This is a genomic window from Streptomyces sp. yr375 (assembly GCF_900110755.1).
GTDB lineage: Bacteria > Actinomycetota > Actinomycetes > Streptomycetales > Streptomycetaceae > Streptomyces.
In genome coordinates this window covers 114,469-172,139 of the sequence record NZ_FOFF01000001.1, presented here as the reverse complement: position 1 = coordinate 172,139, position 57,671 = coordinate 114,469, and the positions used below count along the sequence as shown (strand labels likewise).

Below are 57,671 nucleotides of genomic sequence, written 5' to 3'. Positions count from 1 at the left end.
TGGTGACCGGTGTTGACCGGTGCGACCGGTGTTCACCGGTGTTCCGCGAGTGGGCTGCGAGTGGGCTGCGCCGCTGGGGGCCGGGCAGCGGAACCTAGAAGCCGTTGCGGTTCTGGAAGGTCATGATTTCGTAGTTGTTGGACGCGATGCGGACCCACTCGATGTCGATGCCCACCGTGTAGTTGACGGGGTGGTTGCTGCACCGGTCGCACTCGCTGTAGCCGCCCGAGATGATGCCCATGACCTCGACCGGCCAGGCGTCCCGCGCGCCGGTGAAGTCGGTCTTGTCCTTGTAGATGGGTCCGCCGGAGTCGCCCGGCTGGGCCGTCTTGTTGTCCCATCCGTTGTTGTAGTGCCGCATCAGGAAGCCGCCGTTCCTGATGCAGATGTCGGTGTTCTTGTAGCAGGTCTGGAAGTTGGTGTTCGTGACGACGTTTCCGCCCCACTGGTAGCTGGTCTGCCCGCTGACGTGGAGACCGGTGTCGCCCACCACCGGCTCCTGCCAGCCCACCACCGCGGCTTCGGACGAGCTGGCCGAGGTGCCGCCGGTGAACATGTGGTAGCTGTAGCAGCGGATCTCGCCGTGCGAGCAGGCGCCGTCACCGTCACCGATGTTGTGGCTGTACATGAGGTCCTCGGTGTCCGACCCGGTGTCCCGGTGGTCGACCGTGCCGACATAGCCGCGGTTCCACTTGTAGTTGTGGAAGAGCGAGCTGACCGATCCGCAGTGCGCGGCGGTGACCATCTTGGCCGTGTGGTGCTCGGCGCCGTCCGGGTAGGACCAGAAGGAGGGGCCGCCCGTGCACAGCCCTCCGTTGGTGTTGATGAGCGAGAGCCCGGAGTAGTACGCCGGGACGTCCAGGAACCGGTCGGTCTGGAGGGGCTGGACGTGCCCCTCGATCACCTCGACGTCGGCCGGGAAGGTCTTCTTGGCCGCGGCCGTCACGTCCTGGGGCGCGTCGGACACGAAGGCGACCTTGTCGGTCTTGGCGTCGTAGTGGACCGCGAAACCGTAACGGACGGCGTTCTGGCTCCACTTGCGGGCCGTGAGGGTGTCGGAGATCTGGTCGATCCGCTTGGTCGTGAACTTGCTGACCTTGACCTCGGCCTTGACGCCCGAGACCGTGACGGAGGAGGCGGAGACGGCAGCGGAGGTGGCGGCGTCATCCCCTACGGACAGCGTGGACACCCGCTGGGTCGTGGGCGCGTCGGCCGGAAGCACGATCACGGGCTTCTTGGTGCCCTGGTCGTACAGCGTGGTCAGGGCGTGCCGCTGCTTGGCGAGCTTGGTGACGCCGGTCCACTGGGACGCGGTCACCGGGCTCTTCTCGGGGATGTCGACGAGCGTCGACTTCGTGGCGGACGTGTCCACGGAGGTGGCCGGGCCCGGGGACGGGGCCAAAGACACGGCCGTCGGTCCGGTCACCGCCGCCGCCAGGGCGACGGCCGGCGCGCTCAGCGCCAGTACGCCGGTGGCCGTCGCGGTGAGTGCCAGCCTGGTCAGGCTGTATCTCGTACGCACAGCTCCTCATTTCGTTCAGGGGAAGTGGAACGGGAGCCAAGAAACCAACGGCGTGTAACAGTGGCCCGGCCGTCACATCACCGCTGTCGCTCGGAAACGATGGACGGTTGTTACAGACCCGGACCGGCTGCCGGGCCGGCCGATCGCCGTGCTGGCACGATGGCGTTATGGAACGTGTGCTTGGAATCGGTGGATATTTCCTGCGGTCCGCAGACCCGGCGGCCCTGGGCGCGTGGTACCGCGACTGCCTGGGTCTGGACGCCGACGAGCACGGCCTGTGGCGTCAGGAGGCCGGGCCGACGGTGTTCGCGGCTTTCGAGTCCGAGACCGACTACTTCGGGTCCCGCACCCAGCAGACGATGCTCAACTTCCGGGTCGGCGACCTCGACGCGATGCTCGCGCAACTGCGCGCCAAGGGGGCGGACGTGGCCGCAGAGACGCAGGACATGGAGGGCGTCGGCCGATTCGGCTGGGTCACCGATCCCGAGGGCAACCGGATCGAACTGTGGCAGCCCGCCTGACCTCACCCTGACGACCGGAAGGGACTCCGAAACTTTCGGAATCGCGCTGCGCCAGTAGCTGATCTTGCGTGTGCACACATTCGCGAGCACATTGACTCAACCCCCTCATCGAGGCAGTGGCCTGGGAAGACGAGTTCCCCGAGAGTTCCTCACGTGATCGAATGTTTCGAAGCAAATGCCGAAACTATTGACAGCTGAAGGGGTCATACCAACACTGTTCGCCGTTGGGACCCCATCGCCTGCACGATGACGAAGGAGGAAGCACGCACATGAACGCCACACCCGCACCCGTACTTGCACCCGCACTCGCGCACGCGCCAACAGCCGCCCCCCGTACGTACCGCACACCGTTCAGCCGTTTCAGGCTGCTCGTCGGGAGTGCCTGCGCCACGGTGCTGGTCGCCGTGCTCGCGCTGGCCGCGCCGCACACCGCGCACGCCGCCACCGTCATCACCACCAACCAGACCGGAACCAACAACGGGTACTACTACTCGTTCTGGACGGACTCCCCGGGCACGGTCTCCATGACGCTGGGCTCCGGCGGGAACTACAGCACGTCCTGGAAGAACACCGGGAACTTCGTCGCCGGCAAGGGCTGGAGCAACGGCGGTCGCAGGAGCGTGACCTACTCGGGCAGCTTCAACCCGTCCGGGAACGCCTATCTGGCGGTCTACGGGTGGACGTCCAGCCCCCTCGTCGAGTACTACATCGTCGACAACTGGGGCACCTACCGGCCCACCGGAACGTACAAGGGCACCGTCACCAGCGACGGCGGCACCTACGACATCTACAAGACGACGCGGTACAACGCCCCGTCCGTCGAGGGGACTCGCACCTTCGACCAGTACTGGAGCGTGCGGCAGTCGAAGCGGACCGGCGGCACCATCACCACCGGCAACCACTTCGACGCGTGGGCCCGCGCCGGAATGCCCCTCGGCAGCTTCAAGTACTACATGATCATGGCGACCGAGGGCTACCAGAGCAGCGGCAGCTCCAACGTCACGGTGACCTCGTGAAAGGCCTCGCGCTGCGTCCCCTGGCCGCCGCATCGGCCGTCGTGGCGCTGGCCGCCGCGGGCGCCCTGGCCGTCGACACCGCTCCGGCGCGCGCCGCCGCCTGCAACGGGTACGTCGGGCTCTCCTTCGACGACGGCCCGTCCGGCAACACCCCCGCCCTGCTCAACGCCCTGACCCGCAACGGGCTTCGGGCCACGATGTTCAACGAGGGCCAGTACGCCGCCGCCAACCCGGCCCAGGTACGGGCGCAGGTGGCCGCCGGGATGTGGGTGGGCAACCACAGTTACACGCACCCGCACCTCACCCAACTGAGCCAGGCGCAGGTCGACTCGGAGATCTCCCGGACCCAGCAGGCCATCGCGGGCGCGGGCGGCGGCACTCCGAGGATCTTCCGGCCGCCGTACGGCGAGACCAACGCGACGGTTCGGGCGGTCGCGACCAAGTACGGCCTGACGCAGGTCACTTGGGACGTCGACTCGCAGGACTGGAACGGCGCGAGCACCGACGCGATCGTGGCCGCCGCCGCACGGCTCACCAACGGTCAGCTCATCCTCATGCACGACTGGCCGGCCAACACCGTCGCCGCGATCCCGAGGATCGCCCAGGGGCTGGCCGCGCGCGGCCTGTGCGCCGGGATGATCTCCGCGCAGACCGGGCGCGCGGTGGCTCCCGGCTGACAGTCACCGGGCCCGCCCACCCGGCATGCCCCGACCTGCGGCGCGACGGCCCCCGCCGTCGCGCCGCAGGTCGTCGCGTCGCAGACCGTCATGTCGCAGGCCGTCACGCCGCAGTTCGGTCGCAGGTGACGTCCGTGGACGGCAGGTGGCCGGTGGCGAGGTAGGCGTTGACGGTCGTGTCGACGCAGGCGCTGCCGAAGACGCCGAACACGGCGTGCTGGTCGGCGCCGCGCAGGGTGATCAGGCGGGAGGAGGGCCACATGCGGCGCACGGTCCGCGCGCCCTCGTAGGTGGTGCGCGGGTCGCCGGTCGCGTTCACGAGCAGGGCCGGCAGGTCGTCGCGGATCGTGGTCGGGCGCTCGCGCGGCGGCTCCCAGAACGCGCACGGCCCGATGTCGTTCGTGACGGGACCGAACAACGCGTCCTGGGCGCGGGCCTGTTGGACCTCGCGCCAGTACGTCTCGGGGTCGCGCGGCGCGGCCACGTCGCCGCACAGGATCGCCGACTGGACGCTTCCGTAGGAGGAGTCGGATCCGTCCAGGAGGAAGCCGAGGGCTTCGGCCAGCCAGGGCGAGGGGGTGACCGGGTGTCCGTCGGCGGCGCGCCGCATGTCCCGTACGGCCTGCGCGAAGGCGGCGTACGCGGTGTCGTTGTCCTGCGAGAGGCCGTTGAGGACGACGACGGGCACCACGTGCTCGTCGACCCGGTGGTCGCCGATCCGCAGGGGCGTGCGGGCGGCCGCCGTCTGGATCCGGTCCACGGCGGCGAGGACCGCGCCGGGGGTGCGGCCCAGACCGTAGGTGGTGTGGCGGGCGGCGGTCCAGGCGGCCCAGCCCTGGAGGGCGTGCCGGTTGGCCGGTTCCGTGCCGCGCAGCAGCCGGGGGTTGTAGCGGTCGGGGGCGACGACGCCGTCCAGTACGACCCGGTCGGTGCGGCCGGGGAACATCGTGGCGTACACCTGCCCGAGGTAACTGCCGTACGAGTAGCCGAGGTAGGAGATCCTGCGCTCGCCGAGGGCGGCCCGGATGACGTCCATGTCGCGCGCGGTGTTGCGGGTGGTGACGTACGGCAGTACGTCGCCCTCGAACGTCCGGCAGCGGCGGGCGAGTTCTTCTGCGAACGCCGTCGCGCGGTCGAACCCGGCGCGGCCGGTCCCCGCGCCCCGGATGAAGGAGCCAGTGGGCCAGTGGCAGTCCAGCGGTGTGCTGCGGCCGACGAAACGGGGGTCCACGCCGACCACGTCGTAGCGCTCCCCGGTCTGTCGCATCGACGTGCGCACCCACGGCGGGTCGCCGAGCGTCTGGCCGCCGGGGCCACCGCCGTTGAGCAGCAGCGCGCCGACGCGACGGGCCGGGTCGGTGGCCCGGATCCGTGAGATGGCGACGGTGATCGTACGGCCGCGTGGGTCGTCGTAGTTCAACGGGACGGTGACGTCGGCGCATTCGGCGCCCGCCTGCTGGAGTTCCTTGCCGGTCGCGTCGTCGGGTCCGAGCAAGCAGCTTTTCCAGGCGAGGTGTTGGTGGTGGTAGCGGGCGAGGGGGTCCGCGCTCGCGCGGGCGGGTGCGGCCGTGGTGGGCGACGCGGCGAGCGTGAGCGCGCCGACGAGACACAGGGCGACCCCTGCGGCGGCGCGCGACACGAGCGGGCGCGGGCGCGGGCCGCCGGAGACGGCGGGGAAGGTGGAGCCGGTCACGCGGAAGTCCTTTCGGAAGTGCTGTGCGCGCAGAGGGACTTGTCGACGAGGTCCAGGAAGTCCAGCTCGGCCTGGAGGGAGGCGGGCACCTGGTTGAGGGCGACGGCGACGCTTCGGCCGCCGGGGTCGACGGCGATCAGCGCCCGGTGCCCGCCGGGCACCGTCCCGCTGTGCCCCCACCACGTCCCGCCGCAGGACAACGGCGACGAGATCAGGCCCAGCCCGTAGCGGGCCCCGGGCCACAGCCGGTCGGGGTCGGCGGCCACCGTCCGCCGCATCTGGGCCAGTTGGGCGGCGGGCAGCAGCCGGCCGTCGAACAGGGCGGTGGCGAACCGGGTCAGGTCGGCCGGCGTGGCGACCAGCGCGCCGCCGACCCCGCCGAAGGTCATGTTCCAGGCGGTGCCGTCGACGCGCCGGCCGTCGTCGGCGGCGAAGTAGCTGTGGGAGTGCGGTCCTTGAACGCGGGTGTCGTCGCCGGGCCAGTACGTGTCGCGCAGCCCGAGGGGCGTGATGATGCGCCGCGTGATCTCCAACTCGGGGGAATTACCGGTGACTGCGCGGACGATCATGCCGAGGACGACGTAGTTGGTGGTGGCGTAGTGCCATGTGCCGTGCGGGCGCGGCAGTTCGAGGGCGCGGGTGACGAGTTCGCGCGGCTCGAAGTGGCGGTACCGCAGCCGCTCGGGGTGCTCCCATTCGGGGGCGTCGAGGTAGTCGGGCAACCCGCTGGTGTGCTGGAGGAGTTGCCGCACGGTGATCCGTCGGCCGTCATGGCCGGGGCCGTGGAGCAGACCGGGCAGGTAACGGTCGACGGGGTCGCCGAGCGAGAGGCGGCGCTCGGCGACGAGTTGCAGGACGAGGGTCGCGGTGAACACCTTGGTCACACTGCCGACGCGCAGCCGGTCGGCGGCGTTCGTGGGCCGCCCGGTGCGCAGGTCGGCCGTCCCGGCGGTCTCGGCCCAGCGCCGACAAGGCGCGGCCCCGCCGGGGTCGGCCACCAGGACCGCCCCACCGGCGATCCCGTCACGGCCGGTGAGGACATGCAGCGCCCGGCGGACCCCGTCGCGCGGACCGCAGTCGGCGGTGGAACGGACGGCCGGGGCCTGCGCGGCCGCCACCGGACCGGTGGCCAGCACGAGGGCCGCCACCAGCGCCGCGAGACGGGTACGTCTGCCGGGCTCGGACATCAGTAAGAAGGTCGGCATGTGACACCACGCTAGGCACGCTCCGCCGCGTCATCACTCCGGCAGGCAGGTGCTTCGACACTGCGGGCAGCCCACGTGAAAGAGGGGGACCAACCCCCTGGACGCCTGAGGGGATTTGAGCCTGCGACTCCTTCCCGCTCAGGGTCGCGAGCCCTGTGTGGCCCCCTGCGTGTTGTCACGGGTTCGCGTGACCGGGAACGTTCGGGATCGGGCCGGGGGCTGTCAAGAGGCGAATTGTCGGGACTTTCAGGGTGGTTGGAGATCACGGAAGGTGATCTTCGCGTCGTCGTCGAACGAACCCGAGGAGACCCACCCCATGCCCACTGATGACCGCGGGTCGCTGCCCCTGACCTCAGCACAGGCCGGCGTCTGGTTCGCGCAGCAACTGGACCCGCTGCGCCGGGACTTCGCCATCGGCGAGTACCTGGAGATCCACGGAGCCGTGGACCCGGGGCTCTTCCAGGAGGCGCTGCGCCGGATGCTCGCGGAGACCGAGGCGCTCGGCATGTGCTTCGCGGAGGCGGACGGCGTGGTGCGGCAACGACCGGCCGGTCGGCCGCCGTTCCGGCTGGAGACCGTCGACGTGAGCGGCGCCCCCGACCCCCTCGCCGCGGCCGAGGCGCGCATGCGGGCCGAGTTGGATCGGCCGATGGACCCCGCGACCGGTGATGTGCACCGGCAGTTGCTGGTGCGCACGGGACCCGAGTCCTTCTGCTGGCTCCAGGGCTACCACCACATCGTCGCCGACGGCGTGGGCGGCACCCTCGTCGCCCGCCGGGTCGCGGCGCACTACACCGCGCTGGTGACCGGCGCGGCCGTACCGCCGTCCGACGCGACGCCGTGGCGGGAGATCGTGGCGGAGGAGGAGGCGTACCTCGGCTCCGGGGCGCGGGAGGCCGACCGGGCGTTCTGGCGGGACGTGCTGGCGGACGCGCCCGAGCCCGTCGGGTTCGCGGGGCGGCCCGCCGGGAGCGGTCCCGGTGCGCCGAGGAGCACGGTCGTACGGGTCGGGGGCGAGGTGCCCGCCGACGACGCGCGGCTGCTGCGCGAGGCCGCCCGGGCGTACGGGACCCGCTGGTCGGCCCTGGTCATGGCGGCGGCCGCGGCCTATCTGCACCGGGTCAACGGCACCGAGGACGTGGTGCTCGGGCTGCCCGTGACCGGCCGCGCCACGGCCGCCGCCCGCCGCACGCCCGGCATGTTCTCCCGGGTCCTGCCGCTGCGCCTGGCGGTGACCGGTACGACGACGATCGGCGACCTGGTGCGCCGTACCACGTCCGGCATCAAGGACGTGCTGCGGCACCAGCGGTACCGCATCGAGGAGGTGCACACCGGTGCGCGGCTGTGGGACGCCACCGTCAACCTCATGTCGTTCGACTACGGCCTGACCTTCGCCGGGGCCCGGGCCACCGCGCACAACCTGTCGGTCGGCCCGGTGGACCACCTGACGGTCAACGTCTACGACCGCGGCGGCGACAGTCCGCTGACCGTGCAGGTCGAGGGTGCCGCCGCCGAGACGGACGCGGAGCAGGCCCACGCGCACCGGGAGCGGTTCACCCGGTTCCTGGTCGCCCTGGCCGCCGCCGGACCGGAGGCCGTCGTCGACTCCCTGGACCTGCTCACGCCCGACGACGAGCGCCGCCTCGCCGCCTTCGCGGACGGCGGGGCCGCCGACACGCCCACGGACCGCTGCCTGCACGACCTGTTCGAGGAGCAGGCGGCGCGCACCCCCGACGCCGTCGCCGTCGTCTGCGACGGCGAGGAAGTCACGTACGCCGCCCTCGACGCGTGGGCGGAGGACGTGGCGCGGCGGCTGCGGCCGCTGACGGAGCCGGGCCGGCCGGTCGGCGTACGGGTGCGCCGCTCGCCCGCGATGGTCGCGGCGCTGCTCGGCGTCCTCAAGGCTGGCGGCTGCTACGTCCCCCTGGACCCGGCGCTGCCCGCGGCGCGCGTCGCGTACGTGGTGGACCGGGCCGGGATCGGCGCGGTCGTCGCCGGTCCGGACACCGCCGGGTCCCTGTCGGAGGGCGTGGCGGTGGTGCCGGTGGGAGAGGCGCGCGAAACGGACTCCCCGTACGGGGCGGGTCGGGTGGCGGTGCCTGCGCTCTCGGCGGCGTATCTGCTGTACACCTCGGGCAGCACGGGCGAGCCGAAGGGCGTCGTCGTGCCGCACGCGGCCGCCGTCGACTTCGTGCACGCCCACCTCGCGGTGGCCGGCATCGGGGCCGGTCAGGGCGGCGGCGAGCGGTTCCTCGGGTTCGCGGCGCTGTCCTTCGACGTGTCCGTGCTCGACGTGTTCGGGGCGCTGCTGAGCGGCGGCACGCTGGTCCTGGCCACCGACGAGGAGCGGACGGACCTGGACCGGCTCCGGTCGCTGATGGCCCGTCAGGCGGTCACGGTCGCCGACCTGCCGTCCGCGCTGCTGCCGCTCCTCGACCCCGGCGCGCTCCCCGCGCTGCGGTTCCTGTCCACCGGCGGCGAAGCGCCGTCGGCCGACGCGGTGGCCCGGTGGGCGGCCGGGGGCCGTGAGGTATGGAACGGCTACGGTCCCACCGAGGCCACGGTCGAGGTGACGATGCACCGGTGCGCGGCCGGTGCCGACGGCCGGGTGCCGCCGATCGGGCGGCCGATGGTCAACCACCGCGCCTACGTGGTGGATTCCCGGCTGCGGCTGCTGCCGCCCGGGGCGGCGGGCGAGCTGTGCGTGGCGGGCACCGGGCTGGCGCAGGGGTACGCGGGGCAACCGGCCCTGACCGCCGGGCGTTTCGTGCCCGACCCGTTCTCGGCCGTCCCCGGCGAGCGGATGTACCGCACGGGCGACCTGGTGCGCTGGTCGACGGACGGGGACCTGGAGTACCTGGGCCGTATCGACCAGCAGGTCAAGGTGAACGGCTACCGCGTCGAGCTGGGCGAGATCGAGACGGTGCTGAGCCGGCACCCCTCGGTGCGGCACGCGGCGGTCGACGTGCGGCCCGCGCCGGGCGGCGGGCGACGCCTCGTCGCGTTCGTCGCGCCGGAACCCGGCGAAACGCTTGCCGCTGCGGCCGAACTGGCCGCGCACCTCGGGGAGTTCCTGCCGCACTACATGGTGCCCCACACGTTCGTCGCCCTGGACGCCCTGCCCCTGACGGCCAACAAGAAGGTCGACCGCAGGGCGCTGCCCACGCCGGGACCGGACCAGGAGGCACCACCGGCGGCACCGGCGCGGGAGCCCGCGGCGGGTCCCGAGGGCACGCTGTGCGCGCTGTTCGCGGACGTGCTGGGCCGTGCGGTCGCGCCCGACGACAACTTCTTCTTCCTCAGCGGCGACAGCATCGCCGCCCTCACCCTGGTGAGCCGCGCCCGCGCCCGGGGGTTCGCCTTCACCCTGGGCGACGTCTTCACCCACAAGACCCCGGCCGGCCTCGCCGCCGCCGTCGGCGCACCGGCCGCGACGCCGGAACCGGCCGCGACCGCCGAGGCGTGCGGGGAGTCGGCGGCTACGCCCGTGATGCGGTGGCTGCTCGACGGGCCGGGCCCGATCGGCCGCTTCAGCCAGTCGATGACCCTCACCCTGCCCGCCGACGCGGACGACGCCCGGCTGGTCCGCGCCCTCCAGACGGTCCTGGACCGGCACGCGGCGCTGCGCATCCGGGTGACCGAGGGCCCGGACGGGCGGCCCGCCCTCGTCGTCGGCGAACCCGGCTCGGTCGACGCCGCCCGGGTGCTGCGCCGGGCGGCGGAGCCCCTCGACGCGCAAACCGCCGGGGCGGCCGCGGCGGCGGAACTGGACCCGGCCCACGGCGTGCTGGTGCGGGCCGTACGGTGGGCGGGCCTCGGCGACCTGCCGGACCGGCTGCTGCTGTGCGTCCACCACCTGGCCGTGGACGGCGTGTCCTGGCGCATCCTGCTCGACGACCTCGCCACCGCCTGGGACACGGCGGCCGCCGACGGGGACACGCCGCTGCTGCCGCCGCCCGGCACGGGCACCCCGTTCCGCACCTGGGCCGCCCACCTCCAGGACCTGGCCGCCTCCCCCGAAGTACTGGCCGAACTCCCGTACTGGCGCCGGACCCTGACACCGGACGCAGGCGCGGACGCGGCCTCGCCGGGACGCGACGGGACACCCGCGCCGTGGGACCGTACGCCCGACCCGGCGCGGGACACCGCCGACACGGCCCGCGCCCGGACGCTGACCCTCCCGCCGAACGTGGACGCCGACGCGGCCTCGCCGCAACGAGACGACACACCCGCGCCCTGGGACCGTACGCCCGACCCGGCGCGGGACACCGTCGGCACTGCCCGCACCCGGATGCTCACCCTTCCGCCGGAGACCGCCGGGCCCCTGTTGACGTCCGTGCCGGCGGCGCTGGGCACCGGTCCCGCCGAGGTGCTGTTGACGGCGCTCGCGCTGGCCGCCCACCATCCGGGGGTCGCCGGGAGCGGCGGTCCTGACTCGCTGCTGCTGGACCTGGAGGGTCATGGCCGGGCGGATCGCACGGGCCGGCATGATCTGTCGCGCACGGTGGGCTGGTTCACCACGCAGTACCCGGTCCGGCTCGATCTGCGCGGTCTCGACCTGGCGGCGGCACGGGAGGGCGACGGCGACGCGCTCGCCGAGCTGGCCGGGCGGGTGCACGGCTGTCTCGCCGCGGTGCCGGACCACGGCACCGGTTACGGGCTGCTGAGCCGGCTGAACCCGGCGACCGCCGGTGAGCTGGCCGCACTCCCCCAGCCCCGGGTGCTCTTCAACTACCTGGGCCGGTTCGACGGCGCGGACGACGCGCCCTGGACCCCGGCCCCCGGCGCGGGCGGACTGCGCGCCCACGCCGACCCCGCGCTGCCCCTCGACCACTGCCTCCAGATCGACGCGCTGGCCGTGCAGGAGGCGGCCGGTCCGTCCCTCACCGCCGTGCTGACCTGGCCGGAGGGTCTGCTCGCGGAGGACGAGGCCGACGCGCTGGCCGACGCCTGGCTGGCGGCGCTGCGGCTGCTGGCCGTCTCGTCGGCGCAGGCAGCCCCTGTAGCCGGTTCCGTCCGCACCGACCTCGCGCCGGCCGGGGTGTCCCGTGCGGACGTCGACGGTCTCTCGGAACGCCACCCGGGGCTGACCGACGTGCTGCCCCTGTCGCCCTTGCAGGAGGGCCTGTTCTTCCACGCCGCCTACGACGCCACCGGCACCGACGCCTACACCGGCCAGCTCGTCCTCACCCTGGACGGCCCGCTCGACCCGGGCGCGCTGCGGCGGGCCTGCGGCGCGCTGCTGGAGCGGCACGACGCGCTGCGGGCGGCCTTCACCGACCGGGGGCTCGACCGGCCCGTGCAGGTGGTGGCCGGCAGTGTCGAGGTCCCGTGGGCCTGCGCCGACCTCACCGCGTACCCGAAGGAGGAACGCGACGCCGTCTGGGAGCGGCTGCTCGCCGACGACCGGGACCGGCGCTTCGACCTGGAACGGCCTCCGCTGGTGCGCTTCACCCTGGTCCGCACGGGCGCGGCCCGGCACCGGCTGCTGATGACGAACCACCACATCCTGTGGGACGGCTGGTCCTCCGCCGTCCTGCTGCGCGAACTCCTCACCGGCTACGCGGAGTTGACCGGGGTCGCGCCCCGCGCGGTCGCCGCGTCGGCGGTCCCCTACCGCGACCACCTCGCCTGGCTGGCCCGGCAGGACCGGGCGGCGGCGACGGCGGCCTGGCGGACCGCGCTGGCGGGCCTGGACGAGCCGACGCTGCTGGGCTCGTCGGACCCGAACAGGCTCGGCGCGCTGCCCGAGCGGACCACGGTGGAGCTGTCGCCGGAGGCGACCGCCCGGCTCACCGAGCGGGCCCGGTCGGCGGGCATCACCCTCAACAGCGTCGTCCAAGGCCTCTGGGCGATCCTGCTGGCCCGGCTGACGGCCCGTACGGACGTGGTCTTCGGCGGCACGGTCTCCGGGCGCACCGCACCGGTCGCCGGGGTCGAGCAGATGGTGGGGCTGCTGATCAACACCCTGCCGGTGCGTTTCCGGGTGCGGGACGAGGAGACCCTGCTCGCCGCCCTGGCCCGCTTCCAGGACGAACAGGCGCCGCTGATGGACCACCAGCACCTGGGGCTGGCGGACATCCAGCGGGCGGCCGGTCTCGGCACCCTGTTCGACACGGCGGTCGTCGTCGAGAACTACCCGCTGGACCTGGCGGAGATGCGGGACCTGGGCGGCGAGGTGCGGCTCGCCGCCGTCGACGGCACCGACGCGACGCACTACACCGTCAACCTCCTCGTGCTGCCGGGAGAGCGGCTGCGGCTGCACCTCGACCACCGGCCGGACGTCCTCGACGCGCGCGGCGCGCTGAGCGTCGCCGAGGGTCTTCAGCGGCTGCTGACGGCCGTGGCCGAGGAACCGCGGACACCGGTGGGCGAGGTCGACGTCCTGTCCGCCGCGCAGCACCGGCTGATCGCGGAGTGGAACGACACCGCCGTACCCGTGCCCGCCACCACCCTCGTCGAGCTGCTCGAACGGCAGGCCGCCCGCACCCCGGACGCCCTCGCGACCGTGTTCGCGGACGAGCGCCTGACGTACGCCGAACTCGACGCCCGGGCCGAGGCGCTCGCCGCCGGGCTACGGGCCCGGGGCGCGCGCCCGGAGGAGATCGTCGCGGTCGCCCTGCACCGGTCCACCGAGCTGGTGGTGGCGCTGCTCGCCGTCCTGAAGTCGGGCGCGGCCTACCTCCCGGTCGACCCCTCCCTGCCGGCGGAGCGGATCGCGTTCATGCTGTCCGACGCGGCGCCGGTGCTGCTGCTGACCACCTCCGACGTGGCCGCAGGGCTCCCGGCCGACGCGCGCACGCCCCAACTGCTCCTGGACGCCGGACGAGGCGGCGCGGCACCCGTAGGGGTGTCCGGGGCCGACGTACCGGCCGGGCCGCTGCCGTCCCATCCCGCGTACGTCATCTACACCTCCGGCTCCACCGGCCGTCCCAAGGCCGTCGTCGTCGAGCACTCCGCGATCGTCAACCGGCTGCTGTGGATGCAGGACCGGTACGGGCTCGGGCCCGACGACCGGGTGCTGCAGAAGACGCCGTTCGGTTTCGACGTGTCGGTGTGGGAGTTCTTCTGGCCGCTGTCGACCGGCGCCGCCCTGGTGGTCGCCGAGCCGGGCGGGCACCAGGACCCGGCGTACCTCGCGCGGGTGATCCGGCGGGAGTCGGTCACCACCGCGCACTTCGTGCCGTCCATGCTCGCCGCGTTCGTGGCGGAACCCGCCGCCGCCGGCTGCCGTTCGCTGCGCCGGGTCGTGTGCAGCGGCGAGGCGCTGCCCGAGGAGTTGAAGAACCGCTTCCTGGACGTGCTCGACGTACCGCTGCACAACCTGTACGGGCCCACCGAGGCGGCCGTCGACGTCACCCACTGGGAGTGCCGCCGCGCGGACGAGGGGCCGGTGCCCATCGGGCGGCCGATCTGGAACACCGCGCTGCACGTGCTCGATCCGGCGGGCAGGCCGGTGCCGGTCGGGTTCCCGGGCGAGCTGTTCCTGGCCGGGGCGGGCCTGGCCCGCGGCTATCTGCGGCGGCCCGCGCTGACCGCGGAGCGCTTCCCGCTCGACCCGTTCGGGCCGCCGGGGTCGCGGATGTACCGCACCGGCGACATCGCGCGGCGGCGGGCGGACGGCGCGGTCGAGTACCTCGGCCGCACCGACGACCAGGTGAAGATCCACGGCTTCCGGATCGAGCTCGGCGAGATAGAGACCGCGCTCGCGCGGCAGGCCGGGGTGCAGCAGGCCGCGGTCGTGGTCCGCGAGGACACCCCGGGCGAGCGCAGGCTCGTCGGCTACGTCGTCCCCGAGCCGGAAACGGCTTCGGAGGCGGCTCCGGAAGCGGCGGCGCTGCGCAGCGAACTGGCGCGGAGCCTGCCCGAGTACATGGTGCCGCTGGTGGTCGTCGTGGACGCGCTGCCCGTCACGCCGAACGGCAAGCTCGACCGCAGGGCCCTGCCCGCGCCGGCCGCTGCGCCCACCGGGCACGAACCGCCGGACGGCGAGATCGAGGAGCTGGTCGCCGCCGTGTGGGGCGCGGTCCTCGGCGTCGCGGACGTCGGACGCCTCGACGACTTCTTCGCGCTCGGCGGCCACTCGCTAAGCGCCACCCGGGTCGCGGCCCGCCTGCGCCAGTCGCTGGCCCTGGAACTGCCCCTGCACACCCTGTTCGAGCAGCGGACCGTCGCCGCGCTCGCCGCGGCGGTCGAGACCGCCCTCCTCGCCGACATCGCCGCCTCGACGGCGGACGACGCACTGCCGCCCCCATCTCTTGAACCAAGCACCGCCCCCACGTCTGTCGTGGCCCACGCATCGCAGGGAGAGACCTCGTGACCATCCAGGAGAGCACGCCGAGCGCCGCCGACAGCAGGCTGGCCGCCGCCCGTGAGCTGATGCGCCGCCGGGTGCGGTCGGCCCTGGCGGACGCGTCGGCCGGCACCGGCGAGACGTTCGCGCGGCCGGCCGGGGACGGCCGGGCCGCCGAGCCCGTCGCCTCGTTCGCGCAGGAGCGCATGTGGCTGGCGGACCGGATGCGGGGCGGCGCGCCCGGCTACGCGATACCGGAGGTCGTACGGCTGCGCGGCCCGCTGCGCCGGGACCTGTTGCGGCGGAGTCTGACCGCGGTCGTGGGGCGGCACGCGCCGCTGCGGACGGTGTTCGAGGAGCGGGACGGACAGCCGGTCCCGGTCGTCCTCCCCGCTCCCGACGAAGTGTCGCTGGCCCTGCTCGACCTCGGCGCGGCCGACGACGGCGCACCGGCGCCGGACGCCGAGCGGCGCGCCCTGGACCTGGCGCGGGAGGAGGCCCGCCGGCCGTTCGACCTCGCCGCCGGACCGCTGCTGCGCGCCCTGCTGATCCGCCTCGGCGCGGACGACCACGTACTGGTGCTGGTGGTCCATCACATCGCCACCGACGGCTGGTCCATGTCCCTGCTGTGGCAGGAGCTGTCCGAGGGCTACGCGGCCCTCCTGCGGGACGTGCCGCCGCGCACCCCCGAGCTGCCCGTCGCCTACCAGGACCACGCCCGCCGCCAGCGAGAGCGCTGGGAGAGCGGCGCGCTGGACGCCGGGCTGCGGCACTGGACGGAGCGGCTGGCCGGCCTGGAGCCGCTCGAACTGCCCGCCGACCGGCCGCGGCCCGCCCGCCGCAGCGGCGCCGGGCACAGCCTGGAGTTCACGCTCGACCCGGAGCTCACCGACCGGCTGCGCCGGCTGGCCGAGGCGCACGGCGTCACCCTCTTCATGACGCTGCTCGCCGCCTTCCAGGCGGTGCTGTCCCGGGTGTCCGGGCGTACGGACATCGCGGTCGGCACGCCGGTCGCGGGCCGTGACCGGGTCGAACTGGAGCCGCTGATCGGCTTCTTCGTCAACACCCTGGTGCTGCGCACCGACCTGTCGGGCGACCTCGGCTTCCGGGAGCTGCTCGGCCGGGTCCGGCGGGTGTCGCTGGACGCGTACGACCACCAGGAGGTGCCGTTCGACCGGCTGGTGGAGCGCCTGGCCCCCGAGCGGTCCGGTGACATGAACCCGCTGGTGCAGGTGATGTTCGCCGCCGCGAGCGACGAGACGGCGACGCTGCGGCTGCCGGGGGTGGGCGTCGAGACGGTGGCGTGCGACTTCGGCGCGTCCCTGTTCGACCTGAGCGTGTTCGTCTCCGAGGGGGCCGACCGCTGCACCGGCTCGCTGGTGGCCGACACCGACCTGTTCGACCCGGCCACCGCCGAACTGCTGCTCGGTCACTACCTGGAGCTGCTGTCCGCCGTCGCGGACGCCCCGGACCGGCCGCTCGCGGAGCTGCTGCCCGGCGACGACTCCGCCGCCCGCCTCGTCGCCGCGGGGCACGGCACGGTGCGCGAGGATCTGACCCCCGCCGTACCGGCGGCCCTGTTCGCCGCGCAGGTCCGCCGCTCCCCCGGTGCGACGGCCGTGGTCTGCGGCACGGACCGGCTCAGCTACGCCGAACTCGACGCCCGCTCGGACGCGCTGGCGGTGCGGCTGCGGGCGGGCGGGGTGGCCCGCGAGACGCCGGTGGCGCTGCTCATGGACCGTTCCGTGCACGTCCCGGTCGCGATGATGGCGGTGCTGAAGGCGGGCGGCGCGTACGTACCGCTCAACCCCGCCTTTCCGGTACGGCGTCTGCACTGGATGCTGGAGCGCACCGGGGCCGTCCTGCTGCTCACCGATCCGGCGCTGGCCGGGCACGAGGCCGTCGCGGGCTCGCCCGTGCCGGTGCTCGACGCCGCCGAGGACCCCGCCTTCGAGGACCCCGCCTTCGAGGCGGGCCGACTCGACGCGGTGGTGTGCACGCCCGACCAGCTCGCCTACGTCATGTACACCTCCGGGTCGACGGGCGAGCCCAAGGGCATCGGCGTGACCCAGGGGAACATCACGGCTCTGGCCCGCGACGCCGCCTTCGGTACGGCCCACCGCCGGGTCCTCGCGCACTCCCCGCTCGCGTTCGACGCCGCCACGTACGAGGTGTGGACGCCGCTGCTGACCGGCGGCACGGTGGTGCTCGCGCCGCCCGGCCGGATCGGCACCGACACGCTCGCCCGCCTGGTGCGCGAGCACCGGATCACCGCCCTGTTCCTCACCGCGGCCCTGTTCGATTTGGTCGTCGAGGAGCGCGTGGAACTGCTCACCGAGCTGCGGGAGGTGTGGACCGGCGGTGAGGCCGCGAGTCCCGCGTCCTTCCGCCGGGCCCTGGAGGCGGCCCCCGGCACCGCGTTGGTGAACGCCTACGGCCCGACCGAGACGACCACGTTCGCCACCGCGCACCGGGTGGACGCCCGGAACGGCGGCACGGTGGAGGGCCGGGTGCCGATCGGCTCGGCGCTGGACGACACCCGGCTCTACGTGCTCGACGAGCGCGGGCGCCCGGTGCCGGAGGGCGCGGTCGGTGAACTGTGCGTCGGCGGCACCGGTGTCGCCCGCGGCTACCTCGGCCGGCCGGGACTGACGGCGCGACAGTTCGCCGTCGACCCCTACGGGCCGCCCGGGGCGCGGATGTATCGCACCGGGGACCTCGCCCGACGGCGGCCTGACGGCACCGTCGACTACCTGGGCCGCGCCGACCAGCAGGTGAAGATCCGCGGCTTCCGCATCGAGCCCGGCGAGGTCGAGGCGGAGCTGTCCCGGTGCCCGGGGGTGGGCCGCGCCGCGGTCGTCGTCCGGGAGGACACCCCGGGCGAGCCGTGCCTGGTCGCCTACGTGGTGGCCGCCCCCGGCGCGGACGTCGACCCGGCGGAGCTGCACCGCGCGCTCGCCGACCGGCTGCCCGCGTACCTGCTGCCCGCCGCGATCGTGGCGGTGCCCGGCCTGCCGATGACGGCCAACGGCAAGCTGGACCGGCGCGCCCTGCCCGCCCCCGCCGAACAGGCGTTGCGCAGCGCCGAGTTCGTGGAGCCGCGCACCGCCGCCGAACGGCTCGCCGCCGAGGTGTGGGGCGAGGTGCTCGACACCGGCCGCATCGGCCGGCACGACGACTTCTTCGCGCTCGGCGGCCACTCGCTGCGCGCCACCCGGGCGGTGTCCCGCCTGGGCGTGCGGCTGGGCACCGAGGTGCCGCTGCGGCTGCTGTTCGAACACTCGGTGCTGGAACGGTTCGCCGCCGCTCTGGACGCGCTGCGGCACGACGCGCCGGACGCCGTCGCGGACCGGGTCGTGCCGCGTCCCGCCGGAAGCACCGCGCCGCTGTCCTTCGCCCAGCAGCGCCTGTGGTTCCTCGACCAGCTCCAGCCCGGCCGCTCGGACTACAACATCCCCGTCGCCGTCCGGCTGGAGGGCGCGCTCGACTCCGACGCCCTGCTGGACGCCCTGCGCGCCGTCGTCGCAGGGCACGAGGTGCTGCGGTCACGGCTGGCCGAGGGTCCTGACGGGCCCGTCCAACTGGTGGAGCCGGCCGAGGTGTTCGTACCGCTCCTGACCGACCTCGGCGAACTGTCGCCGGACGAGGCCCGGTCGCGGGCGCTGGGTCTGGCGCACCACGACGCCGCCGCCCCGTTCGACCTGACCCGGGCGCCGCTGCTGCGGGCCCGGCTGGTCCGCCTGCACGCCGAGGAGCACCTGCTCGTCCTCGTCCTGCACCACACCGTGGGCGACGGCTGGTCGATGCCCGTGCTGTGGCGGACGCTGTCGGACGGCTACGCGGCCCTGCGGCGCGGCGAGCGCCCGACGCCGCCCGCCCTGCCCGTGCAGTACGGCGACTACGCGCACTGGCAGCAGCGCCGGCTGGCGGAGGGCGCGGCCGACCGCGGCATCGCGCACTGGCGGGAGCGGCTCGCCGCGCTGCCCGCGCTGGAGCTGCCCACGGACCGTCCCCGGCCGCGCGCCCGGACCGGCGCGGGCAAGGCGGTCACCTTCGAGCTGCCCCCGGAGCTCGCCGGGCGGCTGGGCGCTCTCGCCCGTGAGCGGGGGGCGACGCTGTACATGGTGCTGCTCGCCGGTTTCCAGTCGCTGCTGGCCCGGTGGACGGGGCAGCACGACCTCGCCGTCGGTTCCCCGGTCGCCGGCCGGGACCGCACCGAACTGGAGCCGCTCATCGGGTTCTTCGTGAACACGCTGGTGCTGCGCACCGACCTGTCCGGCGACCCGACGTTCGGCGAGGCCGTCCGCCGGGTCCGCGAGACGGCGCTGGCGGCCTACGAGCACCAGGACGTGCCCTTCGACCGGCTGGTGGAGGAGCTGCGCCCGGAGCGCGACCTGAGCCGCAACCCGCTCTTCGACGTCCTGTTCCAACTGCACCCCCCGCAGTTGGACACCCTGCCCCTGGAGGGGGTGCGCACCACCTCGCTGGACACCGCGAACGGCACGGCCAAGTTCGACCTGAGCCTCGCCCTGACCGAGCACCCGGGCGGTCTGACCGGCACCCTGAGCTACGCCTGCGACCTGTTCGACCACGCCACGATGGAGCGCTTCGCCGGCCACTACGCGCGGCTGCTGCGGTCCGCGGCGGCCGCCCCGGACACGCCCCTGTCCCGTCTCGAGGTGCTGCCGGCGGCGGAACGCGCCGCGCTGCTCGGCGCGGACGCGCCCGGCGAGCGGGAGTTCCCGGCCCGGGCGGCGACCCTGCACGCCCTGGTCGAGGAGCAGGCCCGCCGCCGGCCCGCCGCCGTCGCCGTGACCTGCGCGGGACGCTCCACCACGTACGCGGAACTGGACGCCGCCGCCAACCGGCTCGCCCGGCGGCTGCGGGAGCTGGGCGCCGTCGCCGGGTCGACGGTCGCCGTCCTGACCGGCCGCGGCACCCGGACGGTCGTCGCCGTCCTGGCCGTGCTCAAGGCGGGCGCGGCGTACGTGCCGGTGAACCCCGGCCAGCCGGCCGAGCGCGTCGGCACCGTGCTCGCCGACAGCGCGGCGCGGGTGGTGGTGACCGACGGGTCGTCCGGCGAACTCCCGGTCATCGGGCTCCCGGACGGCGTGACGGTGCTGGACCTGGACCGGGAACAGCCCCTGATCGACGCGCTGCCGGCGACGCCGCCGCCCGCCACGGCCGGTCCCGGCGACCTCGCCTACCTGCTGTACACCTCGGGCTCCACCGGTCGTCCCAAGGGCGTCGCGGTGCCGCACGCGGCGATCACCGGCTATCTGTCCGCGCTGACCGGCACGTTCGGTCTCGGCGAGGGGGACACCGTCCTCGCGCGGACCGCGCTCACCTTCGACCCGTCGGTGCGCGACCTGTTCGCCCCGCTGGCGACCGGCGGCCGTGTCGTGCTGGCCACCGACGACGAGGCGGACGACCCGGACGCGCTGGCCCGGCTGCTGCGCACCGAGCGGGTCACCGCGATCCTGTCCGTCGTCCCGTCGATGCTCGCCCTCGTGGTGGCCGCGTCGCCCGGCCCGTCCGCGGACCTGCGGCTGGTGCTGACGACCGGCGAGGCGCTCACCGCCCCGCTCGCGGACGCGGCGCGGGCGCTGGGCACCCGGGAACGGCTGCGGCTGGTCAACCAGTACGGGCCCACCGAGTGCACCAACACCACGACGTACCACGTCGTCACGGACGAGGACATCGCCGCCGGGCGCGTCCCGATCGGCAGGCCGCTGCCCGGCGCCCGGGTGCGGGTCCTGGGCCCGCGCCTGGAACTCCTGCCGGCCGGCGCGGTCGGCGAGCTGTTCATCGCCGGGCGCGGCGTGGCCCGCGGCTACCTCGGCGACCCGGGCCGCACCGCCACGGCCTACCTGCCCGACCCCTACGGGCCGCCCGGCAGCCGCATGTACCGGACCGGCGACCTGGCCCGGCTGCGGGCGGACGGGGTGCTGGAGTTCCACGGCAGGCGCGACAACCAGGTGAAGGTGCGCGGGCACCGGGTGGAGCTGGGCGAGGTCGAGGCCGCGGTGCTGCGGCATCCCGCCGTGGCCCGCACGGCGGTGGCCGCGCACGGCGAGGGCGCCGATCGCGCCCTGGTCGCCTACGTGGAGTGGCACGCGGACGGCGCGCCGCAGGGCGGTACGGCGGAGGTGCTGGACACGGTGCGCGCGACGCTGCCGGCCGCGCTGGTGCCGTCGTCGGTCGTGGTGCTCGACGCGCTGCCGCTGACGCCCAACGGCAAGACGGACCGCAAGGCGCTGCCCGCTCCCGCCCCGGGCGCGGGCGGCACAGGCCGGGCGCACGTCGCGCCCCGGACGGCGCTGGAGCGGACGGTCGTCCAGGTCTGGGAGGACATCCTGGGGGACGGCCCGGTCGGCGTCCGGGACCACTTCTTCGAGCGGGGCGGCCACTCGCTGAAGGCCACCCGGGTGGTGTCCCGGCTGCGCGGGCTCCTCGGCCTGGACGTCCCGATGCGGTCCCTGTTCCGCCACCCGGTCGCCGAGGACTTCGCCCGGGCTCTCGCGTCCCTCGGCGCGGACGAGGAGCCGGGCATCCCGGCGCTGCCCCCGGGCCCCTCGCCGCTCTCCTTCGGCCAGCAGCGGCTGTGGCTGCTGGACCGGCTCCAGCCGGGCCGCCCGGACTACAACATGCCCGGCGCGCTGCGCCTGACGGGAGCGCTCGACGCGCCGGCCGCGCTCGACGCCCTGCGGGACGTCGTCGCCCGGCACGAGGTGCTGCGCTCCCGCGTCGAGGAGGACGGCCCGGCGGGCTCCGCCCTGCTGGTGACCGAACCGGCCGAGGTGTTCGAACCGGTCTTCACGGACCTGTCAGGCGACGACGGGGAAACGGGTGCCCGACGGGCCCGGGAACTGGCCGGGGCGGACGCCGCGCTGCCCTTCGACCTGTCCCGCGCACCCTTGGTCCGCGCCCGGCTGATCCGGACCGCGCCGCGCGAGCACCTGCTCGTGGTCGTCGCCCACCACGCCGCCTTCGACGGCTGGTCGGTCGGCGTGTTCTGGCGGGACTTCTTCGCCGCCTACCGTGCGCGGACCGGAACCGGAACCGGGACCGAGACCGGGACCGATGCCGAACCGCTGCCCGAACTCGCCGTCTCCTACCGCGACTTCGCCGCCTGGCAGCGTGACCGGCTGAGCGGCGAGCTGCTGGAGCGGCAGCTCGACCACTGGCGGGAGCGCCTGGCGGGGCTCGCCCCGCTCGAACTGCCCACGGACCGCCCGCGTCCCGCCGTCCCCTCGGGGCGCGGCGACCGGCACTCGTTCACGGTGCCCGCGCCGCTCGTGGAGCGGCTGCGCGCGCTCGGCCGGGGCCGCGAGGCGACCCTCTTCATGGTGCTGCTGGCCGGCGTCCAGGCCCTGCTGGGCCGCTGGGCCGGCACGCACGACGTGGCCGTCGGCTCGCCCGTCGCGGGCCGCGACCGGGATGAACTGGAGCCGCTGGTGGGCTTCTTCGTCAACAACCTCGTCCTGCGCGCGGACCTCTCCGACGACCCGGCCTTCGCCGATCTCGTCGCCCGGGCCCGGGACACGGCGCTGGAGGCGTACGCCCACCAGGAGGTGCCGTTCGAGCGGCTGGTGGAGGAACTGCGCCCGGAGCGCGACCTCAGCCGCAACCCGCTGTTCCAGGTGATGCTGGTCCTCAACGAGGAAGCGCCCGCGCCGAGCCTGCCGGCGGGGCTCGCCGTCGAGCCCCTCGAACTGGACAGCAGCGCCTCGAAGTTCGACCTGTCGCTCTACTTCACGCGGGAGGCGGGCGAGCTGCGCGGCGAGGCCGTGTTCGCCACCGACCTCTTCGGCCGCCCGAGCGTCGCCCGGCTGACGGCGGCCCTGCTGGAGCTGCTGTCCGCGGCCGTCCTGGCCCCGGACACCCGCGTCGGCGCGCTGCCGCTGCTCCCGGCCGGGCGGGAGAGCGAGTTCGCCGACCGGTGGAACGCCACCGCCGAGCCGGTCCCGGACACGCCGCTGCACGAGCGCGTCGGGGAGCAGGCCGTCCGTACGCCGGACGCGGTGGCCGTCGACGACGGCCACCGCCTGCTCGATTACGCGGAGTTGTGGGACCTGTCGGGCCGGGTGGCCGACCGGCTGACCGCGCTCGGCGCGGGCCCCGGCACGGCGGTCGCCGTGAGCGTCGACCGGTCCGTGCTGCTGCCGGTCGCCCTGCTGGGCGTGCTGCGCAGCGGCGCCCGGTACGTGCCGATCGACCCCGGGTATCCGGCCGAGCGGATCGGCCACATGCTGTCGGACAGCGGCGCGCGGCTGCTGATCGCCTCGGCCGGTCCGGCCGGCCCGCCGCCGGTCCCCGGCCCGGTGCGGGTGCTGGACGTCGCCGACCTGGTCGCCGACCGGGTGCCCGCCCCCGAGGCGGCGGCGCCGGTCCCGGTACGTCCGCAGGATCTGGCGTACGTCCTCTACACGTCCGGTTCGACGGGCCGGCCCAAGGGCGTCATGGTGCCGCACCGGGCGCTGGCCAACTTCACCCACGACATGGTGCGCAGGCTGGGGACGGGGCCCGGCGACGTCGTCGCCGCCGTCACCACCGCGTCCTTCGACATCTCCGTACTGGAACTGCTGGTGCCGCTGGCCTTCGGCGCGCGCGTGCGGGTCGTCGACCGCGAGACGGCCCGGGACGGCAGGCTGCTGGCCAAGGAGCTGGACTCGGCCGGGGCGACGGTCGTCCAGGCCACGCCCGCCACCTGGCACCAGTTGATGGCGGCCGGCTGGGAGAGCCCGCGGGTGCGCGCGCTGTGCGGCGGTGAGGCGCTGCCGACGGCGCTCGCCGCCCGGATGCGGTCCGCCCTGGGCACCGTCTGGAACGTGTACGGGCCGACGGAGACGACCGTCTGGTCGACGGCGCACCGGCTGTCCCCCGAGGACCCGGACGGGCCGGTGCCGATCGGCGGGGCGCTCGCCAACACCCGGCTGCACGTGCTCGACGAGCGGCTGCGGCCGCTGCCGGTGGGCGTGTTCGGCGAGCTGTACATCGGCGGGGACGGCGTGGCCCGCGGCTACCACGGCCGGCCCGCGCTGACCGCCGAGCGGTTCGTCGCCGACCCGTTCGACGACGGCGGCCGGCTCTACCGCACGGGCGACCTGGTGCGCAGGCTGCCCGACGGCGGCCTGGAGTACCGGGGCCGGGCGGACGGCCAGGTCAAGGTGCGCGGCCACCGCATCGAGCTGGGCGAGATCGAGGCGGCCCTCGCCCGCCGTCCCGAGGTCGCGGCGGCCGCCGCCGCCGTGCACGGGAGCGGGGTGGACGCGGTCCTCGTCGGCTACGTGGTCTGGCGGGACGGCGCGGACGGCGGCGATCCGGCGGCCCTGCGCGGCTTCCTGAGCGAGGAACTGCCGGCCCCGATGGTGCCCGGCGTCCTGACCTCGCTGGAACGACTGCCGCTCACCCCGAACGGCAAGCTCGACCGCCGGGCCCTGCCCGCCCCGGCGCCGGGCGCGGCCCGTGCGGGCGACGCGCCGCGGGTGGCTCCGCGCGACGCGGCCGAGCTGCGGATGGCCCGACTGTGGGAGGGGGTGCTCGGCGGCGGACCGGTCGGCGTCCGGGACGACTTCTTCGCGCTCGGCGGTCACTCGCTGAAGGCGTTCGAGCTGATGTCGGCGGTGCGCGCGGAGTTCGGGGTGGAACTCCCCCTGAACCTGGTCTTCCGCCGGCCGACGGTGGAGCTGCTGTGCGAGGCGCTGCCGGAGGCGGCCGCCGCGTCCGGCCGGCTGCTGGTGCCGCTCGCCGATGGCGACGACGACCGTCCGCCGCTGATCCTGTTCCACCCGCGCGGCGGCGACGTCGTCTGCTACCTGGACCTGGTCCGGGAACTGGCGGCGACCTCCGACGGCTCCCGGCGGGTGCTCGGGGTGGAGGCGGTGGGCTGCAACACGGACGACGCGCCGCTCGAAGAGGTGTCCGTCATGGCGGAGCGCTATCTCGCGGCGATCCGCGAGGCGGTGCCGTCCGGCCCGTATCTGCTGGCGGGCTGGTCGTTCGGCGGCATCGTCGCCTTCGAGATCGCGGCCCGGCTGGAGACGGCGGGCGAACGGGTCGCCTTCCTCGGCCTGATCGACTCCGCCGCCCCCGGCCCGGTCGCCGGGGCCGAACCGGACCCCGGGGACGACGACCTGCTCCGGCACGGACTCGCGGCCGGCCTGGACGCCGCCGAGGCCCGCGCGCTCGACGAGGAGGCCCTGCTCGACGCCCTGGTCCGCACCGCGCGCGACAACGGCGGCGTCCCGAGGCACCGCGCCCCGCGGGCGCTGCGCCGGATGCTGCGGGTCGCCTCGGCCAACGGCACCGCGGCCGCCGGATACCGCACCGAGGCGGTCCTCGACACCCCGCTCCACCTGTTCACGGTGTCCGAGGTGCACCCCGAACTCGCCACCCCGCTCGTCGACCCGACCCCCTGGCAGGCGCGCACGAGCGCCGTACGTCCCATCGCGATCCCCGGCAACCACCACACCCTGGTGGACCCCCCGCACAGCGCGGCGCTGGCGACCCTGCTCGCACAGGCGCTCCCGACGACCGACTGAACCGACAAACCGATCAACCGATCAACCGATCAACCGGCACACCGATCAACCGACGAACGAGGAGAAACCCCATGAGTGACGAGACGACGCGGCAGTACCTGGTCGTGGCCAACGACGAGGAGCAGTACTCCCTCTGGGAGGCGGGCCGACCCGTCCCGGCCGGCTGGCACCCGCAGGGCGTACGGGGATCGCGCGACGAGTGCCTGGCGCACATCGAGCGGGTGTGGACCGACATGCGGCCGCTCAGCCTGCGGCTGAGCATGGCCGGCTGACCCGACGACCGACGGGCACCCCGCCGCCCGGCGCTCCGCTGCCGTGGAGCGCCGGGCGGCGGCGCGGTGCCCGCGAGGAACGGACCGAAATGAACCTACGAACTCACCAACTGGCGGGGCGGACCGCCCCGTTGCTGGCCCTCGTGACCGTCGCCGGGGTGTCCGCGCTGGGGATCGCGGCGACCCTGGTCGCCGTGCCCTGGTTCGTGCTGCACAGCACCGGCAGCGGCACCTGGACCGGGCTGGTCGCGGCGGCCGAGACCACGGGCCTGCTCTGCTCGGCGGTGCTCGCGGGACCGGTGGTCGACCGGCTGCCGGCGCGGGCCGTGAGCCTGGGCGCGGATCTGCTGACCGCGGCGGCGCTCGCCCTGATCCCCCTGCTGCACTTCCTGGACGCACTGGCCCTGCCGGTGCTCGTCGCCCTGGTCTTCGTCGTGGGGGCGACCCGCGGCCCGGCGGAGACCGCGCGCCAGTTGCTGCTGCCCGAGGCGATGGAACGGGCGGGGGTCGCCGTGGAGGCGGGCACCGGCTCGGTGGAGGCCGCACGCCGGATCGGTCTGATGGCCGGGGCCCCGCTGGCGGGTCTGCTCATCGCCGCCGTCGGCCCGGTGCGCACCCTGTGCACGGATGTGGGCGCGGCCCTGCTGTGCTGCCTGCTGGTGGCGGCGCTGGTGCCGCCAGGTACGACCGGTGGCTCCAGCGGGGCCGGGGCGTCGTACCTGGCGGAGCTGCGGGCGGGCTGGGCGTACCTGAGCGGCGACCGGCCGGTGCGGGCGGTGACGGCGGTGCTGCTGGTGACCAACGCGCTGGACGGCGCGCTCAACGGGGTCCTGTACCCGGCGTACGGCACGCGGGTGCTGGGCAGCAGCGCGCTGTTCGGGGCCATGGTCACCGCGATCGGGACCGGCGCCCTGCTGGGGGCGGCGCTGTACGTCCGGGTCGGGCGCCGGCTGCCGCGTCGGGCCCTGTTCGTCGGCGCGTTCCTGCTGGTCGGCGCGGTGCGCTGCGCGACGCTCGCCGCCGGGCCGCCGCCCTGGGCGCTGCTGTCGCTGCTCGCGCTGTCGGGTCTGGGGTCGGGGGCGCTCGCTCCGCTGATGATGTCCGTCGCCTACGAGCGGGTGCCGGAGGCGGTGCGCGGCCGGGTCTTCGGCATGCTCACCGCCTGCGCTCTGGCGGCCACGCCGCTGGGGATGCTGGCTGCGGGACCGGCGCTGGACGGCTGGGGCCTGACGCCCGCCCTGCTGGCGACCGGGATGGTCTATCTCGGGGTCACTCTGACGCCCCTGGTGTTCCGCGTGTGGCGGGAGTTGGACGTTCCGCCACCTCGAAACACCCCTGCCGACGACCGTTCCGCACCGAATACGGTGGTTAGTCGCCCCTCACTTTAGAGTCAGGCAGTTTGATGAACGGCTGGTCGCACCGCTGCGGGGCGGTCGTGGAGGCAGGGTTGGTCCTGCACGACGAACGAATGAACGAAGCGAATGAACGAACGGCCCGGGATGACTCCCCGGGCCGGGCCATCCACCTGCTGGGGGAACAACATGACGAAGCGTCTCGTACTGGCCGTGTGCACCGTGGCCGCGGTCTTCACCGCCGTCCTGACGGGGACCACCGTGGCGACCGCGCCGTCCGACACCGCCGCCACCCGGATCACGGCCGGCGACCAGCCCGTCGTGGTCGTCCCCCCGCCGTCGACGCACGGCGGCGGAACGGGAGGCTCGCGCCCGAAGCCCCCGACCGACACGTCCTGGGGCGGCTGACCGGCGCACACCACCCGGTGAACACACGGAAGGAGGCGCTCCCCCAGGGGGCGCCTCCTTCCGTGCATCCGGGTCCGGGAGCCCGGCCCCGTCAGTCCGCCGCCGGGGCGAGGACGACAACCGTCCAGCGGGCGTCGGCGGCGGGTTCGGCGGTACGCGACCAGCCGTCGGGGACGTACAACACCTCGCCCGCACGCAGGCGGTACCGGAGCGAGGCACGCTGCCCGTCGTCACCGGCGCCGACGATGTTCCAGGTGGCCGCGCCCGAGATCTGATGAACCAGCAAATGCCCGAGCGGCACACCACCGGGTGCGGACCGGGCCCGAAGTCCGGTCACGGCGGCGACCTGGACGGCAAACGCGTCCACATCGCACGCAGCCCCCGAATCCTCACCGTCGCCGTCGCCGAGGAGCGGATGGTCATGTTCCGGCCACAGGACACCCGGGGCGCGACCCAGGTGGAGCGCCACAAAAAGGGCGACCTCCCGCAGGTACGCTTCGGCCGGTCCGGCGGGTGGGTGGACGGAGGGCCGGGCCTGCGGGCGCCCCTCCGAAGATCCCGCCGCCCCGTCGAACGGCATGTCCATCGCGCACCCCTCAGTCCATACCTGGCGCACCGCGTCCGCCGTACGCACCAGGGCCGCACACCGCGACCCCGCCGGGGAAGCATCGCCCCTCACCCAGGACGCGTACCAGCCACGAAAACCCGTTCCCCAAATCCCGTGACACACACGACAAAGCCGCCCGCCCACTACGGGATCCGACGGCGAGCCGCTCGGCGGGGTGGGGCGTGCGGACGGTCTCGACGCGGCGCGACGGCAGCGCGGCGGAGCCGGTGGGGCCGGACGCGGCGCGACGGCCGCAGGCCCGTGACACAGCGGACGACCCCGCCGCGTGAGGGGACGACGAGCCGCGACCGGCCCACACCACCGGGCGACGGACAGCAAGGCCGGTTCCGGTCGGCGGGACGACCAGGCCGGTCCCCGGCGGGGCGACCGGGTCAGTCCCGCCGTCCGCGTGTCACAGGATCCGACGGCGAGCCGCTCGGCGGGGTGGGGCGTGCGGACGGTCTCGACGCAGCGCGGCGGCGGAGCCGGTACAGACGGGCGCGGCGCAACGGCCGCGGGCCCGTGACACAGCGGACGGCCCCGCCGTGCGACGGGACGACGGACCGCGACCGGCCCGCACCACCAGGCACCGTGACACACACGGCGAAGCCGCCCGCCCACCACGGGATCCGACGGCGAGCCGCCCGGCGGGACCGGGCCTGCGGACGGTCTCGACGCAGCGCGGCGGCGGAGCCGGTGCAGCCTGGCGCGGTGCGACGGCCGCAGGCCGGGGACGCGGCGGACGCCTCCTCCGTGCGACGGGACGACGGACCGCGACCGCCCCTGCACCACCGGGCGACGGACAGCGAGGCCGGTTCCGGCCAGCGGGACGACCAGGCCGGCCCCCGGCGGGGTAACCGGGTCGGTCCATGACGGGGCGACCCGGTCAGTCCGCGGCGGCCTCCGGGGCCACCGTTTCCGCCTCCGGGGCCACCCCTTCGCCCTCCGGGGTCGGACCTTCGCCCTCCGGGGTCGGACCTTCGCCCTCCGGGGCGGTCCCGTCGGCCTCCGGGTCGTCCAGTAGGCCGCGGGCCGCCGCTGCGGCTCCTGCCTGGAAGCGGCTGCCTGCGCCGAGTTCTTCCATGATGTCGGCGATGTGGCGGCGCGCGGTGCGCAGGGACATGCCAAGTCGGCGGGCGATGGCCTCGTCCTTCAGGCCGGCCGCGAGGAGCCGGATGATCGTCTCGTGGATCTCGCGGGCGACCTCCTCCAGCCCCTGGCCGACGGCGTTGGAGAACGGGGTGGCGTGGTCCCAGGTCTGATCGAAGATGTCGCAGAGGTACGCGACGGTGGCGGGCTCCCGGATCACCACCGCGCCCCAACTGCCATCCGGCACCGGGATGAACGCCAACTCGCGGTCGAAGGCGATGAGCCGGCCGAAGAGTTCGTGCGCGGTGCGGTACTGCGCGCCGAGCGCCGAGGCGGCTGCCACGTAGGCCTGGCTGGGGCCGTTGAACCGGGCGGTGTGGTGGTAGAGGCTGCGCATGGATATGCCCCTGCGCAGCATGGCCTCGTCCCGCCTCAGCGCTTCCTGCATCGCCTCGGGCACCCGGCTGCCGCCGCCGGGCTGACTGGTGAGGACCTCGCGACTGCACCGGTCCGAGGCGAGGTTCAGCGCGCCGCGCACGTCCTCGACGTTCTCCAGCACCTCCAACGCCTCGCCCGCGGAACGGCGTTGGAGGTAGTGGGGCATGAAGCGCCCGAGGTCCTCGCGGATGCGGCCGATGTCCCGCTGGCGGGCCCGGATCTCCTCCTCCAGCGGCGCGGCGAGGCGGGAGGCCGCGGTGTCCGGCGCCACCGCGAAGGCCCTGGATTCGCCCTCCGGGCTACGGTGCAGCAACTGGACGTCGAGCAGCCGCTCCACGCTCAGCCGGACCTCCTGCGGAGCGTGCCCGGTGCCCGCGGCGACGGCGTCCACCCCGATCGTCCGGTGCTCGAGCACCCAGCTATAGACGTCGAGGTCCACATCCTCGAGATCCGATGACACCCTTGCCCCATTTTGCATGCCTTCACCCCGGGTCGCTTTGCTGCCAGGCACCTTGGTGAGGCGCCGGCCCCCTGGCGTCAGGATAAGCAAGCCCCAAGGCTGCTCATGAGCAGCTTCGGCGGCAAGTCGGTTCAGGCGACGCCGCCATGGATCCGTGAAGGAGCAGAGTGAACACCGGTACGTCCACGAAGAAGAACGCGCCGACAGCGATGTCGGCCATGACCGTTCCCGTCGCCGCCCGGGAGCCCGCGCCCGAGACCGCCCCGCCGGCACCGCGTCCCACCGCGCTCTCGCCCCGCGAGCAGGAGGTCCTGGCGCACCTCGCGCAGGGCTGCACCTACCGGATCATCGCCCGCCGCATGGGGCTCAGCCCGCACACGGTCGACACCTACGTACGTCGGCTGCGCGGCAAGACCGGCTCGGTCAACCGCATCCAACTGGCGCACCTGGCCTTCCAGTTGGGGTACGGACCCGGCTACTGAGGCTACCGAGACTACTGAGCCGGGGCCTCGTCGAAGTCCCGGAGCCGGCGCAGCGGCGAGCACAGCAGGATCAGCGGGGTGGCCGTCAGCCCCGCCGTCAGGATCCACAACGCGCCGCGCACTCCCGCCAGTTCGCCGAGGGCACCGGCCAACAGGCCGCTCACCGGCAGCACTCCCCACACCAGGAACCGCATGGTGGCCGTCATCCGGCCGAGCAGGTGCGGCGGGCAGACGGTCTGCCGGTAGGCGACCTGGCAGATGTTGTACGTGGTCACGCCCGCCGACTGCACCAGCATGCCGAGGACGAACAGGCCCATCCGCCAGCCTTCCTCGGCCAGCGGGAGCAGCAGGCCGAAGGGCATGGCGGCCAGCAGGGACAGCCACGTCAGCCGGGCCGCGCCCACCCGGCGGGAGAGCCGCTGCGTGACGAGCGCGGCGAGGACCGAGCCGAACCCGGCCGTGGCGAGCACCCAGCCGACCGCCGCGGGCGGCAGGCCCACGGTGCGGGTCAGGAACAGCGTCTCCAGGGCGAAGATTCCGCTGAGGCAGAGGTTCACCGACGCGGTGCTGAGCGCGATCAGCCGCAACACGCGGTGGCCCAGGACGTGGTGGAGCCCTTCGCGGATCTCCGGCCAGAGGCCGCCGCGCCCGGCCGGTGCCGGGGCGGGCCGTTCCTCCCGCGCCTCGATGCGGCCCAGCAGGACCGCGGAGGTGAGGGAGGTGACGGCCTGCCCGGCCAGGGTGCCGGCCGGCCCGAGGCACTGGACGAGGAAGCCCGCCACGCCGGGACCGGCCAGCTCCGCCCCCGAACGCACGGTCTCCAGGCGCGAGTTGCCCTCGATCAGCGTCGAGCGGCCGACCAGGGTGGGCAGATAGCTCTGGTCGGCCACGTCGCCGAACAGCCGCGCGCAGCCCAGCAGCAGGGCGACGGTGTACAGCAGCGGCATGGAGTGGGCGTCCAGCAGCCAGGCCACCGGCACCGCGGTGAGCAGGACGGCCCGGGCCAGGTCGGCGGCGATCATGACGTCCCGGCGTCGCATCCGGTCGACCCAGGCACCGGCGGGCAGTCCGAGCAGCAGGAACGCGGCGTTCTCGGCGGCGGCGAGCAGACCGGCCTGCCACGCGGAGGCGTGCAGGGTGAGCACGGCGGTGAGCGGCAGGGCGACGTACGTGATGCTGTTGCCGAGTTCGTTGCACACGTGCGAGGCCATGAACCGGCGGAAGTCGCGCCGCTGCCGCGGGGAGGGCGCGGGACCGTCCGGTCCGGAGCCTGCGGAGGCGTTATCCGCTCCGACGGTGGGATCTGGCACGGCGGTGGGCTGGGACACGGGAGGGGTCCTTGTCTGGTGAGCGGCGGGCTGACGGTGGTTCAGACGAGTTCGGGGAGCGGCGGCCTCACAGCCACCGCCTCCGGGGGGAACGGATCCGGCAGGGCGCGTACGTCGAGCTTGCCGCCCGGGGTGCGCGGGAGGCGGGGCAGGACGCACACCCGGGCCGGGACGAGATGGCCCGGCGCCCGGGCGGCCACGTGCCGCCGCAACTCGGCGGCGTCCAGGGGCCGTCCGGGCGCGGCGGCGACGTAGACCGCGACCTGGGGCTCGCCCTGGTGCCGTACGGCGCGGGCGACGACGTCCAGCACGTCCGGGTGAGCGGCGACGGCGGTCTCGACCTCCTTGAGCTCCACCCGGTGGCCGCGGATCTTGACCTGGTCGTCGGCGCGGCCCAGGAAGCGCAGGGTGCCGTCCGGGGCGCGCCTGACCCGGTCCCCCGTCCGGTACATCCGCTCCCCCGGCGCGGCGGCGAACGGGTCGGCGACGAACCGCTCGGCGGTCAGGGCGGGCCGGTCGTGGTAGCCGCGGGCCAGGCAGGACCCGGCGAGGTACAGTTCGCCGGCCTCGCCGTCCGCCGTGCGCTTCAGTGCCTCGTCGAGGACGTAGGCGCGCACTCCCGGCAGCGGCACCCCGAGCGGGATGACCTCGTCGGCGGTGTCCGCGAGGGCTCCGGCGTGCGCCTCGTGGCAGGTGGCGGTGATCGTCGACTCGGTGAGACCGTAGGCGCTGGTCACGGGCGGTCCGCCGGCCGCGTACCAGCGGACCAGGTCGGCGGTGCGGCCCGCGTCGCTGCCTATGACCACGTGCCGCAGGGTGGGCGGCAGCGGCCGGGGCCGGCGTTCGACGTCCTTGGCCCACTGCGTCCAGTACGGGGTGGGCAGGTTGACGAGGGTGACGGCCCGTTCGGTGAGGAAGGGTTCCAGTTCGGCGGGCGAGACCACGTTGTCGTCGACGAACACGGCCGTGCCGCCGGTGCACCAGGTGGGCAGGGCCTCCTCCAGCGAGACGTCGAAGGCGGGCGCGGCGAACTGGAGCACCCGGTCCGCGGCGGTCAGGCCGTAGCGTTCGGCGAACACACCGGTCTGGCGGGCCAGGCCCGCGTGGCCGACGGCGACCGGCTTGGGCCTGCCGGTCGAGCCGGAGGTGAACAGGACGTAGGCGAGCGATCCCGGGGCGACGGCTGCCGGTTCGGGGGCGGGGCCCCGGTCGTCGTCGCCTCGGGTCGCCGCCCAGAACAGTTCCTCGCCGCACCGCCGCTGGAGTGCGGCCGCGGCCTCGTGGCCGGTGACGACCGCGTGCCGGGTGCCGGCGGCGGCCAGCAGGGCGCGCAGCCGCTCGTCGGGGGCGGCGGGGTCGACGAGCAGCGGCGCGGCACCGGCGTACCAGACGCCCAGGACGGCGACGGCCCAGTCGGCGCCCCGGCCCACCCCGACGAGCACGGTGTCCTCGGGGCCCGCGCCGGCGGCGCGCAGCTCCCCGGCGACGGCACGGGCCCGCCGGTCGAGCCGACGGTAGGTCAGGTCGCCGCCGGGTGCGCTCACGGCGGTCGCGTCGGGTGTCCGGGCCGCCTGCCGGGCGATGCGCAGCGGGACCGGGATGTCGTCGGGGCTCATGGGGGTCTGTCTCCTGGTCGGTGCGGCCGGGCGGGCGTCAGGCACGGTCACGGGCGCGCGGGCGCAGCGCCGGGCGGGCCGGGGCGGTCGCGGGGGCGGCTGTCAGACGGGCCGCGATGCCGGCCGGGGTGGGGGTCTCGAAGAGGTCGCGGATGGTCAGGTGCGCGCCGAGTTCGGTGCGCAGGCGTCCGGTCAGCCGGACGGCGAGGAGGGAGTGGCCGCCGTGGGCGAAGAAGTCGTCGTCGGGTCCGGCGGCGGCGAGGCCGAGGACCGCGCCGAAGTGGGCGCAGACCGTGGCTTCCAGGGCGTTCGCCGGGGCGCGGCCGGCGGGCCGTGCGAGGTCCGCCGGGTCGGGCAGGGCCTTGCGGTCGATCTTGCCGTTGGTGGTCAGGGGCAGGGCGGGCAGCGGCAGCAGCAGCGAGGGCACCATGTAGGTCGGCAGACTCCGGGCGAGCGCCGCACGGATGCCGTCGGCGTCCGCGTCTCCGGTGCACCAGCCGACCAGCCGCTGCTGTCCGGCGGCGTCCCGGTCCACGGTCACCACCGCGTCCCCGACGCCGGGCACGGCCCGTAGCGCGGTCTCGACCTCGCCGAGTTCGATGCGGTTGCCGCGGATCTTGACCTGGTGGTCCTGGCGTCCGAGGAAGTCCAGTTGGCCGTCGGCGCGCAGCCGGGCGAGGTCGCCGGTGCGGTACATGCGGGCGCCGGGTTCGGTGGCGAACGGGTCGGGGACGTAGCGCTCGCTGCTGCGGCGGGGCTCGCCCAGGTAGCCGGGTCCGACGCCGGTGCCCGCGATGAAGAGTTCGCCGGGGACGCCGGGCGGCACGGGCGCGAGCGACGGGTCGAGGAGGTAGAGCCGGTTGTTGCGCAGCGGCCTGCCGACCGGCAGCCGCCCCTGTTCGACCAGGCCGCCCACATCCCCTCGGGGGATGAAGGCGTGCGTGTTGTCGTCCGAGCACTCGGTGAGCCCGTAGGCGTTGACGATCGCCGCGTCGGGGTGGCGGTCGTACCAGCGGGTGCACAGGTCCGGCGGCAGGACCTCGCCGTTGACGACGAACCAGCGCAGCGCCGGGAGCGCGGGCCGGGGCACGCCGGAGTCCCACAGGTCGAGGGCGGCGCGCACGAAGGAGGGGACGGTCTCCATGACGGTGACGGCGTGCTCGGCGACGGCCGCGAACAGGGCGTCCGGGTCGCGGGAGGTGTCGCGGGAGACCAGGTGGACGCGGCCGCCGGTGATCAGCGGGGCGAGCATCTGCCACACGGAGATGTCGAAGGTGAGGGGCGCGTTCATCACCACCCGGTCGTCTGGGCCGAGCCGCAGGTCGTCGAGTTTGGCGAGCAGGTGGTTGTTCAGGCCGCGCCGGTGCACCATCGCGCCCTTGGGGCGGCCGGTTGATCCGGAGGTGAAGCACACGTAGGCCAGTGCGTCGCGTCCGCCGCCGTGCCGGGAGGGCTGCCCGGTCGGACGGCCGGGACCGTCATCAAGGACCAGCACCCGTACCGGATGCCCGGCGGCGGCCGCGATCTCCTCGGCGCGCGCCCGCTGTTCGGGCGCGGTGAGCAGCCACGGCACTCCCCCGGCGGTCAGCAGCCCGGCGGTGCGCGCGACGGGGCCGACGGGGTCGAGCGGGACATAGGCGGCCCCGGCGCCGAGGACGGCGAGGAAGGCGACGGGCACCCGGGCGGTCGGCTCGCCGAGGACCGCGACGAGAGCGCCGTCGTCCACGCCTGCCGCGCGCAGCCGGCCTGCGAGGGCGTCGGCGCGGACGACGAGGTCGGCGTAGGTGAGTTCGCGGCCCTCGTCGTCGGTGACCGCGACGGCGTCCGGCCGAAGTTCGGCCTGGCGCCGCACCCGGTCCGTCACCTCGGCGTACTCCTCGTCGCGGGCGGTGTCGTTGAACTCCACGAGCACGCGCCGCCGTTCGGCCGGCGACAGCAGATCGACCGCGCCGGCCGGGCGGGCCGGGTCGTCGGCGACGGCTTCGAGGAGGCGGGCGAGACGGTCCAGCAGGGCCTGCGCGTCGGCGGTGTCGAAGGCGTCCGGCCGGTAGTCGATCTGCAGGCGCAGCCGCTCGCCGGGGATCACGGTCAGGGTGAGCGGGTAGTGCGCCGCGTCGTGCGGGTCGACGGCGCTCACCCGCAGCTCGCCCGTGGACAGCGCGGCGAGGCCGGCGGCGTCCACCGGATAGTTCTGGTAGGCGACGCAGGAGTCGAACAGTTCACCGGCTCCGGCGGTGCGCTGGATCTCGGGCAGGCCCAGGTGGTGGTGGTCGATCAGCCGTGCCTGCTCGTCCTGGAGCCGGGTGAACAGGCCGACGAGCGGCTCGGTGCGGTCGACGCGGACCCGGACCGGCACGGTGTTGATGCACAGGCCCACGATGTCGGCGACGCCGGGCAGTTCGGCGGGGCGGCCGCTGACGACGGCGCCGAAGACCACGTCGTCGGAGCGGAGCCGGTTCGCGAGCAGCAGCGCCCAGGAGCCCTGGAGCAGGGTGCCCGGGGTGATGCGGTGGGCGCGGGCGAGGGCGGTGAGCCGCTCGGTGAGGTCGGGCGTGAGAGCGGTCTCGACGCGGTGCGGCAGCAGCGCGGAGTGGCCGGTGGAGACCGGCGCGGTGCGGCTGCCGCCGGCCAGCCCGGCCAGGGCCCGGCCCCAGGCGTCGCGGGCCGCGCCGGTGTCTCGGGTGCCGAGCCAGTCCAGGAACGACGCGTACGGCGTCACCGGGGGCAGTGGCGCGCCGTCCGGTCCGGCGTCGTGCAGGGCCAGCAGCTCGCGGACCAGCACGGGCCAGGACCAGCCGTCCAGCAGGATGTGGTGGTACGTCAGCAGCAGCCGGTGGCTGAGCGGTCCGGTGCGCAGGAGGGTGAGGCGCAGCAGCGGCGGCCGTGCCAGGTCGAAGCGCCGGGCCCGGTCCTGCGCCAACAGTGTCCGCACGGCGGCGGCCTGTCCGTCCTCGTCCAGCGCACGGAGGTCCCGCTCCTCCCACGCCACCCGCGCGTCCCGCCGCACGACCTGCGCGGGCTCGCCGGAGGCCCGCCGCAGGAACCCGGCACGCAGATTGGCATGCCGCACCAGTACGGCGTCGGCAGCCGCACGCAGTCGTACGGCGTCCAGCGGCCCCGACAGATCGAGCAGGAGCTGCGCCACGTAGACGTCACGCTCCCCCTCGTCGAACAACGCATGAAAGAGGATGCCCTCTTGCAACGGCGAGAGCGACAAGACGTCTTCGACCTTGGACGCGGCCGGGGGGACGGGGGGTGTCGGGGCGGGGGACCCGGGTTCGGAGGGGGCGGCGGACGCTAGTGCGGCCGTAGGTGCTGCGGAGTGGGCGGGCGGCGCGGCGACGGTCTCGCCGGACGCGGCGGAAGGGGCGGAAGCGGGACGGCTCACGGTGGTTTCCTGTGGTCGGTGGGCTGGGTGGTGGTGGGTACGTGGGGCGGGAGCGGGCTCGGCGGGGCGGGGCGAGGGGTCGGGTGATCGGCGAATCGACTGCTCAGCCGTGCGGGACGCGGAGGGCCGGGACTCGGCCACTGGTCGGGGACGACCGGCGAGGACCGGACCACTGCCCCCCGGCAGAGCCGGTCGGGCGTGAGCGGTAGGGCCCGACGGGACCCGCCCCGCGCCGCGGCCCGCCCGTGGGTCGCCCTCGGGTCGCCCTCGGGTCGCCCTCGGTTGGGTCAGGTGAGGGTGGGGCGGCGGGTTCGGCGGGCGACCGGGGGCTCGTCGGCGGGGGCGGTCGCGGCGGCCGTCGTCGCGGCCTCGGCGAGTTGGGCCACCGTGGGGCCCGCGAAGAATTGGCGGACGGTGACGGCGGCACCGAGCAGGGACCGCACCTCCGCGAGGAGACGGGTCGCGAGCAGGGAGTGCCCGCCCAGGGCGAAGAAGTCGTCGTGGACGCCGATCCGTTCCGCGCCGAGCAGCCGCTCCCACAGGGCGGCGAGCGCGCGCTCGGCGTCGTTCCTCGGTGCCTGGTGGAGCCGCTCCCCCGCGGCGGGCCCCGGCGCGGGGAGTGCGGCCAGGTCGGTCTTGCCGTTGGACGTCACCGGGAAGCGGTCGAGCACGGTGACCGTCAAGGGGACCATCCAGTCCGGCAGTTCGGTCCGCAGGTGCGCGCGCAGCGCCACCGGGTCGGGCCGCCTCCCCTCGGCGGGCACGGCGTAGCCGGCGAGGACGGGTCCGGCGGGGGTCGGGACGACGGTGACCGCGGCCCGGCCCACGTCCGGGTGGCCCGCGAGGACGTTCTCGATCTCGCCCGGTTCGATGCGCAGGCCGCGGATCTTGATCTGCCGGTCGGCGCGGCCGAGGTACTCGATCTGGCCGTCCGCCGTCCAGCGGGCCAGGTCGCCGGTGCGGTACATCCGGGTGCCGGACGGGCCGTACGGGCAGGCGGTGAAGCGTTCGGCGGTGAGCCCGGGGCGTCCCAGGTAGCCCTGGGCGAGACCGGCCCCGGCGATGTACAGCTCGCCGGTGACGCCGGGTGGGACGGGGGCGAGACGGTCGTCGAGGACGTGGAGACGGGTGCCGTCCAGGGGGCGTCCGATCGGCACCTGTCCGGCCGGGATCTCGCGCCCGGGGGCGAGGGGGAAGACCGCGGCGAACGTGGTGGTCTCCGTCGGCCCGTACGCGTTGGTCACGGTGGTGTCCGGGCAGTGCTCGCGGACCCGGCGGACGGCGGCCGGGGAGGCGGCCTCGCCGCCGGTCATCACCTCGCGCAGCGTGCCGAGCCGCTGCGGGCAGCGGTCGGCCAGCTCGTTGAAGAGCGTGGCCGTCAGGAAGGTGCCGGTGACCCGCTGTTCGCCGATGAGCCGGGCGAGGCCGAGTACGTCCAGGTCGCCGGGCGGGGCGACGACCACGAGCCCGCCGTTCAGCAGCGGGACCCACAGCTCGTAGGTGGAGGCGTCGAAGGCGTGCGGGGAGCGAAACAGGACCCGCTCATGGGCACCGCCGCGCCAGCGCCGGTCCAGGGCAAGAGCGACGACCTCCCGATGGGCAACGGCGACGCCCTTGGGCGCGCCGGTCGAACCGGAGGTGTACATCACGTAGGCGAGCCCGTCGGGACACCCGCCGACACGAGCCGACCGCACGGGAGCTGTCGGCACGACACTGTCGTCCCCACCGTCACCGGCACCCAGACTCAAGGCGTGCGGGACACCCAGGCCGACAGCGTCCGCACCCAAGCCATCGGCACCGGCGGCCCCGCCGTCACCGGCACCCAGCCGCAGGATGTGCCGCACGCCCAAGCCGTCCGTGTTCGTGCCGGGGGCGGTGATGAGGATCGACGTCTCGGCGGTGGAGAGGACCGCCGCTGAACGGGTGTGTGGTGCGCGGGCGTCCAGGGGTAGGTAGGCCGCTCCGGACTTCAGGACGCCGAGGCAGGCGGCGATCAGTTCCGCGGAGCGGTCCATGAGGATGGCCACCCGGTCGCCGGGGTTTACCCCGAGGGCGGCGAGGCGGGTCGCCACCTGGTCGGAGGCGGCGTCCAGTGCGCCGTACGTCGTCTCGTGGTTGCCGTGGACGACTGCGGGGCGGTCCGGGTGGGCGGCTGCGCGTTCGGCGAAGAGGGCGTGCACGGTGGTGTCGTGGGGCACGGCCGGCGCGCCCTGCCAGTCGGCCGTGACGGCGGCGCGCTCCTCCGGCGTCAGCAGGTCGTGGGTGGCGATCGGGGCGGCGGGGGCCGCGGCGACCGCGTCGAGGAGGAGGGTCAGGCGGTCCAGGAGCCGCTGGGCGGTGGCGGCGTCGAACAGGTCGGCGGCGTATTCGAGGGCGAGGCCGATCCCGGCCGGTCGGCCGTCGTCGGGGTCGTGGCGCTCGTCGATCTCGAGGGTCAGGTCGAACTTGGCGGTGGCGGTGCGCACGGGTTCCGTCCGGGTCCGCAGGCCGGGGAGGACCGGCTCGCCGCCGCTGTCCCGGCGGCCGGCGACCGCGATCTGGAACAGGGGGTGACGGCCGGGCGAGCGGGGCGGGTTGAGCCGTTCGACGAGGGCGTCGAAGGGCACGTCCCGGTGGGCGTGGGCGTCCAGGACGGCGTCGCGGACCCGGTCGAGGACGTCGGTGAACGCGGGGTCGCCCGAGGTGTCGGCCCGCACCACGACGGTGTCGACGAAGAGGCCCACGAGGTGTTCGAGTGCCTCGTCGTCGCGGCCGTCGACGGGGCAGCCGAGGGCGAGGTCGGTGCCCGCGCCCAGGCGGGTGAGCAGGGTCGCGAACGCCGCCTGGACGGCCATGAAGACGGTGGCGCGCCGGTCGCGGGCGAGACCCGCGAGCCGGGCGTGCGCGGCCGCGCCGGCCTCGGCGGTGACGACCGCGCCGCGGTGGGAGGCGACGGCGGGGCGGGGCCGGTCGGTGGGGAGGGTGTGCTCCTCGGGGAGACCGGCGAGCGCGCGGGCCCGGTGGTCGAGTTGTCGGCGGTGCTCGGAGTCGGGGTCGTCCGGGTCGCCGAGGACGTCGTGCCGCCACAGGGCGTAGTCCGGGTACTGGACGCGGAGTTCGGGCCAGTCCGGCTCGCCGCCGAGGAGCCGGGCGGTGTAGGCGGCGGACAGGTCGCGCAGCAGGACGTCGAGGGAGGCCCCGTCGCCCGCGATGTGGTGCAGGACGAGCAGCAGGTAGTGCTCCTGCGCGGCGTCGGTGAACAGGTGGGCGCGCAGCGGCGGTTCGGTGGCCGGATCGAAGGGCCGCGCCGCTGCCTCCCGCGCGCGGTGCGGGTGTTCGCGGGCCGGGCCGACGGTGACCGCGCAGGGCGGGGCGGTGCCCGGGTCGAGGACGCGTTGGTGGGGGACGCCGTCCTGGTGGGGGAAGACCGTGCGCAGGGCTTCGTGCCGGTCGGTCACGTCCGCGAGGGCGGCCGTGAGGGCGGCGCGGTCGAGGTCCCCGTACAGGCGCAGCCCCACCGGGATGTTGTGGAGGCCGTCGGGGTCGCCGTCGCGGGACAGGAACCACAGGCGGCGCTGGGCGTGGGACAGGGGGATCACAGCAGTTCTCCGAACTGGGCTTCGAAGGCGTCGAGTTCGGCCTGGCCGAGGCCGGGCAGGGACACGTCGGACGGGGTCAGTCCGGCGGCGCCGGGCTCGGACGCGTGCCGGACGAGCGCGCGCAGCACCGCGAACCACTCGTGGGCGAGGGCGTGCGCCCGGTCGGCCGGAAGGGCGTTGCCCGCCCAGGTCCAGGTGGCGTGCAGGGTGGGGCCGTCCGGGCCCTCGTGGGCGGCGGCGTTGACCTCCACGGCGTGGGCCATGGCCAGGCCGTCGTCGGCCTCGTCCAGGGCGAAGTCGTGCCCGGGGGCGGCGGCCCAGTCGGCGGTGTCGCCGAGGGGGAAGCGGCCGAGGTAGTTGAAGCCGATCTCGGGGACGCCGAGGGCCGCGAGGCCGGTGCGGGTGCGGCTGTTGGCGTGGCGCAGCAGGCCGTGGCCGATGCCGTGGTCGGGGACGGCCCGCAGGGTCTCCTTGACCGTGCGCAGGACCGATCCGGCGGCGGGGCCGCCCGTGCGGGCGTCGTCGAGGTCGGGCCGGCCGAGGTCGAAGCGGACCGGGTACACGGTGGTGAACCAGCCGACGGTGCGGGACAGGTCGGGGGCGCCCGCGATGTCCTCGCGGCCGTGGCCCTCGACGTCGACCAGGACCGTGCCGCCGTCCGCCGGGCCCGTCACCGGGCGTCGCCAGGCGAGGATCGCGAGGGCCAGTCCGGTGAGCAGGACGTCGTTGACGGTGCCGTTGACGACGCCGGGCACGACGGTGAGCAGCGGCCCGGCCACCTCCGGGGGCAGGGTGAGGGTGAGCCGGTGGTCCGCGGTCTCGGCGTCGAGCCGGTCCAACGGGCAGACGCCGCCCAGGGGTTCGGGTGCCGGGCGGAGCGTCTCGGTCCAGCGCGCCGCCTCGCCCATCCGGCGGCCGGAGGTGGCGTCGGCGCGCAGCAGGTCCGCCCAGTGCGCGAACGGCGTCGGCGCGGGTTCGAGGACGGCGTCCTCGCCCGCGGCGAGCCGCGCCCAGCAGGTGCGCAGGTCGTCCTGGAGGATGCGCCAGGACACGCCGTCCACGACCAAGTGGTGTACGACCAGGGCGAGTCGGCCCTGTCGGGCGGGGCCGCGGTCGACGAGTACGGCGCGCAGCATGACGCCGTCCGCCGGGGACAGCAGTCGCCGGGCGGCCCGGATCCGGTCGGTGGTGAGGGCGGGCAGTTCGGCGTCGGCGGCGTCGGGCGCGCGGAGGTGCTCGACCAGGGCGCGCGCGTCGACGGTGCCCGCCGGCGGCACGAAGCATCCCTCGGCTGCGGCGCCCGCCCCGCCGGGCACCGTGAGCCGCAGCACGTCGTGCGTGTCGAGCAGGGCCCGCACGACGCGTACGGCGTGCTCGGCGCCGAACCCGGCGGGGGTGCGGACCACGAGCGACTGGTGGTAGGTGTCGACGGGACCGGCGAGGCCGCCGAGCCACGCCATGATCGGAGTCGCGGCCAACGGGCCGGTGCGGCGCGGGGGTTGGGCGGGTTTCCCGCTCGCCCCGGGGCCGTCCGCCGCGCGGGCGCCGGCCGCGAGTGCGGCGACGCTCTCACTGCGCAGGACGTCACGGGTGGTGAGCAGCAGCCCGGCCGCCCGGGCCCGGCTGACGACCTGAATGGCCTGAATACTGTCACCACCGAGCTCGGTGAACCCGTGCCCCGGCCCGACGGCCTCGGCGGCCAGCCCCAGCACCTGGGCGACGAGACGCCGAAGGACGTCCACGGGACTGTCCGCGGGGCTGTTCGCGGCCGGGGCCGCCCCGGCCGGCGACGGGGGCGGGGGCGGCGAGCCGGGGCCGGACAGGTGTCGTACGGGCTCAGGCACGGGCCGGGTCCCCGGTGAGGGCTGCGACCAGGGACGCGGGACGCATGTCCGTCCAGTGCTGCTCGACGTGGTCGAGGCAGTCCTGGCGGCCGGCCGGGCCGTGGACCGTGGTCCAGCCGGCCGGGACGGGGAGGTCGGCCGGCCACAGCGAGTGCTGGAGTTCGTCGTTGCGGACGACGAGGTAGAGGGCGTCGTCGTTCTCGAAGGGGTTGCTCATGGCGGGTCTCCTGAATGAGTGGGTGGGTGGGTGGGGACGCCGTACGGGTCGGGTTCGTACGGCGCACAGTGGGATGGAAGCGGTTCAGTGAGCGGGGTGGCGGTGGGCGTCGACCGTGAGCCGGACCAGGGCCCGTGCCTCGTCCAGCGCCGCTGTCACCCCCTCGGGGCTCGGACGGCACGCGATGACGTGCCCGATCCGGTCGCCCGCGCTGCGCGCGCGCCGGATCGCGGTGCCGGGCGCGGCGGTGACGGTCACCGCCTCGACGCCGTCCACGGCCGCCGCCCGCGCCACGCCGTCCAGGGCGTCGAGGACCCCGTCGGCGTCGGCGAGCAGGAACTGGATGCCCGCGTGGGCCCCGTGGCCGGGTTTGAGGTCGGGCGGCAGTCCGATCGCGGCCTTGAGCTGCTGTTCGAGCAGGTCGACGCCGCAGGCCAGCCGGACGAGTTCGGGGATCATGCCGCCTGCGGGGCGCGGGTTGATCTCGACCACGGCCGGTCCCTCGGCGGTCAGCTTCACCTCGGTGTGGGTGGCGCCGAGCCGGATGCCGGCCGCGTCCAGGGCGGCCGTCACCGTCTCGGTGACCTGCTGCGCCGTACCGGCCGGGAGCGGTGCGGGGAAGAGGTGGCGGTGCTCCACGAAGTGGGGCGTGCCGGTGACGGACTTGGCGGTGATGCCGACGCATTCGGCCCGGCCGTCCTGGCTGAACATCTCCACGCTGTACTCGGGGCCGTCGAGGTACTCCTCGACGAGGACGGTCCGCGCGGTCGGCATCCCCCGGGCGTTGGTGGTGACGGCGAGGATCCGCTCGGTCTGGGCGACGGCCGCCGCCTCGTCGGCGCAGAGCAGGACGTTGACCGAGCCCGAGTCGTCGGCGGGCTTGACCACGCACGGCAGCCCGGTGCGGGCGACGGCGGCGGCGACCTCGCCGGGCTCGCGCACCACCGCGTACCGGGGCTGGCGCACCCCGGCGCGGTCCAGCAGCGCGCGCAGGGCCGACTTGTCGCGGCAGGCGGTCACCGCCTCGGGCGGGTTGCCGGGGAGGCCGAGCCAGCGGGCCAGCCGCGCGGCGGCGGGGACGTAGAAGTCGCTGGTGGTGGTGATCCCGGCGATCTCCTCGCGGCGGAAGCGGTCCTGGAGCACGGCCCGCAGCGCGGCGTCGGAGTTGGTGTCGCAGCGGATCACCTCGGCTCCGGTGGCCGCCAGCCCCCGGTAGCGGCCGGGGTCGCCGGTCAGCAGGACGGGTACGGTCTCGAGCCGGTCCCGTGCCAGGTCGAGGGCGATAATGCCGGTGCCGGTGGTGTTGGACTCGACGAAGACGAGGTGCCGGCGCAGGTCGGCGGGGGTGCGGTAGGACTGCCGGGACCAGGTCGTGACGGCGGTCCCGGCGGGTACGACGGCCGGCCGGTCGGCGGTCGGCAGGGCGCGCAGGTCGTGGTCGTCCCAGTGTTCGTCGCTGTAGACGGTGTCGGCGTAGCGGTCGCCCCGGTCGGGCAGGATGCCGACGATGCGGGAGCCGGGCTCGGCCCGCCGGGCCAGGTCGGTGAGGACGCGGTACACCGAGCCGGAGGTGTTGCCGCCGAAGATCTGCTGTTCGCGGGCGAGTTCGCGGGTGGCGGCGAACGCCTCGTGGTCGTTGAGCCAGTGGACCTCGTCGACGAGGAAGCGGTCGAGGTTCTTCGGCAGCAGGCTGTTGCCGAGGCCGCTCTGCAGCCGCTGCGGCACGTCGGGCTGCCCGAACAGGGCGCTGCCGACGCAGTCGACGCCGACGACGCGCACGGCGGGCAGGGTCTCCCGCAGCGCCCGGCCGGTCCCGCACAGCGAGCCGCCGCTGCCGACGGCGCCGACCAGGGTGTCGAGGTGGCCGAGGTCGTCGAGGAGTTCACGCGCGAGGTCGCGGTAGGCGCCGGGGTTGTCGGGGTTGGTGTACTGCTGGGGCCAGAACGCGCCGGGGAGTTCCGCCATCAGCTCGGCGAGCCGCTCCAGCCGGGCGGACTGCCAGCCGTGGCTGGTCATCGCCTCGACGATGTGCACACGGCAGCCCAGGGCGCGCAGTTTGGCCAGCGTGACGGGGTCGATGCGCGGGTCGGTGACGATGTGCACGTCGTGGCCGAGGGAGCGGCCGACGAGGGCGACGCCGAGCGCCATGGTGCCGGAGGAGCTCTCCACCACGGGGGCGTCGGGGCGCAGGATGCCGAGCCGTCTGGCCTCCAGGACGATGTTGCGGGCGACCCGGTCCTTCATCGCGAACAGGTTCTGGAGCTCCAGCTTGGCGTAGACCTCCACCCCGCGCTGCGCGCCCAGGCGCAGCCGGACGAGCGGCGTGCGGCCGATCGCGTCGGTCAGCGTGTCGAACAGCATGCTCAGCTCTCCATTCGGTGGGCGGTGCGGGCGGTGGCCGGCGGTGCCGGGTGCGGGCCGGGGGCCCAGTCGTCGTCGGCGCCCAGGGCACGGTGGACGGACACCTCGCCGCCGAGCGCGGCGCAGCCGGCGCGGATGTGCTCGGCCTTGTCGTCGAGTTCGGGGTCCTGGGCGTCGAGGAGGACGCCGAGCAGGGTGCCGCTGTGGGCGAGGACCAGGCCGTGGCCGTCGACCTCGCGGCACAGGGCGCGCAGTTCGGCGAACCCGGTGCGGGCGCGCCGGCGGCCGTTGAGTTCGGCGCTGCGGGTGGTGACCTCGCCCACGGCGGGCAGGTCGCTTGTGGCGACGGCCCCGGCCAGTCGGTCCAGGAGCCGGGCGTACTCGTGCCGTTCGGCGGTCCCGATCGCCTTCGCGGTCCGGTTGTGGGCGACGGTGTCGACCTGTCCGCCCTCGTCGTGGGCGACGAGGGCGAGCGGGGGCAGCGTGCCGAGTCTGCGGCCGAGCCGCACGGCCCGGTGGTGGAAGCAGACGATCTCGTCGTACATCACGCCGTCGGCCGGTTCGACGCCGCGCAGGAACGCCTCGGTCTGCGCCGGGGTGAACGTCCGCCCGAAGGCGGCGCCGACGGCCCGTACGGTGGCGACGAGGTCGGCGGAGGAGCTGGCCATGCCCTTGCCCTCGGGCAGGTCGCCGCCGAGTTCCAGCAGCCCGCCGCCGGTCTCGCCGAGCGCGGCCAGGACGGCCTCGGCGACGCGCCGGGACTTGCCCTTGTGCCCGGGCGCGACCCGCACCGCCCGCCGCTCGGGGGCGGGCCGGAAGACGGCGGTGGCCCAGCGGGCCAGCGGGAAGGTGACCAGGAAGTCGCTGTCGGGGGCGGGCAGAGCCCCCTGGAGCAGCTCACCGAAGGTGCCGAAGGCATGCCCGGTCCCGGCGCGCGGCGCGACGTCGAGGACGGGGGCGGAGGCAGGGGCGGCGACCAGGCCGCTGGGCGAGACCGGCGGCATCAGTGCTCCCCCGCCCGCGCCAGACGACCGGCTCCCGCGCCGACCGCACCTTGGGGCACCGGTGCCAGTGCGCGGGCCGTCTCGGCGGTACCCGCGCGCACGGCCTCGGACCGCCGCTCCCAGGCGGCGCGCAGCTCCTCGTGGGCGTCGCGCTGGGTGCGCAGCGCCTCCCGTACGGCGTCGGGGCGGGCCGAGCCGTCGGAGACCAGGCGGTCGAGGCCACGGTCCACGTCGAAGGCGTCGGCGAGCAGTCCGGTCGGGTCGGCGAGGGTCAGGACGTGTTCGGCGGCGGCCCTGGTCAGCAGGTCCGGCTCGCCGGGGTGGGGCGCCGCCCCGGCCCCGGCGGCGCTCACGATGTACTTCCCGGCGACGACCTGCGCGGTCCGCCACGGCACGCCCTCGGTGAGGGTGAGGGCGTTGGCGAGGCTGAAGCCGCCCAGGTACTCGCGCTCGCACACCGCGCGCATGCGGTCGGCGCGGAAGCCGATCCGGCGCATCACCTCGGTGAGCAGCCGGACCGTGCCGTGCGCGGAGTCGAATGCGGCCAGGACGTGCGTGCCGGCCTCCTTGGAGACCTCCACCAGGTTGCAGAAGGGGGTGTTGCGCTGGCCGAGCAGGACGTCGGCGTGGAAGGCGGTCAGGTGGGCCGTGCGGCCCCGGATCCGTTCCAGGACGGGGTAGTTCTTCTTCTGCGGCATCGCCGAGGAGATGCCGGACAGCTCGTCGGGCAGCTCGATGAAGCCGTACTCGCTGCCGCCCCAGGTGAGCAGGTCGGTGGCGAAGCGGCTCAATGCCGCGCCGAGCAGGCTGAGTTCGGCGGTGGCCTCGGCGCTCCAGCGGCGGGAGGCGACCGCGGTGAGGGCGTTGGGCTGCGGGCGGTCGAAGCCGAGCATGCGGGCCATCCGGACGCGGTCCCAGGGCAGTTCCTGTCCGGCCATCGCCCCGGCGCCGAGCGGGCAGGCGTTCATCCCGTCGTACGTGTGCAGCAGCCGCCGCTGGGTGTGCAGCAACTGCTCGGCGAGGGCGGCGAGATGGAAGCCGGGGGTGATGATCTGCGCGGCCTGGAAGTGCGTGTAGCCGGGCATGGGCAACTCGCGGTTCTCCTCGGCGCGTTCGAGGACGACGGAGCAGAGGTCCAGCAGGGCGGCGGCGAGCCCGGCGACCTGGTCGCGGCCGAACATCGCCTGCGCGCAGGCCTGGAGGTCGTTGCGGCTGCGGTCGACGTGCCAGCGCGCGATGGGCGCCGGCAGTCCGGCCTCGACGTGCCGTTCGAGCGCGAACGCGATGTCGGACATGTTGGCGTCGGGCCGGGCGGTGAGGGTCTCGGGGCCCACCTCGTCCAGAAGAGCGGCGACGGAACGGGACTCGCCCGCGCTGAGCAGTCCCATACGGGCGTACTCGGCCGCCAGGGTCTTCTCGATGGCGGTGTAGTGGCCCAGCAGATGGCGGATCTCGAACCGGAACTGCGGGGCGAGCACTTCGTCATGCAACAAATCACTCGGCCCGCCGCGAATGCGGCCACTGAGTCCGACGGCGGGCGCCGGTGGCTGGCTCGTCACTGTGATGGTGTCCGTTCCGTGGGGTGCGGTGGGTGGGTGGTCGTGGTGCGCGGGGAGGGGCGGCCGTCACCGGGAGCGGTGCGCGGCCGGGTCGAGGGCCGCGTCGAGGGCGGCGGCGACTGCCGTTACGTAGGGGGCCCGCACCAGTGCGTAGTGATCGGCGTCGCAGTCGTGTCGTACGAGACCGTCCGGCACCCGGTCGGCCCAGCGGTCGGCGGCGTGCAGGGCGGCGCCGGTGGTGCTCTGGTGGAAGTGCACGGGCCCCGTGGCCACGGGGGGCCGGTAACGGGCGGCGGCCAGCAGGCCGGTGCGGAAGACGGCGTAATGGCGGGCCAGTTCGCCGCTCTCGAAGGCCGGTGCGGAGCCGTCCGCGGCGAGCGCGGCGGCGACGGCCCGCAGCCGGGCCGGGGTGTCGGCGGCCGTGAGCAGTGCGGCACGCAGGGCGTCGCGCGCGGCGTCGTCCGGGTCCGCCCCGGCCGACCGGGCCAGGTCGTCGTGGAACCACTCCAGCAGGGCGGTCTCGTCGGCGGGCACGTCCGTGGTCCCGGGATAGGCGGTGTCGAGCAGGGTGAGGGTCGCCACCTCCTCGCCGTCGGCCCGCAGTTGGTGGGCCATCTCGTAGGCGAGCAGCCCCCCGAGGGACCAGCCGGCCAGGTGATACGGGCCGTGCGGCCGGACCTCGCGCAGGGCGGCGACGTGGACGGCGGCGAGTTCCGGCACGGTGGCCGGGACGGCGGCGGTAGTGGTAGCGGGGGCCGTCAGACCCGGTGCCGTCAGGCCGTACACCGGCCGTCCCGGTCGTAGCGCTGTCGCGAGTGCGCGGTAGCACAGGACGTTGCCGCCGACGGGGTGGACGAGGAAGAGCGGGGCCAGGTCGCCGTCCGGCCGGATGCGCACGACGGTGTCCGGCCGCTCGGGCCGTCGCCCGGCGCGCAGGGCCTGTGCCTGCCGGGCCACGGTCGGGTGTTCCAGCACGGTGGACACCGACAGGCGTTCGCCGAAGGCCTCGTTGATCCGGCCGATGAGGCGCAGGGCGTCGATCGAGTGCCCGCCCGCGGCGAAGAAGTCGTCGTGGGCGCCGACCGGTCCGGTGCCGAGGAGCCCCTCCCAGATGCGGGCGAGACGGGTCTCGGTCGCACCGTGGGGCGGCCGGGACGGAGCCCGGCGGAGTGTGTGCGCCGGGTCCGGGGCGGGCAGCGCCGCCCGGTCGAGCTTGCCGTTGCGGGTGAGGGGCAGCGCGTCGAGCAGCACCCACGCCGAGGGCACCATGTGGCCCGGGAGCCGGGTGCGGGCGTAGGAGTCCAGTCCCGCACGGGTCGCGGCCTCGTCCGCCGCGCCGTCGCCGGTGACGACCGCGTAGCCGGTCAGGCGTTCGCCGTGCAGCAGGACCGCGCAGCCGCCGACCGAGGGGTGCTCGGCGAGTACGGCCTCGATCTCGCCGGGCTCGACCCGGAAACCGCGGATCTTCATCTGGTGGTCGGTGCGCCCCGCGTACTCGAGGGCGCCGTCCGCCCGGTGCCGGGCGAGGTCGCCGGTGCGGTAGAGGCGGCGGGTGACGCCGTCCGGGCCGGTGTGCTCGACGAACCGCTCGGCGGTCAGGTCCGGGCGCCCGTGGTAGCCGAGGGCCAGTCCGACGCCTTCGAGGAACAGCTCGCCGGTGACGCCCGTCGGCACCTCGGACAGGCGGGCGTCCAGGACGTGGGTGCGCATGTTGGCGATGGGCCGGCCGATCGGCACGGTGTCCCCGGCGTCGGGCCGACACCGCCACGCGGTGACGTCGACGGCTGCCTCGGTCGGGCCGTACAGGTTGTGCAGCTCGACGTCCGGCAGCAGGTCGAAGAAGCGGGTCTGCACCTCGTGCGGCAGGGCCTCGCCGCTGCACACGACGCGGGTGAGACCGGCGGCGAGCCGCACCGCGACGGGATCGTCGAGGAAGACGCCGAGCATCGACGGCACGAAGTGCACGGTGCTGACGCCCTCCTCGTCGACGAGACCGGCCAGGTAGGCGGGGTCCCGCTGGCCGCCGGGCCGGGCGAGGACGAGCGTGGCGCCGGTGAGCAAGGGCCAGAACAGCTCCCACACCGACACGTCGAACGTGTAGGGCGTCTTGTGCAGGACGGGTTCGCCGGGGGTGAGCCCGTAGGCGTCCTGCATCCACAGCAGCCGGTTGGCGATCGCACGGTGGGAGACCACCACACCCTTGGGGGTGCCCGTCGAACCCGAGGTGAAGATCATGTAGGCGGGATCGTCCGGACCGGCGGCGACGGCTTCGGGGGTGGGGGCAGAGGCGGACTCGGCTCCCGGGTCCGGCCACGGCTCGTCCGCGACGACGACGGTGACACCGGAGGCGTCGACGGAAGCGGAGTCGTCGGCGCAGGCATCCGGCCCCAACTCCCCCAACCTTCCCGCCAGTTGGCCGTCCGCGACGACCAGGCGGATGCCGGCCTCCGCGAGCAGCCCCCGGGTGCGCGCCTCGGGGTGCTCGGGGTCCAACGGCACATACGCGGCACCGGACTTGAGCACCCCGAGCAGGGCCACCGGCAGCGCGAGGGAGCGGTCCATCAGCAGACCCACGAAGGTGCCGGGGCGGGCCCCGAGGGCTCGCAGCCGGGCGGCGAGGCGTTCGGCGCTCTCGTCGAGCTGCCGGTAGCCGAGCCCCGCGCCGTCGAAGCGGACCGCCGTCGCGTCCGGCGTCAGCCGCACCTGACGGTCGATCAACTCCACGAGCGTGTGCGGAAGTTCGTAGTGCTTGACGGTGTCGTTCCACGCGGCGTGGCGACGGCGGTCCTGCGGCGGGACCAGGTCGGAGGCGAAGCAGTCCTGGTCGGGGGCGTCGGCGAGGGCTCGCAGCGCCGCCGTGTAGGAGGCGTGCACCGCGGCGATCCGTTCAGCGGTGAACCGCGCCGCGTCGTAGCGCAGGCCGAGTTCGAGCAGACGGCCGTCGGGCGTACGGGAGAACTCCGCGCCGAACGCGACGTCGGTGGCGGCCTCCCCGGTCTCCTCCAGGACGGTGAACTCCGCGCCGGACGGCCTGCCTTGTTCGACGTGGAAGTGGGTGTAGTTGAAGAAGGTCTCGAACGGCGAGGCCCCGCCGTTGCGGCGCACGACCTCGGCGAGCGGGTAGCGCCGGTGGTCGTGCACGCGCAGGTCGAGGTCGGCGACGCGGCGCACGAGGTCCCGCCAGCTCTCCCGGGTGAGGGCGAGGCGGAAGGGCAGGGTGTTGAGGAACGCGCCGACGACCTTGTCGCCGTCGACCTCCTCGGTACGGCCGTTGAGCACCACGCCGGTGGTGATCTCGTCGCCGCCGCCCATCAGCGCCATGACCCGCGCGTGCGCGGCGAGCAGGACGATGCGCAGCGGCACGCCGAGTGCGGCGGCGAGCGCGGACAGCCGCTCGTGGAGCCCGGCGGGCAGCGGTGCGTGGTGCCAGGTCATCCGGGGCGGTCCGGCGGCCGTGGTGCCGCGCGGCAGCCGGGTCACGGGTGCGCCCTCGGTCACCTCGTTCCAGAAGTCCCGCTGGGCGGGGTCGGCGAGCGCGGCGAGTTCCAGTGCGACGAAGGAGGCGAAACGGGACCGCGGCGCGGGGGCAGGCGGCGTGGCACCGTCGTCCCCGTTCCCCTCCCCGTCCCCGTACTCGTACTCGTACTCGTCGGCGCAGAGCCGGACGTAGCGGGAGGCGAGTTCGGTGAGGAGGGAGCGCTCGCTCCAGCCGTCCATGACCGCGTGGTGCTCGGCGATGAGCAGTTGGAAGGCCGTGTCGGTGCGGCGCTGCACGTGGAAGCGGATCAGCGGCGCGTCGTCCCAGGCGAACGGGCGGGCGCGCTCGGCCTCGTAGCGTGCGGCGACGGCCGCTTCCCGCGTGGTCTCGTCCAGCCCGCGCAGGTCCTCGAAGGTGATGCGGGGGCGGGCGTCGCGGTGGACGAGTTGGAGGGGCTCGCCGAATCCGTGCGGGTCGAAGGAGGTGCGCAGCATCTCGTGCCGGGCCCCGGCCTCGGCGACCGTCCGCCGCCAGGCCCGCTCGGACCAGGGTGCCTCGATGTGGTAGGAGGCGACGTTGTGGTACACCCGGCCTGCGCCCGCGGGCAGGTCGCTGTGGAACAGCATTCCGGCCTGGAGCCGTGTCATCGGGTAGGCGTCGTCCAGCCCGGCGGGCAGCGCCGCGCGGTCCGCGTCGGCCAGCAGCGAGAAGGGCTGATACGACGGCTCGTCGGACGGCGCGTCCAGGTCCCCGTCCCCGTCCCGGACGACCGCCCCGGCGAGACCGCGCACGGTCTGGTGCCGCATCAGGTCGGCGACGGCGAAGCGCAGTCCGCGGTCGCGGGCGCGGGCGAGCACCTGGAGCGAGCGGATGGAGTCGCCGCCGAGGGCGAAGTAGTTGTCGAGCGCGCCGATCCGCTCGTGCCCGAGAACCTCCCGCCAGATCTCGGCGAGCGCCGTCTCGACCGGCCCGCACGCCGGCTCGTGGGCGGCGCCGGACCCCAGGGCCGCCGCCCCCTCGGTGCCGGGGACCGGCAGGGCGCGCCGGTCGACCTTGCCGTTGGCGGTGAGGGGGAACGCCGGCAGGGTGACGAACGCGCCGGGGATCATGTAGCCGGGCAGCCGGGCGGCGAGGTGCGCGCGCAACACGTCGGCGGAGAGGGGGCCCGCGCCGTCCGAGGAGGTCTCTGCGGTCTGTGCGGCCGGTACGACGTACCCGGTCAGGAGCGGGTTGCCGGTGGCGTCCGGGACCACGCGGGCGACGGCGGCGGCGACTCCGGTGTGGGCGGTGAGGGCCGCCTCGATCTCGCCCAACTCGATGCGGAAGCCCCGCAGTTTGACCTGGTCGTCGATGCGGCCGAGGTACTCCAGCTCGCCGTCCGTGCGCAGCCGGGCGAGGTCGCCGGTCCGGTACAGCCGCTCCCCCGAAGGAAGCGTGGGGAAGCGTTCGGCGGTCAGCTCGGGCCGGTTGAGATAGCCGCGGGCCAGACCCGCCCCGGCGACGTACAGCTCACCCACGACGCCCTGCGGCACCGCCCTGCCCCGCCCGTCCAGCAGGTGCAGCCGCAGGTCGGGGATGGGCACGCCGATGACGCTGCCGCGTCCTTCCTCGGCGTCGCGAGCGGTCAGCGGACGGTAGGTGACGTGCACGGTGGTCTCGGTGATGCCGTACATGTTCACCAGGCGGGGCGCCGCGTCGCCGTGCCGCCGGAACCAGCCGCGCAGCGCGCCGACGTCCAACGCCTCGCCGCCGAACACCACTTGCCGCAGGGCGAGTTGGACTCGGTCAGGGCACTGTTCGTCGACGCGGTCGAGCTGGTGGAAGGCCGACGGCGTCTGGTTGAGGAAGGTCACCTTCTCGTCGCGCAGCAGCCGGTGGAACTCCTCCGGGGACCGGCTGGTGGCGTACGGCACGACGACGAGCCGGCCGCCGTGCAGCAGCGCGCCCCACAGCTCCCACACGGAGAAGTCGAAGGCGATGGAGTGGAAGAGGGTCCAGACGTCGTCGGCGCCGAAGCCGAACCAGTGGTCCGTCGCGGAGAACAGCCGGGTGATGTTGCGGTGCGGCACCAGGGTGCCCTTGGGGCGTCCCGTGGAGCCGGAGGTGTAGATGGCATAGGCGAGGCCGTCGGGGGTGACACCGCTGTCGGGGGCGGTGCCCGGCAGCCGGTCCAGTTCGGCCGCGTCGGCCACCAGGTCGACGGCGCGCAGGTCCGGGGCGTCCCACAGCGGGCGGGTCGCGGTGGTGCCGACGACGTGGCCGAGGCCGGCGTCGCCGACGATGTGGCGCAGGCGCTCCGGCGGGTTGTCGGGGTCGAGGGGCAGATACGCGCCGCCCGCCTTGAGGATGCCCAGCAGGCCGACGACCAGTTCGGCGGAGCGGGGGACGCACAGGCCGACGAGGGTGCCGGGACCGACGCCGAGGGCGCGCAGGCGGTGGGCGACCTGGTTGGCACGGCGGTCGAGCTCGCCGTAGCCCACACGGCGCTCGCCGTCGGTGACGGCGACGGCGTCGGGTGTGCGGGCGGCGTGCTCGGCGAACACCTCGTGGGCGCAGGGCGCGGGGCCAGCAGCCGCAGCGGGCATGGCGAGCGCGGCGGGCGCGGCGGGCGCGGCGGGCTTGGACGTAAGGGGTAGTTGCTCGTCGTCCGAGAGCATCGGCAGCGCGGACAGCGGCAGGTGCGGCGCGCTGACGGCGGCGTCGAGCAGCCGCAGATAGTGCCGGGTGAACCGCTCGACGGTGGCGGCCCGGTAGAGGTCGGCCCGGTACTCCAGACGGAGGCGCACCCCACCGCCGGACTGCACGATGTCGAAGGTCAGGTCGAACTTGGCCGTGTCGGCGGGCCCTTCGAGCAGCCGGACGCGGGGGCCGGGCAGCTCCGCCGTGGCCGCGTCCTCGTCGTGGAAGCCGAAGAGCACGTCGAAGAACGGGGCCCGCTCGGTGCTGCGCCCGGGGTTGAGGTGCTCGACGATCCGCTCGAACGGCAGGTCCTGGTGGTCCTGGGCGTCCGCGACGGTGTCCCGCACACTGCTCACGTGGTCATGGAACCGGGGGTCCTTGGTGAGGTCCGCACGGATCACGAGGGTGTTGACGAACAGCCCGACCGTGTCCGCGAACTCCTTGCGGCTGCGACCGGCGACGGGGGTGCCGATGAGGACGTCCTCGGTGCCGGAGTAGCGGCCCAGCACGATCTGGAGGGCGGCGAGCAGCGCCATGAAACGGGTGCTGCCGGTGTCCCGGCAGACCTGGTCGAGCCGCCCGAGCACGGCGTCCGGCAGCGGCACCTCGTACGTGGCGGCCGTGCGCGGCGCGGGAGCCTCGGGGCCGGGCGTGGCCGTCGGCCGGTGGTCGGCGGGGATCGCGGAGGCGGGCAGCTCACCGCCCAACTGCCCGGCCCAATAGGCGAGCTGCCGCTCGGCGGCCGGACCGCGCAGCCATTCCTCCTGCCATTCGGAGAAATCGGCGTACTGGAATTCCGGTTCCTCGACGCGAATGTGATCGCCGTGATCCGATCCGGCGGCGTATTCCCCGAGGAGTTCCCGTAGCAGAATTTCCGCGGACCATCCGTCGCCGACGATGTGATGCATCCCGAGCGCCAGTACGGCGCCTTCCGGGCGGCGCAGCAGGGCGGCCCGGAACAGGGGCCCGGCGGCGAGGTCGAAGGGCCGCCGGTACTGCGCGTCCAGCCACCGCCGTGTTCCCTCGGCCCCGCTGCCGTCCACCGTCTCCACCGTCTCCACCGACCAGTCGAGCCGGGCGGCGGCGTCCACGTACTGCGTCAAATCCCCGTCGCCCAGGGCGAACCGGGTGCGCAGCGCCTCGTGCCGGTCGAGCAGGCGCTGCGCGCAGACCCGTATCAGGTCCACGTCCACGTCCACGTCGGCGTCGAACACGCAGAAGACCGGCATGTGGTACGTGGGCCTGCCGTCCTCCATCTCCTGGAGGAAATACATCCGCTGCTGCGCTCGCGAGGCCCGGAAAAGGGCGACGGCAGCCTCCCCGGACAATTCTGTGGACGGTTCTCCCTGAACAACCGGAGCGACCTGGACGACCGGAACGGCCGGAACGATCGGAACGTGAGTGGCCAAGACGACTCCCTCGACCGTCACGCCTTTTCTGACGCGCGGCACCAATTCACCTGCTGGGCGAATCCCACGCTAGGCGCGCACGGCGTTTCGAATAAGTCCCGACCTGCCGGTCCCCGGAACACGTGACACGAGCCCCAGGACGAGGGGTGCTTGCTCGATCGGGTGAATCTCGTGGTTCGTGAGCTGTGGCGATGGTCCGCCGGACCGCCTGGAATCGGGCGGAATGATGGGTTCGGCGGGCTTCACTCCCGTTCTATGGGCATACCGGTTGCTTCTAGGGTGCGGATCATGAGCATTCCTACCGAACCGATCGGCAGCCTTCCACGTCCACCCGCGCTGATGCAGGCGTCCGAGGACCACGCCGCGGGACGCGTGAGCGACGCGGACCTGGCCCGCGTCCAGGACGAGGCCGTCGCGGACACCCTTGCCCGGCTGGAGAAGCTGGGCAGCCCGGTCCTGGTCGACGGCGACCAGCGCAAGCCGAGTTCCCTCACCTACCCCCTCACCGGCCTGGCGGGCCTTGGGCCCGACGGCGCGGTCATCCCCTTCTCCGACGGGCACACCCGGCAACTGCCCGTCCTGACCGGCGGACCGTTCCGCTATCAGGTGCGGGCCGACAGCTACCTGCGCGCCGCCCGCGCCCACACCAGCCTCCCCGTCAAGCAGTCCGTGGTCGCGCCCTCGGCCCTCAGCCTGCTCTACCCGGCCGACGGCATCGACGGTTACCCCCGCGAGACGTTCCTCGGCGACCTCGCCGACGAGGCCGAGGCGGAGATCCGCAGCTGCCTCGACGCGGGCGCGCACCGCGTGCAACTGGACTTCACCGAGGGCCGGTTGTCGTTGAAGCTCGACCCGTCCGGCACCCTCCTCGACAGCTTCGTCACCCTCAACAACAAGGTCCTGGCCCGGTTCACCGCAGCCGAGCGGGCCCGCATCGGCGTGCACACCGACCCCGGAGCCGACCACGGCGCCACCCACAGTCAGGACGTCGACTACGCCGAGTTGCTGCCCAGACTGTTCCAGCTCACGGTCGGCAACTTCTCCCTCCAACTGGCCGGCGAGCCCGACCGCGAGCGCGTCCTGAAGATCGTCGCCGACCAACTGCGCCCCGGAGTCCGCGTGTTCGTGGGCGTCACCGACCCGATCGACCCCCGTATCGAGACCCGCGAGGAGGTACGCGACCGCGTCCTGGAGGCTGCCCGCCATATCCCGGTCGCCCAGTTGGGCACCTGCGACGACGCCGGCTTCGCCCCCTTCGCCGACGACACCTCCACCTCGCGAGAAACGGCCTTCGCCAAGATCGAGGCCCGCCTCCGCGGCACCGAACTCGCCGCCCAGGCCCTCGGCCTGTAGTCACCGTCAGCACAGGCGCGCGGGCGCCTGGCGGGTCGACCACCACCCCCGCCGCAACCTCTGCCGCCGCTTCAGAACCCGATAGCCCCGGCACATCCGCGACAACCCGCGCCAATCCGCGCCAATCCGCGCCAAAAAAACGAGGGGCGGTTCCGGATTTCTCCGGAACCGCCCCTCATCTACGACTCTTTCAAGTCGGGACGACAGGATTTGAACCTGCGACCCCTTGACCCCCAGTCAAGTGCGCTACCAAGCTGCGCCACGTCCCGCAACGTTTCCGCTGCGGTGAGCTGCGGGAACGCGCAGGTGAACCTTACCGTACGAGGGTGGGTGCGGTGGTCGGCGTCTCGCGGGCGGCCGGGGCCGATGGGCGGGCGGCGCGCCGGACGGGGACCAGCAGGGCGGCGAGGGCCGCGCCCAGACAGAGCAAGGCCAGCAGGGTGAAGCCGTGGGTGTAGCCGGAGTCGTAGGGCAGGCCCGACGGCTGGAGGCGGCCGGTGACCAGGACGCCGGTGACGGCTGCTCCGATGGAGCCGCCGATGGTGCGGATGTTGGCGTTCATGCCGGTCGCGGCGCCGGTCTGCGCGGCGGGGACACTGGCGACGATCAGGTTGGCCATCGAGGCGAAGGCGAGACCGATGCCGAGGCCGAACACGCCTGCCACGAAGGCGACTTGCCACCGCTCGTCGTGCCAGAGGGCGAGGAAGCCCAGCGCGAGCGCGCCCAGTGCGGCACCGGCCGTGAGCAACGCCTTTGCGCCCACGCGGGGTTCGAGGCGACCACTGAGCACGCCGGAGACGAACATCGCGACCAGCATCGGCAGCATCAGGAGTCCGGACGCGGTGACGCTCGCGCCGAAGCCGTAACCGACCGTGCTCGGGGTCTGCACGAAGCCGGGCAGGAAGGACCAGATCGCGTACATGCCCGCGCCGAACAGCAGGGCGGCGAGGTTGGTGGTCCACACCGCCGGCAGTCGCATGATGCGCAGGTCGATCAGCGGGCTGCGGGAGCGGGCCTCGACCGCCAGCCACAGTGCGAACAGGGCGACGGCCACGGCGAACAGGCCGACCACCCGAGCCGAGCCCCACCCCCAACTGCCCGCCTTGCTCAGCGGCAGCAACAGGGCCACCAGCCAGCTCGACAGCAGCACCGCGCCGAGCCAACTGACGTTGCCCTCACCCCTGTTGGGCGACTCGGGAACGTAGCGCAGGGCGATCAGGACCACGACGGCGACGATGCCGACGGGGATCCAGAACAGCCACCGGTAGTCGAGCGCGG

26 protein-coding genes and 1 tRNA gene (1 of these 27 running past the window's edge) are annotated in these 57,671 nt (G+C 74.5%); 10 read left to right on the top strand and 17 right to left on the bottom strand.

Annotated elements, in window-relative coordinates; all coding sequences use genetic code 11:
- Positions 1 to 94: 94 nt before the first annotated feature.
- Positions 95 to 1,522 carry a chymotrypsin family serine protease gene (locus BMZ82_RS00620; protein ID WP_093770451.1) on the bottom strand — a complete coding sequence of 476 codons (1,428 nt, stop codon included), beginning with the start codon at positions 1,520 to 1,522 and terminating at the stop codon, positions 95 to 97.
- A 167-nt stretch (positions 1,523 to 1,689) separates the two neighbouring features.
- On the opposite strand from BMZ82_RS00620, the gene BMZ82_RS00615 reads away from it, so the two are divergent.
- The 3 genes from BMZ82_RS00615 (at position 1,690) to BMZ82_RS00605 (ending at position 3,736) form a co-directional block, all read left to right on the top strand.
- On the top strand, positions 1,690 to 2,043 hold the full coding sequence (locus BMZ82_RS00615) for a VOC family protein (RefSeq protein ID WP_093770449.1): 354 nt from the start codon (positions 1,690 to 1,692) through the stop codon (positions 2,041 to 2,043).
- Positions 2,044 to 2,312: 269 nt separating this feature from the next.
- Positions 2,313 to 3,059 (top strand): glycoside hydrolase family 11 protein, encoded by a 747-nt coding sequence (locus BMZ82_RS00610; RefSeq protein ID WP_256251696.1) that lies wholly within the window; start codon positions 2,313 to 2,315, stop codon positions 3,057 to 3,059.
- Positions 3,056 to 3,736, top strand: coding sequence for a polysaccharide deacetylase family protein (locus BMZ82_RS00605; RefSeq protein WP_093770447.1), 681 nt, complete (start codon positions 3,056 to 3,058; stop codon positions 3,734 to 3,736). The genes BMZ82_RS00610 and BMZ82_RS00605 overlap by 4 nt, the downstream gene beginning before the upstream one ends.
- 103 nt (positions 3,737 to 3,839) lie before the next feature.
- On the opposite strand, the gene BMZ82_RS00600 is transcribed toward BMZ82_RS00605, so the two are convergent.
- Both BMZ82_RS00600 and BMZ82_RS00595 read right to left on the bottom strand, forming a co-directional pair.
- On the bottom strand, positions 3,840 to 5,429 hold the full coding sequence (locus BMZ82_RS00600) for an alpha/beta hydrolase (RefSeq protein ID WP_093770446.1): 1,590 nt from the start codon (positions 5,427 to 5,429) through the stop codon (positions 3,840 to 3,842).
- Positions 5,426 to 6,634, bottom strand: a complete 1,209-nt coding sequence (locus BMZ82_RS00595) for a serine hydrolase domain-containing protein (protein ID WP_093770444.1) — start codon at positions 6,632 to 6,634, stop codon at positions 5,426 to 5,428. Before BMZ82_RS00595 ends, BMZ82_RS00600 begins: the two co-directional genes overlap by 4 nt.
- Positions 6,635 to 6,950: 316 nt before the next feature.
- Between BMZ82_RS00595 and BMZ82_RS00590 the strand changes: the two genes are divergently transcribed.
- The 5 genes from BMZ82_RS00590 (at position 6,951) to BMZ82_RS00570 (ending at position 27,503) form a co-directional block, all read left to right on the top strand.
- Entirely contained in the window at positions 6,951 to 14,954 is an 8,004-nt protein-coding gene (locus BMZ82_RS00590) for a non-ribosomal peptide synthetase (RefSeq protein WP_143098807.1), read from the top strand.
- Complete coding sequence (locus BMZ82_RS00585) at positions 14,951 to 25,471, top strand: amino acid adenylation domain-containing protein (protein ID WP_093770440.1); 10,521 nt, start codon at positions 14,951 to 14,953, stop codon at positions 25,469 to 25,471. The genes BMZ82_RS00590 and BMZ82_RS00585 overlap by 4 nt, the downstream gene beginning before the upstream one ends.
- Before the next feature lie 71 nt (positions 25,472 to 25,542).
- Positions 25,543 to 25,743, top strand: coding sequence for an MbtH family protein (locus tag BMZ82_RS00580; RefSeq protein WP_093770438.1), 201 nt, complete (start codon positions 25,543 to 25,545; stop codon positions 25,741 to 25,743).
- 89 nt (positions 25,744 to 25,832) lie between these two features.
- A complete protein-coding gene (locus tag BMZ82_RS00575; protein WP_093770436.1) occupies positions 25,833 to 27,131 on the top strand; it encodes an MFS transporter in 1,299 nt (432 codons plus the stop codon).
- Positions 27,132 to 27,284: 153 nt separating this feature from the next.
- Complete coding sequence (locus BMZ82_RS00570; RefSeq protein ID WP_093770434.1) at positions 27,285 to 27,503, top strand: hypothetical protein; 219 nt, start codon at positions 27,285 to 27,287, stop codon at positions 27,501 to 27,503.
- 91 nt (positions 27,504 to 27,594) lie between these two features.
- On the opposite strand, the gene BMZ82_RS00565 is transcribed toward BMZ82_RS00570, so the two are convergent.
- Positions 27,595 to 28,089 carry a hypothetical protein gene (locus BMZ82_RS00565; protein WP_093770432.1) on the bottom strand — a complete coding sequence of 165 codons (495 nt, stop codon included), beginning with the start codon at positions 28,087 to 28,089 and terminating at the stop codon, positions 27,595 to 27,597.
- Between the two features lie 907 nt (positions 28,090 to 28,996).
- A complete protein-coding gene (locus BMZ82_RS00560) occupies positions 28,997 to 30,097 on the bottom strand; it encodes a helix-turn-helix transcriptional regulator (protein ID WP_256251695.1) in 1,101 nt (366 codons plus the stop codon).
- Positions 30,098 to 30,264: 167 nt separating this feature from the next.
- Here BMZ82_RS00560 and BMZ82_RS00555 point away from each other — a divergent pair, with 167 nt between their 5' ends.
- Positions 30,265 to 30,579 (top strand): response regulator transcription factor, encoded by a 315-nt coding sequence (locus BMZ82_RS00555; RefSeq protein WP_256251694.1) that lies wholly within the window; start codon positions 30,265 to 30,267, stop codon positions 30,577 to 30,579.
- A gap of 11 nt (positions 30,580 to 30,590) precedes the next feature.
- Here BMZ82_RS00555 and BMZ82_RS00550 read toward each other — a convergent pair whose 3' ends face one another.
- From BMZ82_RS00550 to BMZ82_RS00505, 10 genes are all read right to left on the bottom strand, one after another.
- Positions 30,591 to 31,907 (bottom strand): MFS transporter, encoded by a 1,317-nt coding sequence (locus BMZ82_RS00550; RefSeq protein ID WP_218158998.1) that lies wholly within the window; start codon positions 31,905 to 31,907, stop codon positions 30,591 to 30,593.
- A gap of 41 nt (positions 31,908 to 31,948) precedes the next feature.
- Entirely contained in the window at positions 31,949 to 33,523 is a 1,575-nt protein-coding gene (locus tag BMZ82_RS00545; protein WP_093770428.1) for an amino acid adenylation domain-containing protein, read from the bottom strand.
- A gap of 37 nt (positions 33,524 to 33,560) precedes the next feature.
- Complete coding sequence (locus BMZ82_RS00540) at positions 33,561 to 36,911, bottom strand: non-ribosomal peptide synthetase (protein WP_143098806.1); 3,351 nt, start codon at positions 36,909 to 36,911, stop codon at positions 33,561 to 33,563.
- A 287-nt stretch (positions 36,912 to 37,198) separates the two neighbouring features.
- Positions 37,199 to 40,489 carry a non-ribosomal peptide synthetase gene (locus BMZ82_RS00535; RefSeq protein WP_177244316.1) on the bottom strand — a complete coding sequence of 1,097 codons (3,291 nt, stop codon included), beginning with the start codon at positions 40,487 to 40,489 and terminating at the stop codon, positions 37,199 to 37,201.
- Positions 40,486 to 42,333 carry a condensation domain-containing protein gene (locus BMZ82_RS00530; protein ID WP_093770422.1) on the bottom strand — a complete coding sequence of 616 codons (1,848 nt, stop codon included), beginning with the start codon at positions 42,331 to 42,333 and terminating at the stop codon, positions 40,486 to 40,488. Before BMZ82_RS00530 ends, BMZ82_RS00535 begins: the two co-directional genes overlap by 4 nt.
- Positions 42,326 to 42,550 (bottom strand): MbtH family protein, encoded by a 225-nt coding sequence (locus tag BMZ82_RS00525; RefSeq protein WP_093770420.1) that lies wholly within the window; start codon positions 42,548 to 42,550, stop codon positions 42,326 to 42,328. The genes BMZ82_RS00530 and BMZ82_RS00525 overlap by 8 nt, the downstream gene beginning before the upstream one ends.
- Before the next feature lie 84 nt (positions 42,551 to 42,634).
- On the bottom strand, positions 42,635 to 44,911 hold the full coding sequence (locus BMZ82_RS00520; RefSeq protein WP_093770418.1) for a pyridoxal-phosphate dependent enzyme: 2,277 nt from the start codon (positions 44,909 to 44,911) through the stop codon (positions 42,635 to 42,637).
- Between the two features lie 2 nt (positions 44,912 to 44,913).
- Positions 44,914 to 45,915, bottom strand: a complete 1,002-nt coding sequence (locus BMZ82_RS00515; RefSeq protein WP_093770416.1) for a GHMP family kinase ATP-binding protein — start codon at positions 45,913 to 45,915, stop codon at positions 44,914 to 44,916.
- Complete coding sequence (locus BMZ82_RS00510) at positions 45,915 to 47,405, bottom strand: argininosuccinate lyase (RefSeq protein ID WP_371270792.1); 1,491 nt, start codon at positions 47,403 to 47,405, stop codon at positions 45,915 to 45,917. Before BMZ82_RS00510 ends, BMZ82_RS00515 begins: the two co-directional genes overlap by 1 nt.
- Positions 47,406 to 47,540: 135 nt before the next feature.
- The gene (locus tag BMZ82_RS00505) at positions 47,541 to 55,061 is read right to left on the bottom strand and encodes an amino acid adenylation domain-containing protein (protein WP_305729197.1); all 7,521 of its coding nucleotides are present in this window, start codon (positions 55,059 to 55,061) and stop codon (positions 47,541 to 47,543) included.
- Positions 55,062 to 55,328: 267 nt separating this feature from the next.
- On the opposite strand from BMZ82_RS00505, the gene BMZ82_RS00500 reads away from it, so the two are divergent.
- The gene (locus BMZ82_RS00500; RefSeq protein ID WP_093770410.1) at positions 55,329 to 56,393 is read left to right on the top strand and encodes a cobalamin-independent methionine synthase II family protein; all 1,065 of its coding nucleotides are present in this window, start codon (positions 55,329 to 55,331) and stop codon (positions 56,391 to 56,393) included.
- Positions 56,394 to 56,588: 195 nt separating this feature from the next.
- On the opposite strand, the gene BMZ82_RS00495 is transcribed toward BMZ82_RS00500, so the two are convergent.
- Both BMZ82_RS00495 and BMZ82_RS00490 read right to left on the bottom strand, forming a co-directional pair.
- A tRNA-Pro gene (locus tag BMZ82_RS00495) sits at positions 56,589 to 56,662 on the bottom strand.
- A gap of 44 nt (positions 56,663 to 56,706) precedes the next feature.
- On the bottom strand, positions 56,707 to 57,671 hold the 3' portion of the coding sequence (locus BMZ82_RS00490) for an MFS transporter (RefSeq protein ID WP_093770408.1). 466 nt of this gene lie beyond the right edge of the window; only the last 965 of its 1,431 coding nucleotides appear in the window; its start codon lies off the right edge, out of view; its stop codon occupies positions 56,707 to 56,709.

Bases quoted from the DNA above. Each gene is read 5' to 3' on its own strand.
- BMZ82_RS00615 (WP_093770449.1), top strand. From the start codon at position 1,690: ATGGAACGTGTGCTTGGAATCGGTGGATATTTCCTGCGGTCCGCAGAC.
- BMZ82_RS00570 (WP_093770434.1), top strand. From the start codon at position 27,285: ATGACGAAGCGTCTCGTACTGGCCGTGTGCACCGTGGCCGCGGTCTTC.
- BMZ82_RS00590 (WP_143098807.1), top strand. From the start codon at position 6,951: ATGCCCACTGATGACCGCGGGTCGCTGCCCCTGACCTCAGCACAGGCC.
- BMZ82_RS00565 (WP_093770432.1), bottom strand. From the start codon at position 28,089: ATGGACATGCCGTTCGACGGGGCGGCGGGATCTTCGGAGGGGCGCCCG.
- BMZ82_RS00520 (WP_093770418.1), bottom strand. From the start codon at position 44,911: ATGCTGTTCGACACGCTGACCGACGCGATCGGCCGCACGCCGCTCGTC.
- BMZ82_RS00610 (WP_256251696.1), top strand. From the start codon at position 2,313: ATGAACGCCACACCCGCACCCGTACTTGCACCCGCACTCGCGCACGCG.
- BMZ82_RS00545 (WP_093770428.1), bottom strand. From the start codon at position 33,523: ATGAGCCCCGACGACATCCCGGTCCCGCTGCGCATCGCCCGGCAGGCG.
- BMZ82_RS00575 (WP_093770436.1), top strand. From the start codon at position 25,833: ATGAACCTACGAACTCACCAACTGGCGGGGCGGACCGCCCCGTTGCTG.
- BMZ82_RS00515 (WP_093770416.1), bottom strand. From the start codon at position 45,915: ATGCCGCCGGTCTCGCCCAGCGGCCTGGTCGCCGCCCCTGCCTCCGCC.
- BMZ82_RS00595 (WP_093770444.1), bottom strand. From the start codon at position 6,634: ATGCCGACCTTCTTACTGATGTCCGAGCCCGGCAGACGTACCCGTCTC.
- BMZ82_RS00500 (WP_093770410.1), top strand. From the start codon at position 55,329: ATGAGCATTCCTACCGAACCGATCGGCAGCCTTCCACGTCCACCCGCG.
- BMZ82_RS00525 (WP_093770420.1), bottom strand. From the start codon at position 42,550: ATGAGCAACCCCTTCGAGAACGACGACGCCCTCTACCTCGTCGTCCGC.
- BMZ82_RS00580 (WP_093770438.1), top strand. From the start codon at position 25,543: ATGAGTGACGAGACGACGCGGCAGTACCTGGTCGTGGCCAACGACGAG.